47 protein-coding genes and 4 pseudogenes (2 of these 51 running past the window's edge) are annotated in these 57,671 nt (G+C 65.3%); 20 read left to right on the top strand and 31 right to left on the bottom strand.

Going from position 1 to position 57,671, the window contains the following annotated elements:
• Positions 1-106: the beginning of a hypothetical protein gene (locus QFZ91_RS23235; protein WP_429568554.1), read on the bottom strand. The gene continues 173 nt to the left of window position 1, outside the view; only the first 106 of its 279 coding nucleotides appear in the window; it begins with the start codon at positions 104-106; the stop codon falls past the left edge of the window.
• A gap of 141 nt (positions 107-247) precedes the next feature.
• Positions 248-1,090: an EamA family transporter gene (locus tag QFZ91_RS23230; protein ID WP_429568553.1), complete on the bottom strand. Its 843-nt coding sequence runs from the start codon at positions 1,088-1,090 to the stop codon at positions 248-250.
• 121 nt (positions 1,091-1,211) lie between these two features.
• On the opposite strand from QFZ91_RS23230, the pseudogene gcvA reads away from it, so the two are divergent.
• Positions 1,212-2,103: pseudogene (gcvA, locus tag QFZ91_RS23225) on the top strand (transcriptional regulator GcvA).
• A gap of 78 nt (positions 2,104-2,181) precedes the next feature.
• On the opposite strand, the gene QFZ91_RS23220 reads toward gcvA, so the two are convergent.
• Both QFZ91_RS23220 and QFZ91_RS23215 read right to left on the bottom strand, forming a co-directional pair.
• A complete protein-coding gene (locus tag QFZ91_RS23220) occupies positions 2,182-4,281 on the bottom strand; it encodes a D-(-)-3-hydroxybutyrate oligomer hydrolase (protein WP_429568682.1) in 2,100 nt (699 codons plus the stop codon).
• A gap of 230 nt (positions 4,282-4,511) precedes the next feature.
• A complete protein-coding gene (locus tag QFZ91_RS23215) occupies positions 4,512-5,960 on the bottom strand; it encodes an FAD-dependent oxidoreductase (protein ID WP_429568681.1) in 1,449 nt (482 codons plus the stop codon).
• On the opposite strand from QFZ91_RS23215, the gene QFZ91_RS23210 reads away from it, so the two are divergent.
• A complete protein-coding gene (locus QFZ91_RS23210; RefSeq protein WP_429568689.1) occupies positions 5,895-6,140 on the top strand; it encodes a hypothetical protein in 246 nt (81 codons plus the stop codon). The genes QFZ91_RS23215 and QFZ91_RS23210 overlap by 66 nt on opposite strands.
• A gap of 207 nt (positions 6,141-6,347) precedes the next feature.
• On the opposite strand, the pseudogene QFZ91_RS23205 reads toward QFZ91_RS23210, so the two are convergent.
• The 4 genes and pseudogenes from QFZ91_RS23205 to argG all read right to left on the bottom strand — a co-directional run.
• Positions 6,348-6,611, bottom strand: a pseudogene (locus tag QFZ91_RS23205) (RidA family protein); the annotation flags it as partial.
• A gap of 132 nt (positions 6,612-6,743) precedes the next feature.
• Entirely contained in the window at positions 6,744-8,297 is a 1,554-nt protein-coding gene (locus QFZ91_RS23200) for a transglycosylase SLT domain-containing protein (RefSeq protein ID WP_429568552.1), read from the bottom strand.
• Positions 8,298-8,431: 134 nt separating this feature from the next.
• Positions 8,432-9,463: a sensor domain-containing diguanylate cyclase gene (locus QFZ91_RS23195; protein WP_429568551.1), complete on the bottom strand. Its 1,032-nt coding sequence runs from the start codon at positions 9,461-9,463 to the stop codon at positions 8,432-8,434.
• Positions 9,464-9,642: 179 nt separating this feature from the next.
• Positions 9,643-10,977: an argininosuccinate synthase gene (argG, locus tag QFZ91_RS23190; protein WP_429568550.1), complete on the bottom strand. Its 1,335-nt coding sequence runs from the start codon at positions 10,975-10,977 to the stop codon at positions 9,643-9,645.
• A gap of 309 nt (positions 10,978-11,286) precedes the next feature.
• Between argG and QFZ91_RS23185 the strand changes: the two genes are divergently transcribed.
• Positions 11,287-12,504, top strand: a complete 1,218-nt coding sequence (locus tag QFZ91_RS23185; RefSeq protein WP_429568549.1) for an amidohydrolase family protein — start codon at positions 11,287-11,289, stop codon at positions 12,502-12,504.
• Positions 12,505-12,566: 62 nt separating this feature from the next.
• Positions 12,567-13,496, top strand: a complete 930-nt coding sequence (locus tag QFZ91_RS23180; RefSeq protein WP_429568548.1) for a LysR family transcriptional regulator — start codon at positions 12,567-12,569, stop codon at positions 13,494-13,496.
• Positions 13,497-13,514: 18 nt separating this feature from the next.
• Here QFZ91_RS23180 and phnX read toward each other — a convergent pair whose 3' ends face one another.
• Both phnX and QFZ91_RS23170 read right to left on the bottom strand, forming a co-directional pair.
• Positions 13,515-14,318 (bottom strand): phosphonoacetaldehyde hydrolase, encoded by an 804-nt coding sequence (gene phnX, locus QFZ91_RS23175; protein WP_184227146.1) that lies wholly within the window; start codon positions 14,316-14,318, stop codon positions 13,515-13,517.
• Between the two features lie 48 nt (positions 14,319-14,366).
• Positions 14,367-15,620, bottom strand: coding sequence for a 2-aminoethylphosphonate--pyruvate transaminase (locus tag QFZ91_RS23170; RefSeq protein WP_429568547.1), 1,254 nt, complete (start codon positions 15,618-15,620; stop codon positions 14,367-14,369).
• Between the two features lie 118 nt (positions 15,621-15,738).
• Between QFZ91_RS23170 and QFZ91_RS23165 the strand changes: the two genes are divergently transcribed.
• Complete coding sequence (locus QFZ91_RS23165) at positions 15,739-16,638, top strand: LysR substrate-binding domain-containing protein (protein ID WP_429568546.1); 900 nt, start codon at positions 15,739-15,741, stop codon at positions 16,636-16,638.
• A 114-nt stretch (positions 16,639-16,752) separates the two neighbouring features.
• On the opposite strand, the gene QFZ91_RS23160 is transcribed toward QFZ91_RS23165, so the two are convergent.
• Entirely contained in the window at positions 16,753-17,499 is a 747-nt protein-coding gene (locus QFZ91_RS23160) for a glucose 1-dehydrogenase (RefSeq protein WP_429568545.1), read from the bottom strand.
• A gap of 701 nt (positions 17,500-18,200) precedes the next feature.
• Between QFZ91_RS23160 and QFZ91_RS23155 the strand changes: the two genes are divergently transcribed.
• Complete coding sequence (locus tag QFZ91_RS23155; protein WP_176108421.1) at positions 18,201-19,088, top strand: LysR family transcriptional regulator; 888 nt, start codon at positions 18,201-18,203, stop codon at positions 19,086-19,088.
• A gap of 35 nt (positions 19,089-19,123) precedes the next feature.
• On the opposite strand, the gene QFZ91_RS23150 is transcribed toward QFZ91_RS23155, so the two are convergent.
• The 3 genes from QFZ91_RS23150 to QFZ91_RS23140 all read right to left on the bottom strand — a co-directional run bounded on the left by QFZ91_RS23150 (position 19,124) and on the right by QFZ91_RS23140 (position 21,013).
• Positions 19,124-19,495 (bottom strand): copper resistance CopC family protein, encoded by a 372-nt coding sequence (locus QFZ91_RS23150; RefSeq protein WP_176108420.1) that lies wholly within the window; start codon positions 19,493-19,495, stop codon positions 19,124-19,126.
• Between the two features lie 19 nt (positions 19,496-19,514).
• Positions 19,515-20,447, bottom strand: a complete 933-nt coding sequence (locus QFZ91_RS23145; protein WP_429568544.1) for a hypothetical protein — start codon at positions 20,445-20,447, stop codon at positions 19,515-19,517.
• A 107-nt stretch (positions 20,448-20,554) separates the two neighbouring features.
• Complete coding sequence (locus QFZ91_RS23140) at positions 20,555-21,013, bottom strand: DUF2946 domain-containing protein (RefSeq protein WP_429568543.1); 459 nt, start codon at positions 21,011-21,013, stop codon at positions 20,555-20,557.
• A gap of 206 nt (positions 21,014-21,219) precedes the next feature.
• On the opposite strand from QFZ91_RS23140, the gene QFZ91_RS23135 reads away from it, so the two are divergent.
• Positions 21,220-22,569 (top strand): TAXI family TRAP transporter solute-binding subunit, encoded by a 1,350-nt coding sequence (locus tag QFZ91_RS23135; RefSeq protein ID WP_429568542.1) that lies wholly within the window; start codon positions 21,220-21,222, stop codon positions 22,567-22,569.
• 33 nt (positions 22,570-22,602) lie between these two features.
• On the opposite strand, the gene QFZ91_RS23130 is transcribed toward QFZ91_RS23135, so the two are convergent.
• From QFZ91_RS23130 to QFZ91_RS23120, 3 genes are all read right to left on the bottom strand, one after another.
• On the bottom strand, positions 22,603-23,514 hold the full coding sequence (locus tag QFZ91_RS23130; RefSeq protein WP_429568541.1) for a ProQ/FINO family protein: 912 nt from the start codon (positions 23,512-23,514) through the stop codon (positions 22,603-22,605).
• 91 nt (positions 23,515-23,605) lie between these two features.
• Entirely contained in the window at positions 23,606-24,970 is a 1,365-nt protein-coding gene (locus tag QFZ91_RS23125) for an ATP-binding protein (protein ID WP_429568540.1), read from the bottom strand.
• A complete protein-coding gene (locus QFZ91_RS23120; protein ID WP_018434619.1) occupies positions 24,967-25,629 on the bottom strand; it encodes a response regulator in 663 nt (220 codons plus the stop codon). The genes QFZ91_RS23125 and QFZ91_RS23120 overlap by 4 nt, the downstream gene beginning before the upstream one ends.
• Before the next feature lie 221 nt (positions 25,630-25,850).
• Between QFZ91_RS23120 and QFZ91_RS23115 the strand changes: the two genes are divergently transcribed.
• Genes QFZ91_RS23115 through QFZ91_RS23105 form a run of 3 tightly spaced genes read left to right on the top strand, consistent with a single transcriptional unit; the run spans position 25,851 to position 31,433 of the window.
• Positions 25,851-27,263: a TolC family protein gene (locus QFZ91_RS23115; protein WP_429568539.1), complete on the top strand. Its 1,413-nt coding sequence runs from the start codon at positions 25,851-25,853 to the stop codon at positions 27,261-27,263.
• Entirely contained in the window at positions 27,253-28,377 is a 1,125-nt protein-coding gene (locus tag QFZ91_RS23110) for an efflux RND transporter periplasmic adaptor subunit (RefSeq protein WP_429568538.1), read from the top strand. Before QFZ91_RS23115 ends, QFZ91_RS23110 begins: the two co-directional genes overlap by 11 nt.
• The gene (locus tag QFZ91_RS23105; RefSeq protein WP_368718155.1) at positions 28,374-31,433 is read left to right on the top strand and encodes an efflux RND transporter permease subunit; all 3,060 of its coding nucleotides are present in this window, start codon (positions 28,374-28,376) and stop codon (positions 31,431-31,433) included. The genes QFZ91_RS23110 and QFZ91_RS23105 overlap by 4 nt, the downstream gene beginning before the upstream one ends.
• Positions 31,434-31,471: 38 nt before the next feature.
• Here QFZ91_RS23105 and hpnK read toward each other — a convergent pair whose 3' ends face one another.
• Genes hpnK through QFZ91_RS23090 form a run of 3 tightly spaced genes read right to left on the bottom strand, consistent with a single transcriptional unit; the run spans position 31,472 to position 33,937 of the window.
• On the bottom strand, positions 31,472-32,305 hold the full coding sequence (hpnK, locus tag QFZ91_RS23100; RefSeq protein WP_176108410.1) for a hopanoid biosynthesis-associated protein HpnK: 834 nt from the start codon (positions 32,303-32,305) through the stop codon (positions 31,472-31,474).
• Positions 32,302-33,567, bottom strand: a complete 1,266-nt coding sequence (hpnI, locus tag QFZ91_RS23095) for a bacteriohopanetetrol glucosamine biosynthesis glycosyltransferase HpnI (protein WP_429568537.1) — start codon at positions 33,565-33,567, stop codon at positions 32,302-32,304. Before hpnI (QFZ91_RS23095) ends, hpnK begins: the two co-directional genes overlap by 4 nt.
• Positions 33,568-33,586: 19 nt before the next feature.
• A complete protein-coding gene (locus QFZ91_RS23090; protein ID WP_176108408.1) occupies positions 33,587-33,937 on the bottom strand; it encodes a hypothetical protein in 351 nt (116 codons plus the stop codon).
• 381 nt (positions 33,938-34,318) lie between these two features.
• On the opposite strand from QFZ91_RS23090, the gene QFZ91_RS23085 reads away from it, so the two are divergent.
• Positions 34,319-34,978: a response regulator gene (locus QFZ91_RS23085; RefSeq protein ID WP_176125991.1), complete on the top strand. Its 660-nt coding sequence runs from the start codon at positions 34,319-34,321 to the stop codon at positions 34,976-34,978.
• Positions 34,975-36,378: an ATP-binding protein gene (locus tag QFZ91_RS23080; RefSeq protein ID WP_429568536.1), complete on the top strand. Its 1,404-nt coding sequence runs from the start codon at positions 34,975-34,977 to the stop codon at positions 36,376-36,378. The genes QFZ91_RS23085 and QFZ91_RS23080 overlap by 4 nt, the downstream gene beginning before the upstream one ends.
• A gap of 60 nt (positions 36,379-36,438) precedes the next feature.
• Here QFZ91_RS23080 and QFZ91_RS23075 read toward each other — a convergent pair whose 3' ends face one another.
• The 5 genes from QFZ91_RS23075 to QFZ91_RS23055 form a co-directional block, all read right to left on the bottom strand.
• Positions 36,439-37,500: a lysylphosphatidylglycerol synthase domain-containing protein gene (locus QFZ91_RS23075; RefSeq protein ID WP_176384821.1), complete on the bottom strand. Its 1,062-nt coding sequence runs from the start codon at positions 37,498-37,500 to the stop codon at positions 36,439-36,441.
• Between the two features lie 211 nt (positions 37,501-37,711).
• Entirely contained in the window at positions 37,712-38,872 is a 1,161-nt protein-coding gene (hpnI, locus tag QFZ91_RS23070; protein ID WP_429568535.1) for a bacteriohopanetetrol glucosamine biosynthesis glycosyltransferase HpnI, read from the bottom strand.
• Positions 38,869-40,290: a hopanoid biosynthesis associated radical SAM protein HpnJ gene (hpnJ, locus tag QFZ91_RS23065; protein ID WP_176108403.1), complete on the bottom strand. Its 1,422-nt coding sequence runs from the start codon at positions 40,288-40,290 to the stop codon at positions 38,869-38,871. The genes hpnI (QFZ91_RS23070) and hpnJ overlap by 4 nt, the downstream gene beginning before the upstream one ends.
• 301 nt (positions 40,291-40,591) lie before the next feature.
• The gene (locus QFZ91_RS23060) at positions 40,592-41,002 is read right to left on the bottom strand and encodes a hypothetical protein (protein ID WP_176369188.1); all 411 of its coding nucleotides are present in this window, start codon (positions 41,000-41,002) and stop codon (positions 40,592-40,594) included.
• Between the two features lie 36 nt (positions 41,003-41,038).
• Positions 41,039-41,242, bottom strand: a complete 204-nt coding sequence (locus QFZ91_RS23055; protein ID WP_007181784.1) for a cold-shock protein — start codon at positions 41,240-41,242, stop codon at positions 41,039-41,041.
• Positions 41,243-41,535: 293 nt separating this feature from the next.
• Between QFZ91_RS23055 and QFZ91_RS23050 the strand changes: the two genes are divergently transcribed.
• A complete protein-coding gene (locus QFZ91_RS23050; RefSeq protein ID WP_429568534.1) occupies positions 41,536-42,981 on the top strand; it encodes an NAD-dependent succinate-semialdehyde dehydrogenase in 1,446 nt (481 codons plus the stop codon).
• A gap of 121 nt (positions 42,982-43,102) precedes the next feature.
• On the top strand, positions 43,103-43,723 hold the full coding sequence (locus QFZ91_RS23045; RefSeq protein WP_429568533.1) for a GNAT family N-acetyltransferase: 621 nt from the start codon (positions 43,103-43,105) through the stop codon (positions 43,721-43,723).
• 54 nt (positions 43,724-43,777) lie between these two features.
• Here QFZ91_RS23045 and kdgT read toward each other — a convergent pair whose 3' ends face one another.
• A complete protein-coding gene (gene kdgT / locus QFZ91_RS23040; RefSeq protein WP_429568532.1) occupies positions 43,778-44,782 on the bottom strand; it encodes a 2-keto-3-deoxygluconate transporter in 1,005 nt (334 codons plus the stop codon).
• A 306-nt stretch (positions 44,783-45,088) separates the two neighbouring features.
• Between kdgT and QFZ91_RS23035 the strand changes: the two are divergent.
• From QFZ91_RS23035 to QFZ91_RS23015, 5 genes and pseudogenes are all read left to right on the top strand, one after another.
• Positions 45,089-45,262: pseudogene (locus tag QFZ91_RS23035) on the top strand (5-deoxy-glucuronate isomerase); the annotation flags it as partial.
• 6 nt (positions 45,263-45,268) lie between these two features.
• Positions 45,269-46,039 carry a 2-dehydro-3-deoxy-D-gluconate 5-dehydrogenase KduD gene (kduD, locus tag QFZ91_RS23030; protein WP_429568531.1) on the top strand — a complete coding sequence of 257 codons (771 nt, stop codon included), beginning with the start codon at positions 45,269-45,271 and terminating at the stop codon, positions 46,037-46,039.
• Between the two features lie 111 nt (positions 46,040-46,150).
• Positions 46,151-47,029: a DNA-binding transcriptional regulator KdgR gene (gene kdgR / locus QFZ91_RS23025; protein ID WP_429568530.1), complete on the top strand. Its 879-nt coding sequence runs from the start codon at positions 46,151-46,153 to the stop codon at positions 47,027-47,029.
• 650 nt (positions 47,030-47,679) lie between these two features.
• A complete protein-coding gene (locus QFZ91_RS23020) occupies positions 47,680-48,066 on the top strand; it encodes a hypothetical protein (RefSeq protein WP_429568529.1) in 387 nt (128 codons plus the stop codon).
• A gap of 75 nt (positions 48,067-48,141) precedes the next feature.
• Positions 48,142-48,391: pseudogene (locus tag QFZ91_RS23015) on the top strand (hypothetical protein).
• A gap of 46 nt (positions 48,392-48,437) precedes the next feature.
• Here QFZ91_RS23015 and QFZ91_RS23010 read toward each other — a convergent pair.
• On the bottom strand, positions 48,438-49,820 hold the full coding sequence (locus tag QFZ91_RS23010; RefSeq protein ID WP_429568528.1) for an MFS transporter: 1,383 nt from the start codon (positions 49,818-49,820) through the stop codon (positions 48,438-48,440).
• Positions 49,821-50,173: 353 nt separating this feature from the next.
• Between QFZ91_RS23010 and QFZ91_RS23005 the strand changes: the two genes are divergently transcribed.
• Positions 50,174-51,064: a helix-turn-helix domain-containing protein gene (locus tag QFZ91_RS23005; RefSeq protein ID WP_429568527.1), complete on the top strand. Its 891-nt coding sequence runs from the start codon at positions 50,174-50,176 to the stop codon at positions 51,062-51,064.
• A gap of 35 nt (positions 51,065-51,099) precedes the next feature.
• Here the strand turns inward: QFZ91_RS23005 and QFZ91_RS23000 are convergent, their stop codons facing one another.
• The 4 genes from QFZ91_RS23000 to mprF form a co-directional block, all read right to left on the bottom strand.
• Positions 51,100-52,290 carry a 4-hydroxybenzoate 3-monooxygenase gene (locus tag QFZ91_RS23000; RefSeq protein ID WP_176108393.1) on the bottom strand — a complete coding sequence of 397 codons (1,191 nt, stop codon included), beginning with the start codon at positions 52,288-52,290 and terminating at the stop codon, positions 51,100-51,102.
• A 254-nt stretch (positions 52,291-52,544) separates the two neighbouring features.
• The gene (ilvA, locus tag QFZ91_RS22995) at positions 52,545-54,116 is read right to left on the bottom strand and encodes a threonine ammonia-lyase, biosynthetic (RefSeq protein ID WP_429568526.1); all 1,572 of its coding nucleotides are present in this window, start codon (positions 54,114-54,116) and stop codon (positions 52,545-52,547) included.
• Between the two features lie 364 nt (positions 54,117-54,480).
• Entirely contained in the window at positions 54,481-55,746 is a 1,266-nt protein-coding gene (locus QFZ91_RS22990; RefSeq protein WP_429568525.1) for a virulence factor family protein, read from the bottom strand.
• Positions 55,743-57,671, bottom strand: partial view of a bifunctional lysylphosphatidylglycerol flippase/synthetase MprF gene (gene mprF / locus QFZ91_RS22985; protein ID WP_429568524.1) — the 3' portion only. Its footprint extends 663 nt past the window's final position; only the last 1,929 of its 2,592 coding nucleotides appear in the window; the start codon falls outside the window, past its right edge; the stop codon is at positions 55,743-55,745. The genes QFZ91_RS22990 and mprF overlap by 4 nt, the downstream gene beginning before the upstream one ends.

The raw sequence follows: 57,671 nt of genomic DNA, 5'->3' as shown, positions 1-57,671 counted from the left end.
CCAGCGTGCTCGCAATGTGCGAGCTGCCGCGCGCCAATTCGAGCAGATAGGTCGAGCGGTAACGGTTCTTTTCGGCCTGTCGGCCGGACCTGGGTCCACGGGGCATCGTTGTTTTTCTCTGCCATTGTCGAACCCGCTATCTATCAGTCAAAGCTGAAGGAAACCTTAGGACGAATCGCGCATGGCTTGCTTGCCACCCGTCACATCAAGGCAAGCCGGCGATGAACGACCCGCATCCTCTCTCTCGTCAAAGCCCCAGACATGCCGCTCCAGCCGCAACGACCAGGCAGGCGAGCCAGCGCCCGCCATTGACCGCTTCCCCAAGAAACACCCGCCCGATCAGCACCGCGAACACCACGCTGGTTTCTCGCAACGCCGACACCGCACCCATCGCGCCCGACTGCAGCGCCCAGATCACGATGCCATACGCCGCGATCGACACCAAACCGCCGACGAGCGACGAGCCCACCGACAGCGGCTCGGCACGTACCGGTGTCCATAGCGGCGCGAGGCCGCGCATTGCGACGAACAGCAGCGGCATCAGCCAATAGAACAGGAACATCCACGCGGTGTAGGTCAGCGGCTGACCGTCGGACAGTCTCACGCCGATGCCGTCGATCACGGTATAGAGCGCAATCGTCGCACCAGTCGTCAGCGCGCTCAGCACACCCGCGCGCGACACGCGCCGCCCCTGCAACGCGATCGCGATGATGCCGCCCGAGATCATCGCGATCCCGAGCGCGTGCAACGGGCCGATCGCTTCACGCGCGAACAGCGCCGCGCCGAGCGTGACGAGCAGCGGCGACGAGCCACGCGCGATCGGATACGCGATCGCCAGGTCGCTGCGTCGATACGACCGCACGAGGCTCACGTTGTAGAAGATATGCACGAGCCCCGAGGCAACGAGGTAGGGCCAACAGGCGCTGGCTGGCAACGGATTGACCAGCACGACGAGCGTGGCGACAGCCGCGATGGCGATGCTCATCCAGGTCATCGACAGGAACCGGTCGCGGTTGCCGTGCAGCATCGCGTTCCAGCTCGCGTGAAGCATCGCGGCAAAAAGCACGATGCCACCGGTATAACTAAGCATGTGGGTTTGGGACCGAGAGTGAGCGGGAATGGCATTAGCGGTACAACAGAAAGGATATCTATCTTGTCGTGGCCCCTCAAACCAGATAAATTGGCCGCCTGCGTTAGAAAAACTCTTGCAAATGAAACGAGTATTGCCTCCGCTCAATGCGTTGCGGGCCTTCGAGGCCGCGGGCCGGGCTCGGCAGCTTCAAGGAAGCCGCCGCGGAGCTGCACGTGACTCACGGCGCGGTAAGCCAGCAGGTGCGTTTGCTCGAGGAATGGCTCGGCGCCTCGTTGTTCGAACGGCACCACCGGCGCGTGACACTGACGGCGGCGGCGAAGGCCTATCTGGAGGAAATCGGCCCACTGTTCGAACAGCTGTCGCAGGCAACCGCGCAATACGGTGTGCCCGAAACGCTGTCGCGGACGCTATCCGTCAACGCGCCCGCGACATTCACGTTGCGCTGGCTGGTGCCGAGACTGGCGACATTCCGCGCCGAGCATCCCGACGTGGAGGTCAAGGTGGAGACGTCGAACGGACCGCTGGAGAGTCTGAAAGAGAGTTACGACATCGTCATCCGGGGCGGCCCGGACACGTTCTACGGCTACTCGATGCGGCCATTCCTGTCCGAGGAGAGGCTTCCAGTCTGCAGTCCTGCGCTCTTGCAGCGGGTGCCGCTTCGATCGCCGGACGACCTGCGGCAACACACGTTGCTGCACACCTCGAGTCTTCCGCGGCTTTGGCCCGACTGGCTTGCGAGCACGCAGCTTGCCGCGCTGAGGCCGGCCGCCACGTTGACCTTCGATCACTTCTATCTGACCTTGCAGGCCGCCATCGACGGAATCGGCATCGCGATGGGACCGACCGCGCTGGTCTCCGACGATCTCGCCGCTGGCCGGCTCGTCGCGCCATTCGACGGTCCGCGTCTGCGGTCTCGCAGCTACTGCACTTACATTGCGGATGAGAAGTCTGGCGATGAACTGGTCGTGCAGTTCCGTTCGTGGCTCGAGCGCGAGGGGATGTGTTCTTGAGCGCAGAAGTAGGTCATCTCACGGCAACGCGCACACAGGCGGGCGCCTGTGTGCGCGCATTGCTTCAGCTCGCGCCGCTCAATTCGGCACGTTCACGGCGCCGTTCGTTGCGGAAATCGCATTGGCACCCGGGCTCGCCGCGATCGCCGGCAGGTTGGCCGTGGTCAGCGCCGGTGCGGCTCCAGGCGTACCGCCGCGCGGTATCGTGTGGATCACCTGCGACGGCGGCAGCGGGGTGCCGTTCTTCAGATGAGCCCACATCAGATTGAGCGCCTGAAGATTGTAGTAGTGCAACGGCACGAAACGCGTGTCGAAACCGGCAACGCCGAGGAACGCGTCAAAGTGCTGACCGTTCGTGACTTCGTAAAGCGCCAGCTTGCTCGCACCGCCCTCGGCCACCTGGTTCAAGCCAAGATACGGCCGCGACGCGTGGTTGATCGGCACCAGCGCATCCGCGCGTCCTTGCACGATGATGGTCGGCTTGCCATGCAGGTTCGCATTCACGCGGATTGCATCGACGCTGGCACTCAACGAACCGCTCGTCCACCGCGCGCGCAGGCATGCGGCGCCCGCGTAGCTCGCATCGGCGGTCGCGAGCCGATGATCGACCGCGCCCGAGGTGCCCGCGTTGTAGACGAGGTTGATGCCATTGGTCGGCGGCACGCCGTTGCCGTTGCCGAACACCGTCAGCATCGGCGAGACCGCCGGCGTCACGCCGGCAGCGCCCGTCGCGCTGGTGGTGCCGAAGCTGAAGTCGCACAGGTTGTCGGCGACGCTTGCACGCGCATATGCGTTCGCATAGGTCACGGCGACGGCCGGCACTGCCTGCGAGTCCCACATCGGCGCTTGCAGCAGGTCCGAGTCCGTCTGATAGCCGTTCTGATGCAGCAGCGCGAGCGCATTGGTGGCCTGCGTCACCGTATCCGCTCCCGCGATCACGCCGGCTGCCGCGAGCGACGCGCAACGCGCGGTGCGCAGCGCGGTGGTGGTCGCGGTCGGCAGCGCGGTCAGATACGGCGCTCCGGCTGCGGCCGGAGCGAGCGCGGCGCACGGCTGCAGCAGGTTCGCGAGCGTCATGTAATCGGCGAGCGGTTTGCCGAACGCGCCGACCGGCACGCCGCCCTGCGCGACCGACACCTGTGTCGTAAGCCGCATGTTGATCTGCGGTTCGCCGACCACCACTGCCGTGATAAGCCCCGACGTGTCCTGCTCGGCCGCCGCGAGCGACGCGCCGCCGCCGTTGCTGACCGACGCGGCGATCGTCGTGATGCTGCCGCTCGCATAGCGCACCGTGCGCGTCGTGCCATTCAATGCGCCGAACGAATCGTTGAGCGCCCAATATGCGAACTGGATCGCCTGCAACGTGTTCTTGCCCCAGTCCTGCTCGGGGTTCTGTTGCGAGTGCGCGTGCTTGAACGCATAGCGGTTCGGGAACTGCGCGTTGAACGTTGCCAGCGTGCTGCTGCCGAGCTTCGCGGTGAAGAGGCTCGCCTTGCCCGCTGTGCTCGCATCCTGCAACGTGCCGTCGATCAGCGTCACGCGATTCGTCGACAGCTCATGCGCGCCGTTGCCGCTGCCCTTGTCGGTGTAGGCCACGGCGCAGCCGCGCTTCAAGCCCCACTCGCCGGCCGCCGAAATCGCGCCGTACACGCCGCGCGAACCGGACGACGTCGCGGTGACGATGCAAGGCTGGTCCGGATTGAAGCTCGTGGGAATCTGCACGAGCAGGCTCACGTTCTGCGCGCCGCTGCCGTCATCGGCATAGGCGAGGTATTCCTTGCCCGCGATCTTGCCTTCGCCCAGCGTGTCGTTGCCGTTCAGGTCGACGTTGGGGCCCCAGAAGCGTCCATAGCCGCCGTTCGCCGTCATGTCGACGAGCGCCCGGTAGTTCGACCAGATTGCGAGACGCCGCAGTTCGGCGGCCGTTGGTTGCGCGGTATTCGCGATGGCCGGCGCGCTCGCCGAGGCGAGGCCGGTCTTGCCGAGGCCCGCGGTCAGCAGATCGTCGCTGTTGCCGTCATAAGATTTCGTCGTCACCGCGCTGTTGATGAAGGCTGGCAGCACGTTGTTCGGCGGCGGTGGATGCAGTCCGTCGTCGTTGCCGCCGCCGCAGCCGGCCAGCACGATCGCGGACGCCATCAGGCTCGCCGCGGTAGTGAGCCACCAAGGGTTGTGCATGGCCGCCGGGATCTTCTTCGGTGTTGTCATCTTTTCTGTCTCCGTCATTTATACGACGTTGTATTGGCAACGGCACCGAACTTATTACCGACTCCGCTTCATCAGTTCGCTAGAAAGAGATGCTTCGGATGCCGATGCATCGCTAGCGTGCATTGAGCTCTCGCCGGAGTCAATACACGCTCATACCGACACACCACGAGCATCGGGATTCGCTTGAAACAGCCGGCCGGCTAGTCGGAATCGGCCATGCGGGTGAACCCGTCGTCGCTCCAGGCTTCGGAGCCGACACCGTGACGAACGAAGAAAACTCCGTGCGGGTCGTAACGTTTCTTGATCGACAGAAGACGCGCATAGTTGGCCCCCCAGTACGCGGCTTGCCAGTTTTGCTGAAAATAGCTGCTCTCAGCGACATAGGCGCCGTCTGCAGGCGCAATCTTCCTGAGTTCGTCGATGGCCAGACCGATCAGCTTCGCATCTCGCTGTGCCTTCGCAACGTCGGGCTCGTGATCGGTCAGACCGTCGAATGCCGGCGGCCCCTCGCTCGCGACGATGGCCAATGCGAACGACTCCGCCACGACTGGATTGACGGGCGTTTGCAGGCCGGCGGCAATCACGTCGGCAGGGGCGCCGGCCAGCCCTTTCTGAAAATGAAGTTCGACAGGCCAATAGCGCGTAGCGCCCATCAGCGCATCGACGAGTTCGGGTTGGCGCTCGCGCGTCAGCATTGCCGCAGGCAACCACAGCGAGTCGAAGCCGTGGATCACATGACCGGCCTCGGCGAGATTCTGTGTCCAGAAAAAATTGGCATCTGGCGCGCCGGGCCGGTCATCGAAACGGACGAGGCCGGGCACGTACCGCGCGAGCGCCTTGCCGTCCCAGCGTATCCTTCCCGGACCGGCGACGATCGATGGCGCGGCCGTCATGGTCAGGTCGTCCTGCAAGCCAATCCAGTCCCACAACGGCTGCCACAGCGTGGCGACCTCTTCTTTGCCGAGTCCCTGAAAACTCATGGCGATGCGCAAGCGCTTGCCCGGCAGCAGCGTGACGAGTTCACCCCAGTGTCGATTGCATAGGCTATCGGCGTAAAGCGCGACGAAGCGGCCCAGCAAGCGTTGGTACGCGACATCCGAGCGTGCCACGACTGCGCAGGATACGAGACCGAACACGTCAGGCAGTTCGTGCGTGCGCAAGGTCAAGCGGCTGACCACGCCGAAGGTGCCGCCGCCCCCGCCTTTCAAGGCCCACAAAAGATCCGGTTCTCTCCGCGCGTTGACGACCCTGACCACACCGTCCGCGGTGACGACCTCCGCTTCGAGCAGTGAAGCCGACGCAATGCCGAATTGTTTGGAGTGCGTTCCAAAACCTCCCCCTTGAATCAGTCCTGCGACTCCCACTGTTCCACAACCGCCGCCCTGTACATATCGACCCACGCCGCCGGTAACGGCTTCATAGGTATGCATCCAGATCGCGCCTGCCCCGACGCTTACCGCGGGTCCGGGTGGAATGATCCCGTCACAACCGCTCGGAACGAAAGCATCGTGATTCCTGATGTCGTTCATCGCGCGCGTCCATATCATCAAGGAATCCGGTGCGTTCGAAGTGCCAAGATAGGAATGCCCCCCGCCGCGCACAACGACGCGAAGATTGCGTTCACGCGCGAAATTGACGGCCGCCGCCACATGTTCGACTTTTGTCGCCGCGACGACGTAGGCACTCGGTTCGGCTTTCCACGCGCCAACCCACTCGCAGGTTTGTGTCAAGACGGGACTATCGCCGATGAAATACGGATTCTTGAGTTCACGGAAGAGCGCAAGGCACTCGGCGTTGTCGGGAGATTCGCGACAGAGCTGGAGTGGTGACTCCGGTCGGATCAGGTGGCCATCCACCTGCTGTTTCAGTCGCGCCCAGTCCGAAGGCGTGGGCCATCCCGGTTCGCCCGGACGTACGCGTCGCGGGGTCTGTGCAGCGTGAGCGGCATCGAGCCGAAGCAACGGCCAGCCAGAGGGAAACAGCGGGACAGCCGCAAGCCACCTGATCAGGTCACGGCGCTTCACTGTGGCGCTCCTTCACCGCTTCGCTCGATGCAAGCGCTTAGGCGTCTCGGGAACCAGTTCCACTTCACCCTCGACCTCCACGGGAATGTTGAAGGGCAGCTCGGCCATTCCCACCGCGCTGCGAGCGTGAGCGCCGCGCTCCTCGCCGAAGACAGCCAGTATCAGTTCCGAGAAGCCGTTGATTACGGCGGGCTGCCGGTTGAATGCGGGTGCCGAATTGACCATGCGGAACACTCTCGTCCAACACGCGATGCGCTCCAGACTTCCGAGCTCGCGCTTCATGGTCGACATCTTCAGACTCCACGTAAATGCCTGATGGCCTGATCCGGGCGCGTGCCACGATGATCACGCCGCAGCCTGGCTGCGGCACGTCGCTGCGGTGACAGCGCTTTCAGACGAGCACTTCCCTTACGTTCCGCCCTGCTTGCGCATCTGCCCGATAGCGCGAGCCCGTGCCGCCTCGGCCTCCCGGACGAGCCGGTACGCAACATAATATTTGAAGACATTCCGCACGTACGTAGTGGGTTCGATGCCGATTTTCTCGGCGACTACGATTTCGACATTGTTGAACCACTTGTTCGGATCGAGACCGCGCGCCTGCGCCTCCTTGCGCATCCTGGCGATGTTTGCGGGTCCTGCGTTGTAGCTCGCGAATGCGAACAGCGAGCGGTCCCTTTCCGAGAAGTGAGCATCGGGAAAGTAACGGGCCATCAGCACGTCGAGATATTTCGCTCCCGCATGGACGTTGGACTCCGCCACCCTGATGTCGCCAACCGCAAGTTCCTTTCCCGTGGCTGGCATCAGCTGCATGATGCCGATTGCTCCAACGTGACTGCGCGCACTCTGGTTCAGCTGCGATTCCTGATAGCCCTGAGCCGCAAGCAGGAGCGGATCGAAGCCGTACTGCGCGCCGTATTTTTCGAAAAGGCCGACCGTCTGTTTGAATCGCTTCAGCTCCGCTGACTCCGTATTGTTGGAGATCTGCTTGATGCGCTTCATTTCCTGCTGCAGACGGACTTCCGCGACACTCTGCTTTTGCACGTAATTCAGGTAGAAGTCGTTGATCGCGTCCTGCAGTTTCGGGCTCTTGAGGCGGACCGCCCAGCCGATGTAGCCTGCGTCGCGCACCGCGATGTCGTTATGCACGACGATTCCCAGCAGTATCGGCGCCCATACCTTTGCCTTCCAGTCGTCCACGACGAGAATCTGGACCAGCCCGGCATTGAGCATCTCCATCGCGTCTTCGTCTTCTAGCGCGTCGGGCAGCGGTACGAGCTTCACGGGGGCTTTGCGTTCCCTGGCAAACCGCGCGTTCAACGCTTTCAGGCTCTCGTAATAGCTGCTGCTCGGTCGCACATGGACGGTCTTGCCGCTCAGGTCGTCGAGCTTCGCGAGGGCTGGCGACTTCGGCCCGGTCACGACCACTTCGCGTACTGCTGTCCGGTCACGCGGCGACACGAAGTCGACCTGCTTCAGGCGGGCCTCCGTGACCGTCAAATTGCCCGCGGCGATGTCGCCCCGGCCCGCTATCAGCCCCGGGAGCAACTGGTCGCGCGTCGTCGGAATGATGACCAGCGTGAGCGGACGTTTGCCGAGCGTCGCCTGGTATTTCCTGTTCAGATAACGCTCGAAGTCCCGCATCAGGCCGGCGGTCAGCCCTCGCTCGTGGCCTTGCTCATTCACATAGAGCGTTCGACTGTAGGGAACCAGTACACGGATCAGCCGCCGGTCCAGCATGGCGTCGAAATCGCCGGTGAACGGTTGATTGCCGAGATCGATTTGGCGCGCGGCGGGAGTTGAGGCGGGGGCACCTGGGGCTGCCGGAACGGAAACGGCCGACGAGGCGGCCGCCGACGCGGCCGGCTGCGCAGCGGCAGTTTGGGCGGCGACGCACGTCGCAACGCCGACGGTCATGCCTGAGCAGAACGCCGCGATGAACAGCAACGTGTGAATGATGCGCATCGTAAAAAGCCCTGCTGTCGCACCCGGCGACTGCGTCGACGTTCACTACGCGCTTCGATATTGCCACGATGACAACGGTTGGAAATGGGACGTTGGTCCTATAAGCCAAGCCGCCGTCACGACGAAGACTAGAGCTACGCCATCGTCACGCGATTTCGCCCGTTATGCTTCGAGCGGTACAACGCCCGGTCGGCGCTCGCGAAACCGTCGCGATGCGCGGGCCGCGACAAGTCGCTGATACGCGTAAGCGACGCGCCTACGCTGACCGTCACCACCCCGAGCGGCGACGCGCGATGTTCGATCGCGAGATCCGCCACGCCCTGGCGCAGCGTTTCGAGCGTGTCTTCGAGCTTCGACTTCTGTGCTTCGAGCATCAGCAGTCCGAACTCCTCGCCGCCCATGCGCCCGACCACGAAGTGCTCGCTGTCGGCGGCGGCCTGCATCACCGAGGCGACCAGCCGCAGACAATGATCGCCGGCCTGATGGCCGTAGGTGTCGTTGTACTGCTTGAACCAGTCGACGTCGACGACCACCGAGCCCATCATGTCGCCGTCGCGCGCCTCTTTCCAGCGTCGCGCGATGGTCTCGAGCAGAAAACGCCGGTTGTACAACTGCGTGAGCGGATCGATCGCGGTGGCCGTGCGCATCTTCAGATCGTTTTCGATCATCGCGCGCAGGTGGTAGAACACGCCGCGCTGGCCCGCGTCGAGCCGCCCCGGTGCCGGGTCCATCGCGCATAGCGCGCCGACGATCTCTCCGTTCGGCGCACGCAGCGCGATCGCCGCGTAAAAGCGCACGAACGGATGACGCTTGACCAGCATGCATTCACCGAAACGGCTGTCGTTGTGAGCATCCTCGATCACGAACAGATCGGCGTCGCGCACCGCGTAGTCGGCGAGCGAACGCGCGCGCGTGACGAGCGGCATCGCCATGCCGACCTCGGCGCGATAGTGCTGATACTCCTCGTCGAGCAGCACGATCGCGGTAATCGCCGTGCCGGTCACACTCTTCAGAATCTCCGCCGCGTGCGTGAAGCACTCGCGCATCACCTGATCGTCGTGCAACAGCCACTCGATGACCGAAGACTCCACCTCGGGTTCGCCGCCGACGGTCGAGTCGACTGGCATCCGGCTGGCGAGGCGGTCGATACTGTGAGCGAGTTGCACGGAAGGGTTCCAGAATAGGCTTAGCTTATGTCAACGGCATAGGCAGGCCAAACTTGAGCACAGAATGTGGGACCGCGAGCACGCGCCGAAGCGCATCCGGCGGCCCCAAAGAAAATGGGCCGGCTCTCGCGAGCCGGCCCATCGATCGATGCGACGTTGAGATAATCGGACGCGCCGCTTTACTCCTTGTCGCCCTTCACCTGCGGCAGCGCCGACGTCTCGTTCGACGACAGCAGACCCACCTGCGAGTAAATGCGCAGCTTGTCGCGCGTGTCCTTGATGTCGAGGTTGCGCATCGTCAGCTGGCCGATGCGGTCGCGCGGCGAGAACGTCGATTCCACCTTCTCCATCGACAGACGCTCGGGCTGATACGTGAGGTTCGGCGACTTCGTGCTGAGTATCGAGTAGTCGTTGCCACGGCGCAGCTCGACGGTCACTTCGCCGGTGATCGCACGCGCGACCCAGCGCTGCGCGGTTTCGCGCAGCATGATTGCCTGCGGATCGAACCAGCGGCCCTGGTACAGCAGACGGCCGAGACGGCGGCCGTTCTCACGGAACTGCTCGATCGTGTCTTCGTTATGGATGCCGGTGACGAGACGCTCGTAAGCGATATTCAGCAGCGCGAGGCCCGGGGCTTCGTAGATGCCGCGGCTCTTCGCCTCGATGATGCGGTTCTCGATCTGGTCGCTCATGCCCAGACCATGACGGCCGCCGATACGGTTCGCTTCGAGCAGCAGTTCGACCGCGTTCGGGAACGTCCGGCCGTTCAGCGCGACCGGCTGGCCTTCCTCGAAGCGGATCGTCACTTCTTCCTTGGCGATCTGCACGTCGTCGCGCCAGAACGCGACGCCCATGATCGGATTCACGATCTTGATGCCGGACTCGAGGCTTTCGAGATCCTTCGCTTCGTGCGTCGCGCCAAGCAGGTTCGAGTCGGTCGAATAGGCCTTTTCAGCCGACATCTTGTAGTCGAAGCCCGACTGGCGCATGAACTCGGACATTTCAGCGCGGCCGCCGAGTTCGTCGATGAACAGCTGGTCGAGCCACGGCTTGTAGATCTGCAGGTTCGGATTGACGAGCAGACCGTAGCGGTAGAAACGCTCGATGTCGTTGCCCTTGTACGTGCTGCCGTCGCCCCAGATGTTGACGCCGTCTTCCTTCATCGCGGCGACCAGCATCGTGCCGGTCACGGCACGGCCGATCGGCGTGGTGTTGAAGTAGGTGACGCCCGCCGTCGAGATATGGAACGCGCCGCACTGGAGCGCTGCGATGCCTTCCGCGACCAGTTGCGCGCGGCAGTCGATCAGGCGCGCGCCTTCGGCGCCATATTGCGTGGCGCGACGCGGGATCGAATCGTAGTCGTCTTCGTCGGGCTGACCGAGATTGGCCGTGTAGGCGTACGGCACGGCGCCCTTCTTGCACATCCAGTGCAGCGCGGCGCTGGTGTCGAGGCCGCCGGAAAACGCGATACCGACCTTCTGGCCGATCGGAAGACTTTCAAGGATTGTACTCATAAGCAGTAGCGTTAAACTCGACGTACGGGGAGATTTGGGGGAACAGCTGAGTATCGGGCATGCCTGGCGATCAGGCAAGTTACGCGGGAGTATACCGCGAACCGCCGTCCGGCCTTGGATTTTGCCGGTCGGCGCGGCCCTCCGCCGCGATCTCGGCGTGTCGAATTCCCGGATTAATTCACGCTTTATCAGTCGTAACGGGGAGCGATTTATTATCGTCTCGGGGTAGCATCGCGGGTTGCGTCAACGCGCCGGCCGCGTATCCCTTGCACCCCGTTCTACCCCGTTCACTCCCCTTGCCTACCGCTCATGACCACGACCACTCCACGCCCCACGACGAACGCCTCGCTGATCACCAACGTGCGTCTCGCCGACGGCAAGCGCGTCGAGGTGTCGATCGTCGATGGCCGGATCGCCGCGCTCGGCGCCGCTCTGCCGCGCGAGCCCGGTGTGCCGGTCGAGGACGGCGGCGACGCGCTGCTGCTACCAGGTTTCGTCGAAGGGCATACACATCTGGACAAGACCAACTGGGGCTTGCGGTGGTATCGCAACGAAGTCGGGCCGAAGCTGACCGACCGCATCGAAAACGAGCGCCGCTGGCGCGCCGAAAGCGGCCACGACGCGGGTGCGCAATCACTCGCGCTCGCGCGCGCGTTTCTCGCGGCCGGCACGACGCGGGTGCGCACGCACGTCGATATCGACACCGACGCGGGCCTGCGCCATCTCGACGGCGTGCTCGCTACGCGCGATACACTGCGCGACGTGCTCGACCTGCAGATCGTCGCGTTTCCGCAGTCTGGGCTGCTCGGCCGGCCCGGCACCGACGCGCTGCTCGATCGTGCGCTCGGGGCGGGCGCCGACGCGCTCGGCGCGCTCGATCCCGCGCTGATCGACGGCGATCCGGTGAAGTCGCTCGATCTGACGTTCGCGCTCGCCGAGCGTCACCGCAAGCCGATCGACATCCATCTGCACGAGCCCGGCGAAATCGGCGCGTTCACGCTCGGTTTGCTGCTCGATCGCGTTGCCGCGCACGGCATGCAGGGGCAAGTAGTGGTCAGCCACGCGTTCTGTCTCGGCGCGCTACCCGAGCGCGAACGCGATGCGCTGCTCGCGCGTATCGCCGAGCTGCGCGTCCCGCTGTTGACCACCGCGCCGCCGTCGGTGCCGGTGCCGCCGCTCACGGCTTGCCGCGCGCACGGCGTCACGCTGTTCGGCGGCAACGACGGGATTCGCGACACGTGGACACCGTACGGCTCGCCCGACATGCTGGAACGGGCGATGCTGATCGCGATGCGCTACGGCCTGCGCCGCGACGACGATCTCGCGCTCGCGTTCGATTGCGTCAGCGGCGTCGCCGCGCGCGCCTGCGGATTCGAAGCTTACGGTTTGCAGCCGGGCGCCCGCGCCGATCTCGTGCTGGTCGATGCCGACACGCTCGCGCATGCGCTCGTCGCGCGGCCGGTGCGCAAGCTGGTGGTCGCGCACGGCCGCGTCGTCGCGCGCGATGGCGCGCTGCTCGCGCGGTAGTTGAGCATCGGCGCGAACCCGGCCTCGCGGTGCGCAACAACAAAGACGTTTCTTGCACTCAGATGATCAATCTTTTTCAGGCCATGCAGGCTTTCGTCAAGGTCGCCGACGTCGGCAGCTTCGCGCAGGCCGCCGCGCAACTGAACGTGTCGACATCGGTCGTCACGCGCCATGTGTCGGGCCTCGAACAGCATCTCGGCATTCGGCTGTTTCAGCGCACCACGCGCAAGGTCGTGCTGACCGAGGCCGGGGCGCAATACGCGGACGGTTGCCGCGTGTTGCTCGCCGAACTGGAGGAAGTGGAATCGCGCGCGACCACGGCGTCGCGCGAAGTGGCCGGCGACTTGCGCATCGTCGCGCTCGGCAGTTTTTCGCTGTTTCGGCTGACGCCGCTGTTCGCCGAATATCAGGCGCGCTTTCCGCAGGTGAACCTGCGCGTCACGCTGACGGAAAAACGCGTCGATCTGCTCGAAGGGGGCTTCGATGTCGGCATCGTGACCGAGCATATGATCCGCTCGGAGTCGCTGGTGGTGCGGCGTCTGATCAACTCGCACGCGGTGCCGGTGGCCGCGGCCGCGTATCTGGCGCAGGCCGGTCATCCGCAAACGCCGGCCGAGCTGGAGAGGCATCGGCTGATCGCCGCGCCGTTCGACACGACCGGCCCGATGTGGATCTTCCGCAAGGGGGACGGTGACGCCGACCGCACAAGCGCGGGCGGCGACGACAGTGGCGAGAGCATCGCGATCGATGCCTCGTTCACGGTCAACAGCATGATCATGCAGAAGCAGGCCGCGCTCGGCGCTATGGGCATCGCGCTGCTGCCGCTCGAAATGGTCGAGGACGAACTGCGCGCCGGCACGCTGGTGCGCGTGCTCGATGGCTATGCGGTGCTCAATGGCGACGTGGCCGTGTCGCTGGTGTACCCGAGCCGCGAGTTCGTGCCGCGCAAGGTGCGCGAGTTCATCGATCTCGCGGTCGGTTTCTTCAAGTGACGTTGTCGGGCTGACGCTTCAAGGCCGCTCGCCGCGCGCGAGCCGCGCGTCGATGTCGTACACGACCGGCATCAGATCCGCGACGCTGTCGATTACGTAATGCGCGCCCGCCGCCTTCAACCGGGTCGTCGCGGCGGTGCGGCGCGCGGCGAATTCGTCGGCCGGCAGCGCCTTCACCTCGGCCTCGCTCATGCCGAACGCGTTGCCGCTCACCGCGACGCCGACCGCCCAGGTGCCGCCGTTGATGCCCTCTTCGATGCCGACCTCGGTGTCGTCGACCTTGATCGCCTCTTTCGCGCGCCATACGCCGAGCTGCGGCAGCGTCCGGTAGATCATGTACGGCGACGGCCGTCCTTCCGGCGTATCGCCGGTGCACACGATGCTGTCAGGCGAGAAGCCCTGTGCGGCCGCGCCCGGCACGATTTCGTCGATGATCTCGCGGGTATAGCCGGTGGTCGTGCCGATGCGGATAGCGTCGTGACGCAGTGCGCTCGCGACTTCGGCGACGCCCGGGATCACCGCGCTATAGCTCGCCGCGACCGCGATGTTCTTCGGCACGAACACGTCGTACACGGCGTCGATATCCGCGTCGGTCGGTGTATGGCCGTGACGCTCGGCCCAAGCCTGCGCGACGCGCGGCAGCGCCATCAGCGCCGCGATATGCGGCCGCTTCGCCATGCCCATCGGGCCGCGTGCTTCGTCGATCGTGATCGGCACGCCGAACTGCTCGAAGGTCTCGACGAAGGCGCCCATCGGCGCGCGTGAACCGTAGTCGACCACCGTGCCGGCCCAATCGAAAATCACTGCCTTCACATATTTCATCTGCTTGAATCCCCGGAAATTCGAATGTATTGGGTTTGCCGTCGCGGCTCAGGCCGCCTGGGCGAGCGCCTTGCGTTCGTCGAGCGCGGCCGGCGGCGGCGCCGCGTGCGTGACGCCCATCATGCGCAGCGCTTGCGCGCAGGCCTCGACCACGCGACGCATCACCTGCTCGTCGACCTGGCCGATGCAGCCGATGCGGAAACTGTCGACCACCGTCAGCTTGCCCGGATAGATGATGAAGCCCTGCTCCTTCATCAGTTCATAGAAGCGCGCGAATTCGAACGACGGATGCGCGGGCGAGAAAAACGTCACGATGATCGGCGAGCGCCAGTGCGCGCTGAGCAATGGCTCGAAGCCGAGCTCGTGCATGCCGGCCACCAGCACGTCGCGATTGTTCGCGTAGCGCGCGAGCCGCGCGGGCTGCCCGCCTTCGAGCCTGAACAGCCGCAGCGCCTCGAGGAACGCAGCCACCGTATGCGTGGGCGGCGTGAAGCGCCACTGGCCCGTACGATTCATCACGTCCCATTGATCGTAGAGATCGAGCGCGAGCGAATGGCTGCGGCCCTTCGCTTCGGAGAGCGCGCTCTTGCGCGCGATCACGAAGCCGAAACCCGGCACGCCCTCGATGCACTTGTTCGCCGACGACACGAACGCCTCGCACGCGATCTGCCGCACGTCGAGCGGCACCGCGCCGAAGGCGCTCATCGAATCGATCAGCAGCTTGCGGCCATGCTTCGCGACCGCGGCCGCAATCTCTTCGAGCGGATTGAGGATGCCGGAACTCGTTTCGCAATGGATCGCGACTACGTGCGTGATCGACCGATCGGCGGCCAGCATGCGCTCGACTTCGACGCCGCGCGGCGGCAGGTAGTCGCCCTTGTCGAGCAGCGTGCAGACACGGCCGAGGTAGCCGAGCGTGGTCGCCGCGCGCTTGCCGTACGCGCCGTTCGCGAGCACGAGCGCATGGCCGTCGCGCGGAATCAGGCTGCCGAGCATCGCTTCGACGCAGTAGCTGCCGCTGCCCTGCAGCGGCACGCAGTCGTACTCCCCGGCGGTGTCGCCGGCGATTTCGAGCAGGCTCGCGCGCAACTGAGCGGTCATCGCGCGGAAGTCGCCGTCCCATGAGCCCCAGTCGCGCAGCATCGCCTGTTTCGTCGAGAGCGCCGTGGTCAGCGGACCCGGTGTCAACAGGTAAGGCTCGCCGCGAGCCGACGCCGCGCAGGATGTCGTGCCACCGGTGACCGATGTTGCCGCGGCCGCAACGCTCAATGCCGCCGCCGAACCGCCGATCGCGCTTTCCATGTCGGGTACTCCGATATCGCTATGTCGATACCTCACACGATATAGAAACGCTGTCCATCGGTAAAATCGATATAATCGATGACGGTATCGTAAAAACTTATCAGACGGCGAGGCACACATGCAGTACGCGCAATTGCGGGCGTTTCATGCGGTCGCTGAACATGGCGGTTTTTCTAAAGCGGCACAGGCGTTGTCGTTGACGCAGCCGGCGGTGTCGGACCATGTGCGGCGCCTCGAACAGGATTACGGCGTCAAGCTGTTCGAGCGCGGGCCGCGCGGCGTGGAGACGACCGAACTCGGGCTGCGCCTGTTCAGCGTGACGCGGCATATGCTCAGCTGCGAGCGTGATGCGCGTCAGTTGCTCGAATCGGCGGGCGGGCTGGAGTCGGGTTCGCTATCGCTCGCGGCCGATGCGCCCGATCTCGCCGTCGCGCTGATCGGCGCGTTTCGCCAGCGGCATCCGGGCATCGTCGTCACGCTGTCGATCGCCAATGCGGCCGAGTGCATGCAGCGCGTGCTGTCGAGTGCGGTCGACGCGGCGATCACGGCCGCGCCGCAAGTGCATAGCCGCCTGCGGTCGCGCGTGTTGCGGCGCGATCCGCTGGTCGCGATGGTGCCGGCCAGCTATGCGGCCGCGAAGAAGCGCCGCCTCAGCTACGCGGAGCTCGTCGAACAGCCGATGATCTTCCGCGAGCCGCAATCGGTCACCCAACAACTGCTCGAAATCGAGCTCGTGCGCGAGTCGCTGCAGGTCGAGCCGGTCATGTACGTGGATGGCCGCGAGGCGCTCGAGGAAGCGGTCGCGCAGGGAATCGGGGTCGGCGTGATTGCGCGCGCCGAGTTCAACGAGTCGCGGCGCATCCGGATGGTGCCGCTCGTCGACTGCCGCGTGCAGATGATCGAATCGCTGACGCGGCTCGCCGAGCGGCCGGGTTCGAATCTGCTCGACGCTTTTTTTGCGGTGGAATTGCCGGGAGCGGAAACCGAGGTCTCGGTCGGCGAGGTTCCACGCGCGTAGCTCGCGCGCCGTCGCTGCAACAGGCGGCGCGGCCGCCGTGCTACCGGCCGCGCCATCCGTTATCGCACTCGATCTGAAGAGCGGGTTGCCGTAAGCGTTGGCAACCCGTCGGACTCAACGCGCGCCGCCGCTCGCGATCAGGCTCTCGCCCGTCAACCAGCGCGCGTCGTCCGAAGCCAGGAACGTGACGACATCGGCGATATCGTCGGGTTGGCCGATACGGCCGAGCGGCGTCGTGCTGATCGCCCACGTTTCGAACTCCGAGCCCATCACGCCGGCGGTGTGCGCGCCTTCGGTTTCGACCACGCCCGGATTCACCGAATTCACGCGGATCTTGCGCGGACCGAGTTCCTTCGCGAGCACGCCGGTGATCGCATCGACCGCGCCCTTGGTCGCCGTGTAGACCGCGGTGGTCGCCGGTGTGATGCGGGTCACGACCGAGCTCACGTTGACGATGCTGCCGCCTTCGCCCAGATGTTTGGCCGCCGCCTGCGTCACCAGCAGCAGACCCAGCACATTCACATCGAACTGCTTATGAAAATGCGCTTCGGTGATCTCTTCGAGCGTCGCAAATTCGTAGACACCCGAGTTGTTGACGAGAACGTCGAGCCGGCCATAGGTTTCGATCGCCGTATCGATGATGCCCTTCGCGTCCGCGGCCTTCGACACGTCGCCGCCAACCGCGACCGCCTTGCCGCCCGCCGCGGTGATATCGGCGACCACCTTGTCGGCGCCCGCGCGGCTCGACGCATAGTTCACCACGACCGACGCGCCTTGCGCCGCCAATGCCTTCGCAATCGCCGCACCGATGCCTTTCGATGCACCCGTTACAACCGCTACCTTGCCTGTGAGCTTGCTCATCATCGTGTCCTTTCAATGGTTCGCGCCGGCATGCCTCGCGAGAAGTCACGAGGTCCACGCCGCTAAAAGCTGGAAATGCAGTGGCGCTGTCACAGGTCGTAAATTTAGGCATCGCGTGAGTTCGGATAAAGCGGCTCGAGGCGAATTGACACGCCGCTTCCGACGAACAATCGATTGGAAGCGGATTTCGTTGGATATGTTTACGCGGGGCTTACGAAGATTTCGGGCAGTACGCGTTGATCTGGTTCGCGATGTATCGCGTATCAGATCGATGCATGAGACTCCTACGAGTAGACGCCACGATCAGGCGCTACACACTGGAAGCGCTTTATTCACTGCGCTTTTTATTCAATGCTTGCGCAGCAGCGCGATCTGCGCCGCCACGCTCGCGAGCACCGCGAGCGCACCGAGCGTATCGAGAATAATGGACCACATGATCTCCCTCCTCCGCTATCTGCTGCCTCGACGTCATTTAAACGAATGCGCGCGGTATTGATTGAACGTCGAGGCCGAGCAGACAGATAAAGAACCAGCGACGAAAATTCGCCGAGCCCCTACAGATAGGGTTTGACGGTGCTGTTGCTATCATTCGTTGCCGCCGCGCAGCGCTCCTGCGGGAGCACAGAGCCGTAAACGGACATTCAGCGCGCGACATTCCAACACCAACCCGATCGCCGACGCATCATACCTCTGAGGCATGCATGGAATTTCGCCAACTTCGCTACTTCATCGCGGTCGCCGAGGAGATGAACATCACGCGGGCGGCCAATCGTCTGCATATGACGCAACCGCCGCTGTCGCGGCAGATCCAGCAGATCGAGGAAGACGTCGGCCTGCCGCTGTTCGAGCGCGGCTCGCGACCGTTGCGGCTCACCGAAGCCGGCCGCATTTTCTACACCCAGGCGAAACGTCTGATCGATGAAGCCGACGAGCTCGCGCCGCTCACGCGCCGGCTCGCACAACTCGCGGAGCGCATCGTGATCGGCTTCGTGCCGTCTACGCTGTATGGCGCGCTGCCCGCGGTGATACGCTCGTTTCGCGAGGCCGCGCCGCATATCGAGCTATCGCTGATCGAGATGTTCACACTCGAGCAGTTGGCCGCGCTCAAAGGCGGCCGCATCGACGTCGGCTTCGGTCGCCTGCGCTTCGATGATGCGCAACTCGCGCGCGAAGTGCTGGTCGAGGAACGGATGATCGCGGCGTTGCCGCAGGACCATCCGCTCGCACGGCAAAAGAAGCCGCTGACGCTCGCCGCGCTCGCCGAGGAAACGCTGATCGTCTATCCAAGCACGCCGCGGCCGAGCTACGCGGACCAGCAGATCTCGGCGATGCACGATCAGGCGCTGGAGCCGAAGGCGATTCACGAAGTGCGCGAGTTGCAGACCGCGCTCGGTCTGGTCGCCGCGCAGGTCGGCGTGTGTCTCGTGCCGGAGAGCGTCGAGGGCTTGCGCGCGCACGGCGTCGCGTACCGGCCGATTCCGTCGGCAAGCGCCGCGTCGCCGATCATCATGAGCCGGCGCCTGCAGGACGAATCGCCCGCGACGATGCTGATGTGCTCGCTCGCGCGGCAGTTGTTCAAGCGGGTTTGAGCGCCGCCTGCGCGAGCACGGCGCATCGTACCGCCCTACTTCACATCGAAGCCATAGTCCCCATGCGTTCGATGCCCGTCCGACGCCACCGCGACCCAATGCACGGTGTAGTGTCCGGCCGCAAGCGTCGGCAGCGGCAGCGTCATCACCGCGGGTTGCCGCGCATCCACCGATGACTTCTGCGTGCCGACCTGCTTGCCGCTCGCATCGGTGACGCTCAGCGAGCTGAACGCCGGTTCGAGCGGCCCGTCGAAGGTCACCTTGACCTGCGCGGGCGCGGCCACCGATGCGCCCGCGCCCGGCTCCTGCTTCTGCGGAAACACATGCGCGAGTGCCGCGCTCGCGAACGTCACACCGGCGATCAGTGCCGCCAGGCGCATTGCGTGATATTCGAAGCTGTTCATCATCGTTTTTCTCCTGCACTACTCATGGGAACAGCGGCTTGCCGAGCGTAGTCGGCGCAATGTCGTCGAAGAACACATGCGCCTGCACCAGAATGCCGACGTGCGAGCCGCTCGCACGGTTGATCGGAATCTGTGCCTCGACGCCGAACTGTCCGTAGCGATTGATCCAGATAAAGCCCGGATTGACCGTGCCGGTCGTCTGCCCCTGGCTGCGCGACAGCGGGACCTCGACGAGCGGGATCAGGTTCGAGAACGGCTGCGGCAGACCCGCGTCGTGCACGTGCTGCTGCAGATACGGCAGGCTGTACTGCACGGTGAAGCCGTAGTTGAACGCGTTCGGCTGACCCGCGCCGGTGTTGAGCGCGGGGGCCGCCTCGGCCGTGATCGCGACCGGGCGCAGATACGCGAGCGAATCGGGCAGATCGCCCATGCCCTTGCCGATGTAGACGGTCGGCGAGATCGTCGAGAAGTTGTCGGCGATCGCTCGACTGCCGGTGCCGCCGAGCTCCGCAGTGACGCCGATCGACGTCATCAGCTCGTGCGGCTCGTTCACGTACAGCAGGTACTTGAGGCCGACGCCGAAGTTGTTGAAGCCGGCCGCGCGCGGGTTGTTCTGGAGCACGTACGCGCCGTCGATCGACACGGCCAGGCGCGGCGTAATCAGCTTGTCGTACTCGAAGCTGAACGTGTTGATGCTCTGGTCGCCGTTGTCGCCGGGCACGCGCTGATGGCCGTACTCGAGGTTGGCTTCGTCGCCGACGCCGGGGTCGTCGACCGCGAGCGTCGCCGGGAAGACGCGGTTGCCGGCGATCGCGTGCGCCTGCGCGATGGACGGCGCGGTGATCAGGCCTACGACGCCGCACGCGGCGTAAGCGGTGTAGGCGACATAGGTGGCGGCCGCGATGAGCGGCGCCGCGCGCGGCGGACGGCCACCGCGCGTTGCTGATGTGTGCATGAGTGCATCCTGTCTGTTCGGTGATGACGAGGCCGGCGCGCGCCGTCGAACGGACGCGCGCGAGCAAGCGCGATGCACGTAGGCGCATCGCGTCGTAAGGATTCGGATCAGGAAGCGGAAGGCGGGGCGCGGGGCTGCGCGAAGGTCAGCGGTTCGACACGGCGCACGCTGTTATCGCGCGTCACGGCCGTGTGCTGGCGCGCGCGGACCGCGGCGACGAACAGCATGCCGACGCTCGGCATCACCGGCAGATGCGCGAGCAGGCTGCAATAGCCGCAGGCATCGCCGGACATCTGCGCGTGCTTGTCCGTGGGATTGCCGGTGTCGTCGGTGTTGTCTGGCGGGTTGGCGATGGCCTGGGTGGGCTCGGGCGTGTCGTCCTGCATCCGCATGCCCGGCATCGACGCCATGTCGTCCATCGACGCCATCTGGCAATGCTCACGCATCATCGCGTCGGCATGGCGATGGGCGGAGAGCGTCTGCGAGATCGTCGGCGCGAGCGTCGCCAGCAGGATCGCGAGCGATCCCAGCCAGCTGCCGATCTTCCGATACCGACGATTCAACATGCGCCCAGCGACACTCCGCGAGTTGTGAAGTCCACTACTGCCAGACCGCGATTTGCGGCAAATTATGCCATGTACACGTTATTCGCCGGCCGCGGGCGGCAGGCTCCGTCGAGCGCCGCGCGCCCGGTCGATAGAACGAACCGCTACGGCAAAGCCACCGCGCACAGGCGACAATGCCTGCTCCCGGCTTCAAGCACGGAGTATTCATGAAAGCGCAGCGTCCGCGTCCTCCGCACTTTTCCGCCGAACTTACGCGCGCCGAATGGCGCGAGCACCTGCTGCCCTACTTCATCACGGCGCTGCTGATCGCGTTCGCGATCGTGCTGATCGTCTGGATCGCCAATCCGGCGCCGCCGCGCACGATCACGATCAGCGCCGGCCCGCGCGACAGCTCGTTCGTCGTCACTGCGAACCAGTACCGCAAGATCCTCGCGCGCAACGGCATCCGCCTGAACGTGCTCGAATCCGATGGGTCCGTGCAGAACCTGCAGCGGCTGCTGGACCCGAAGCAGCAAGTCGATATCGCGTTCGTGCAAGGCGGGGTGGCCCAGGGGCTGGATACGTCGTCGCTAGTGTCGCTCGGCAGCGTGTTCTATGTGCCGATCGTGGTGTTCTATCGTGGCGCGGCGCTCACGCAACTGGCGCAGCTCGAAGGCAAGCGGATCGCGGTCGGCCGCAAAGGCAGCGGCACGCGGCTGCTCGCGCTGCAACTGCTCGCGGCGAACGGCATCGAGCCAGGCGGCGCCACGACGCTGGTGCCGAGCGACGGTCTGCAGGCCGCCACGCAGCTAGTCGCCGGCGAGGTCGACGCGGCGCTTCTGAGCGGCGACTCGGCGACGCGCGGCCTGATGCTGCGGCTGTTGCGCGTACCCGGCATTTCGGTGATGAATTTCGACGAAGCCAGCGCCTATACGCGCGTGTTTCCGTTTCTCGACCAGATCGACCTGCCGCCCGGCGTGCTCGACCTGAAGCGGCGCATTCCGCCCGAGACCGTGCATCTGATCAGTCCGACGGTCGAACTCGTCGCGCGCAGCACGCTGCATCCGGCGATCTCGGATCTGCTGATCGAGGCGGCGCAGGAAGTACATGGCGCCGCGGGCCTGTTGCAGCACGCCGGCCAGTTCCCGACACCGGTCGAGCACGAATACCGGATCAGCGAGGATGCGCAGCGCTATTACCGGACCGGCAAGGGCTTTTTGTATCGGACGCTGCCGTTCTGGCTCGCGAGCATCGGCGATCGCACGCTGGTCTTGCTGTTGCCGATCGCCGTGCTGCTGTTGCCCGCGATGCGGGTGATTCCGGCGCTGTACCGGTGGCGGGTGCGCTCGCGCATCTATCGCTATTACGGTTCGCTGATTGCGATCGAGCGGCACGCGCTCGCCGGCGCAACCGACGAGGAGCGCACACAGCTCCTAGGACAACTGGACGAGATCGAGGCGGCGCTGAACCACCTGCGCATGCCGTTAGCGTATGCGGATGCGTTTTATGTGCTGCGGGAGCACGTGGGATTCGTGCGCAGCCGGCTGACGGCTGCGCCGCACGTCATGGCCTCGTGAGCGAGGCCGCGACGGATTATGCCAGGCTTAGGCTTAGGCTTGGGAGGGAGTGGAAGCTTGCGTCTCGTGTTGGGCGCTGGTTTGCGCCTGGGCGTCTCCGCTGCCGGCGGCATTCGGTGCTACCCCTTCCGGCGTTGCAGCAGCGGCATCCGCTTGCGGAACCGCCTGTTCCGCGACCGCCGCTGCGACTGCTTCGGCCTGCGGCTCGTCGGCGGTCGCCTTCCCGGACGGTGACGGTGTACCGGCATCGGTCGGAGCACTCGCGCTTGCCGTCGCCGCGGCGGCCTTCTGTGCGCCCTTCGCCGCGCGATGCGCGAGCAGACGCTGCGCACCGGCCGCTTCCTGCGCCGTGACCTTGCCAGCTTCGACGCCCGCCAGATCGACGCGCGCGGCGCCTTCGACGAGGCTCTTCCAGTAGCGCCCGCCACGGCACCACGTCTTGATCGCGTCGCGCAGCTCGGCTTCGGTCAGCGACAGCTCCTTCGCATGCACGACGAGATCTTCGAAAACGCCGATCTTCAGCGGCAGCTTCGGGGCCGGATTCTTCGGGAAAGCGATCGGGAAATGCTTTTGCAGACGACCGATCGAGCGCACCACCGGGTCCACCGGCTTGGCCTCCACCGCCGCCGGCCTGGCGGGCGCGGCGCCCTCGGGTGAGGCGTGGCGCGGCTGCGGGCGGCCGGGTCGCGTGCCCGGCTTGCCGTCCGGCCGACCACCGGCCTTCGGGGCCGGCTTTCCGCCGGGCCGGCCACCGGACTTCGTGCCCGGATTGGCGCCACGCTCGGCGTTAGAGCCAGGATGTGCCCCAGGATTTGAAGCGGGCTTGCCAGCGGACTTCGAAGCGGGGCGCGCAGCCGATTTGCGATCGGGCTTGCCGGCGCCCTCAGCGGCGGCTCGCGCCGCGGCCAGTTGCTTCTTCAGTTCAGCGAGTTGTTCGAAACCCATAGTGCACAACCAATCTGTCGATCTGTAAAAATGAGATTGTAGCAGCGTGCGCCTATATGCTTGTGACAACCGCTAGCCGCAATGACGATCGTTAATTCGCGGCCGTGACGGGCGCATCGGCGGCGGGCGCGTGCAGCCCGGTGACCGACACCCGCAAGCCCGGCGCGCCGACATTGTTGCGCAGCGACAGCCCGAGCTGATGCCGCTCGGCGATCCGCGCGACGATCGCGAGACCGAGCCCGCTGCCCTCGCCCTTCGACTCCTCGCCGCGATAGAAACGGTCGAACACGCGTTCGAGCTCCGCCTCCGGAATCCCCGAGCCGCTGTCGACGACCTCGAAGCCAACCCGCTCGCCCGTGCGCCGCAGCACCACGTCGACACGGCCGCCCCGCGGCGTATGACGAATCGCGTTGTTGATCAGATTCCCCAACAACACGCTGATACTGTGCGGCTCGGCGAGCACCGTGTAGGCGTCGTTCGGTGTGCGCGCCTGTTCGCATTCGAGGCCGAGATCGATCTCGCGCAGCTCCGCGAGCACGGAACAATCGCTGACCGCCTGCTCGCCGATGCGGCGCAGGCTGACCGGCACCGTCGACGTGACCGGCTGCGCGTCTTCGCGCGCCAGCGTCAGCAATTGCTGCACGAGGTGGATGATCCGGTTCACCCGATTTTCGACACGCTCGAGCGTCTGCCCCTCGCCGCTCAGCGAGCCATCGCGCGACGCCGCCTGCAGTTGCAGCTTCAGCGCCGCGAGCGGCGAGCGCAGCTCATGCGCGGCATCGGCGATGAACGTGCGCTGCGCCTGCGACGCCGTATGCAGCCGTTGCAGCAGATCGTTCAGCGCTTCGACGAGCGGCCGGATTTCGACCGGCATGTTGCCGTCGAGCCGCAGCGGTTCGAGCGAATCGATCGAACGCGTCGCGAGCGCGCGCGACAGCCCGCCGATCGGCGCGAGCCCGCGCGCGACCACCAGCAGCACCAGCGCGATCGTCACCGGCAGCAGCACGCCGAGCGGCCACAGCGTGTGCAGCGCAAGATGCAGCGCGAGATCCTCGCGCACCGATACGGGCTGCGCGACCTGCACGTAGCGGTCCGGCTGCGCGACGCCGAAGACGCGCCAGTGATACTCGCCGCGCGGTACCGTGTGGAAGCCCGGCGCCAGACGCTCGAACATCGGCGTCTGCGCGGAGTGATAGACGAGCGTGCCGCTCTGGTCCCAGATCTCGATGACGATGCGGTCGTCGGCCAGATCGCCGAGGTCGGGGGCGCGACGCTCGCGCAGGCCAGCGCCGCTCAGCGACGACGGCAGCGACAGCGCGACCGTGCGCAGTTCGTAGTCGAACAGCTCGCTCGCCTCGCGCCGCGCGGTATGGAAGATCGCGAAAGCTGCGACCATCGAGGTCGCCGCCATGCCGAAGATCAGCCAGCCGAGCAGCCAGCGGCGAATCGACGTCATCCGCACCTCTTCAGGCGGTAGCCGACCCCGCGCACGGTCACGACCTGGTCCGCGCCGATCTTGCGCCGCAGACTGTGCACATGCACTTCGATCGTGTTGCTGCCGACTTCTTCGCCCCAGCCGTACAGCTTTTCTTCGAGCTCGGCCTTGGTGAACACGCGGGTCGGCTCCTCGATCAGCGCCTGCAGCAGCGCGAATTCTCGCGGCACGAGCGGCAGCGGCACGCCGTCCTTGGTGACTTCATGCGCGGCGGGGTCGAGCGTCAGTTCGCCGTGGCTGTAGACCGGCTGCTTCTGGCCGGTGCGCCGGCGCAGCAGCGCGCGAATGCGCGCGGCCAGTTCGTCGAGATCGAACGGCTTGATCAGGTAGTCGTCGGCGCCGGCGTCGAGACCGCGGATGCGTTCGTCGATCGCGTCGCGCGCGGTCAGGATGATGACCGGCGCCGCGCCGCCGTTGCGGCGATACGCGTTCAGCACGTCGATGCCGTCTTTTTTCGGCAGGCCGAGGTCGAGCAGTACGAGGTCGTACACGCCGTTATCTAGCGACAGTTCCGCCGCGCGGCCGTCCTCGGCCCAGTCGATCGCGTAGCCGGCGCGGCGCATCGCGCCCAGCACCGATTCCGCGATCATGTCGTCGTCTTCGACCAATAGCAGGCGCATGGTCTCTCCCCTCCTTGCTGCGGTTTTAGCCGCCGCATTATCGGCCCCGGCAGCTTAACGAAGCCTTACGGGTACTGATGACGGCGCCGATTTCGCGCGGCTCGGGTCAGGCGATTCGACGTTAAGCCTGTCTTAAGCGCGCGCTTCGGAAAATTGGCTCCCATTGCGAGGCCTCGTTCGCGAGTCGCTCGCCCCTTCCGATGATTCGCAGGAGCCGGATTTTGCCTGATTTCCATCCCGTGACGGCGCTGCGTCGGCGCGCGCTGATGCCGTTGTGCGCGCTGCTGATGAGCGGCTGCGCGACCTATCACCGCGAACCGCTCGCGCCGCAGGTCACCTCGACGTCCGCGCGATCGCTCGAACGGATCCGCATCGATCCCGCGAGCATGCCGCTGCCCGAGTTGGCCACGCATCGGTTCGATCCCGCCGACGGGCTCGACATCGACGAAGTCGCGATGCTCGCGGTCGCCAACAACCCCGATCTGAAGCTGGCCCGCGACGATCTCGGCATCGCCCGCGCGCAGGCTTATTCGGCGGGTCTGCTGCCCGATCCGCAACTGAGCGTGTCGAGCGATTATCCGGGCGCGGCCGGCACCACGCGCGCGTTCAATTATGGCCTCAGCATCGACGTGATGGCGATCGTGCTGCGCAGCGCGAACAAACAGTCCGCCGACGCGACGCTGGCGAAGACCGATCTCGGCCTTCTGTGGCAGGAATGGCAGGTGGTCGCGCAGGCGCGCCAGCTGTTCGTGAAGAGCTGCTTTCAGCAGCGCACGCTGCCGCTGTTGCAACAGCAACGCGAACTCGCGCGCACCCGTTACGAGCGCATGGCCGCGGCGCGCGCGGACGGCAATCTGACCGACGATACGCTCACCGCCGCGCTCATCGCTTACAGCGACGCGCGCAAGCAGTACACGGACGCCGAGCGCGCGGCCGCGCAAACCCATCACGATCTGAACGCTCTGCTGGGTCTCGCGCCCGACGTGCAATTGCAGTTGCAGGCAGGCCACGACGACGAAGTCGCACCGCTTTCCGACGCCACGCTCGACTCAGCGCTCGCCGAGCTCGCGCACCGCCGCCCCGACCTGATCGCGCTACAGGCCGGCTACGAAGCGCAGGAGCAGAAATACCGCGCGGCGATTCTGAGCCAGTTCCCGAGTCTGTCGGTCGGTTTCGTGCGGGCGCGCGACACCTCGAACATCTACACGAGCGGCTTTCAGATCAACCTGAGTCTGCCGATCTTCAACCGCAATCAGGGCAATGTCGCGATCGAAAAAGCGACCCGTCAACGGCTGCGCGACGAGTACCAGACCCGCCTGAACCAGGCGTATGCGGACGTCGCCCGGCTGCGCGAGGACAGCGCGATTCTCGCGCGGCAGTTGCAGCAGACCGAAGCCGCATTACCCGGCGTCGAGCGCTCCGCGCGCGAAGCCGCGGCGGCCTACGCCGAACACAACCTCGCGCTCGGCGCGTACACCGACGCGCAAAGCGCCGCGCTCGCGAAACGCATCGACGTCGCGACGCTGCGCGAAGCGCTCGACGAACAACGCGTCGGCTTGCAGGCGCTGCTCGGCAGCGCGATTCCCGACGCTTTCACTCCCGCTCAAACTTTCATCGACACTCATGCGAAATAGCCTGTTTCCATCGCGGTACGGATGGCCGCGTGTTGCGGCCGTCGCCGCGCCGCTGGTTTGCGCGGTCCTGCTGTACGCAGCAGTCCATCCGGTTCGTGCGGACGACAACCCCGCCAGCGAAACTCAACCGTCGGTCGCGGTGCAGACCGTGCACGTGCAGCGCGCCGCGATCGCGCAGCCGGTGCGCGGCTTCGGGATCGTCGCGACCACCGCGTCGAACCTGACGACGATCAACCTGCCCTATGTATCGCGTATCGCACAGATGCGCGTGCAGGCGGGCGAGACCGTCAAGCGCGGCACGCCACTGTTCGTCGTCCAGGCCGATCCTGCTGCGGTGCTTGCCGCCACTCAGGCGAGAAGCGCGCTGACGCTCGCGCAAGGCGAACTCGCGCGGACCCGGTCGCTGTTCGACCAAGGTCTCGCGACGCAATCGCAGTTCGCGAGCGCGAGCAAGGCCGTCGACGATGCGCGCGAAGCGCTCGCCGCGCAGACTCAGAGCGGCATCGCGAGCGGCAACAAGGTCGTGACCGCGCCGTTCGACGGCGTGGTGCTGCAGCTGTCGGCGGCACAGGGCGACCAGGTGCAGGCTGGCGCGGCGATTCTGCAACTCGCGAGTGGCGCGAGCCGTGATGCGCGCGCAAACGTGATGCTCGGCGTCGAGCCCACCGACGCCGCAGCGATCCATCCCGGCGATGCCGTTACGCTGCACGGCCTGTCCGCGGCACTCGCGCAGACGTCGATCGAGGGCCGTGTGGTGCTCGTCGGTGCCGCGATCGATCCGCAATCGCAACTGGTCAACATCGGCGCGACGGTACCGCTCGCGCAGACGCCGTTCATCCCCGGCACACGCGTTTCTGGCGACATCGCGACCCGCACGGGCACGCACTGGATCGTGCCGCGCGCGGCCGTGCTGCGGGATGGGCAGCATGCGTACGTGTTCCAGATCACGCCGCAAAACAAGGCGCATCGCGTCGCAGTGAGCATCGCGATCGAAAACGGCGAGCGCTACGGCGTCGATGGCCCGCTCGACCCCATGCTCGGCGTCGTGACGAGCGGCAACTACGAGCTGAAGGACGGCATGGCGGTCCGCGCCGCGGGAGATGGCGCGCGATGAACTTCGGCCAATGGATGCAGACGCATCGCCGCTCGCTGCTGTTCGTCATCGCGTTGCTCGCGATTGCCGGCGTGTTGAGCGCGTTCCGTCTGCCGATCTCGCTGTTTCCGAACGTCGCGTTTCCGCGCGCGGTCGTCTCGCTCGACGCGGGCGACCGCCCCGCCGAGCAGATGACGACGCTCGTCACGATGCCGGTCGAAGAAGCGCTGCGCCGCGTGCCGAACGTGCGCGACGTCAATTCGACGACGAGCCGTGGCGCCGCGGAGATCTCGCTGAACTTCGACTGGGGCACCGACATGGCGCAGGCGACGCTGCAGGCTCAATCGGCGATCAGCGAAATTCTCGCGACGCTGCCGCCCGGCACGACGATGCAGGTGCGGCGCATGGACCCGACCGTGTTTCCGGTGCTCGCGTACAGCCTCACGTCGAAGCAGCAGTCGCTGTCCGCGCTGCGCGATCTCGCGCAGTTCCAGATGCGGCCGCTGCTGTCGTCGGTGGAAGGCGTCGCGCGCGTCGAGGTGACCGGCGGCGCCGAGGACGAGTTCGAGGTCGCGGTCGATCCCGCCCGCCTCGCCGCGTACAAGCTGTCGCTCGCCGATGTATCGAAGGCGATCGGCGCGAGCAACGTGCTGATGGCAAACGGCCGCATCGAGGATCACGACAAGCTGTACCTCGTCGTCACCAACTCGACGATCACGCAGCTCGACGAACTGCGCAACGTGGTCGTGGCCGCCAACGGCAATGCGAACGGCGCGCAGATCCGTCTCGGCGACGTCGCGATGGTGCGCCAGGGCGTCGTGCCGCAATGGATGCGCGTCACCGCCGATGGTCAGGATGCGGTGCTCCTGAACGTGTATCAGCAGCCCGGCGCCAACAGCGTCGCGATGGCACGCGCGATCCGCGCGAAGATTGCCGCGTTCCAGCCGCAGATGCCCGCGGGCGTGCATCTGTCGAACTGGTACGACCAGAGCGAACTCGTGATCGCGTCGGCCACCAGCGTGCGCGACGCGATCATGATCGGCATCGTGCTCGCGGCGTTGACGCTGTTCTTCTTCCTGCGCAACTGGAAGATCACCGCGATCGCGGTCGCGCTGGTGCCGGTCGTGATGGCCGCGACGATCCTGCTGCTCGACGTGTTCGGCATGGGCTTCAACATCATGACGCTGGGCGGTATGGCGGCCGCGGTCGGCCTCGTGATCGACGACGCGATCGTGATGATCGAGCACATCGTGCGGCGCATGCGTGAAGCCGGCGCGCGCGCGTTCCATGGCCGCGTGATGGCCGCGGCGCTCGAATTCACACGGCCGCTCGCGGGTTCGTCGGCGGCAACGCTGATCATCTTCGTGCCGCTCGCGTTTCTGTCGGGTGTGACGGGAGCCTTTTTCAAGGCGCTGTCGCTGACGATGGCGAGCGCGCTGTTCATTTCGTTCCTCGTCACGTGGCTCGCGGTGCCGATCCTTTGCGACCACTGGCTGAAGCCCAAAGACGCCGAGGAGCACCAGGAAACCCGTTTCGCCGCATGGCTGAACCGGCGCTATGCGGTGACGATCGGCCGCGTGATCGCACGGCCGCCGCTCGTGCTGCTCGGCGTCGTGCCGTTGATCGTCGTCGCGGCGTTCGCATTCACCCGCGTCGGCAGCGGCTTCATGCCGAGCATGGACGAAGGCGGCTTCGTGCTCGACTATCACACGCAACCGGGCACGTCGATCACCGAAACGGACCGGCTGATGAAGCAGATCGAGCAGATCGTGCGCGCGAATCCGAACGTCGCGACCTACTCGCGCCGCACCGGCGCGGGCCTCGGCGGCGATCTGAACGAGCCGAACAAGGGCGACTTCTTCGTGCGGCTCAAGTCCGGCAAGCGCGAGCCGATCGACACCGTGATGGAGGAAATCCGCTCGCAGATCGAAACCCAGGTGCCGGGCGTCAGCATCGAGCTCGCGCAGCTGATGGAAGACCTGATCGGCGATCTGACCGCGGTGCCGCAGCCGGTGCAGATCAAGATCTTCTCCGACGACCCGCACACGCTCGACACCACCGCGCGCAAGGTCGCCGCGCGCATCGGCCAGATCCAGGGCATCGTCGACGTGAACGACGGCATCAACCCGGCCGGCGACGCGATCGAGCTGCACATCCTGCCCGCCGCGGCCGCGGCCGAAGGCATGGACCCGCAGGCGATCGCGCAGGCCGTCACCGACATGCTCGAAGGCAATGTCGCGACGCAGTTCCAGAGCGGCCCGAAAACGGTCGGCGTGCGCGTGCGCGTGAACGGCGCGCGCCAGATGACCGATACGCAACTCGGTCAGTTACAGATTCGCGCGCCGGACGGGCATCTGTTCGCGCTGAAGCGCGTCGCCGATCGTGTGACCGTCACGGGTCAACCGGAAATCAGCCGTTCGAATCTGAAGCGGATGGTCGCGGTCACTGCGCGCATCGACGGGCGCGACCTCGGCTCGACGATCGCCGACGTGCAGAAGGCGCTCGGCGACGCGAACCTGCTGCCGTCGGGCGTCTATTACGAGCTCGGCGGTCTGTACCAGCAACAGCAGATCGCCTTCAAGGGGCTCTTGACCGTGTTCGGCGCCGCGATCGCGCTGGTGTTCGGCCTGCTGCTGTTCCTGTACGAACGCCTGCGTGTCGCGCTCGCGGTGCTGGCAATGCCGCTCTTCGCTGCCGGCGCGGTGTTCATCGGCCTTTGGATCACCGGCATCGAGTTGAATATCTCGGCGATGATGGGCATGACGATGATCATCGGCATCGTGACGGAAGTTGCCATCTTTTACGTATCCGAATTGCAGGCGCTGGTGCGCGACGACGAAATGCCGTTCGACGACGCGTTGCAGGCCGCCGGCCGCAATCGTCTGCGGCCGATCGCGATGACGACGATCGCCGCGATCCTCGCGCTGTTGCCGCTCGCGTTCGCGCTGGGGCAAGGCTCGGCGATGCAGCAACCGCTCGCGATCGCGATCATTTCCGGACTGATCGTGCAGTTGCCGCTCGTGCTGTTGCTGCTGCCGGCGTTGCTGAAGCTATTGATGAAAAAACAGCCGGTGTGAGCGCGGCTCAGGTTTTCCGCGTTTCGCGAAGCATGACGCTACGCAAGCACATCCGCGAACCCGCCGACTCGCGCGCCGAGCGCGCGGATCGCGGCGGCCACCTTTGGCGACAACAGCGCCTGCAACTCGTCGGCATGCCGGTAGTCGTGCATGCCCTCGCTCAGCGCGTCACCGGCCAGCGCCGGATGACAATAGATTTCGCCGACGCCATGCGGCAGATTCGCGAGCGCGGCGAGCCAGCTCGCCTCGTCCATGCGCCCGCTCGCCGCAATGCCGACCACGTAGTCGTTGTGCGCGATCCCCGCGCGCTCGAGCCGCGTCTTCACGTGCGCGACCCACGGCCGCAGCCACAGCGGCGCGTTCGCTTCGAACGGCAGACGCATCGCCTTCATGCCGTAGTCGCGGCCGATGTCGAGGATCAGGCCGAGCACGGTCGGATGCAGATGAAAATGCTTGTGCGTGTTCACGTGGTCGAGCCTTAGGCCGGTCGCGGCGAAGGCTTCGAATTGCGCGCGGATTTCGTAGGCGAGTTGCCGGCGCACGTGCGGCAGAAAGAAGAAGCGCACGCCGTCGCGCACCATGTTGCTGCCGAAGCGGCCGTTCTCGTCGAGCAGCGCGGCGACCTGCTCGCGCGGCGCCAGCGCGGCGCCGTCGGCCAGCACCAGATGCAGGCCCACGCGCAGTTCCGGCAGCGTATGCGCGCGCGCAACCGCGTCTTCGGCGGCCGGCGCGCCGACCATCAGACTCGCCGCGCGCAGCACACCGTTGCGGTGCGCGCGCTCGACCGCGAAATTGACGCGCTGATGCAGGCCGAAATCGTCGGCGGTGATGATCAGTCCGCGCGGCTGGGCCGGTTTGCCGCGCGCTATCACGTGAGGCTGTCCAGCCGGCCGCTGCGCTCGGCGGACGGCGTGCCGAGCCGCATGCGCTCGCCGCGCCACACGACGTGCGAACCGAACGCGCTGACGAGCCACTGGAGCGCGAGCAGCGTATCGCGCAACGGCACCAGCGGCAGATCGCGCCAGAACGTGCGCGCACGGCGCGCCGCACGCAAATGCAGCAGCAGGCGCGCACCAACGCAGAGCGCGGTCGCCGACGCGCTCGCGACCACCGCCGCGAACGGCGCGTGAGCACAGGTTGCGAGCGACACCGTCAGCCCTGCGCTCGTCAACAGCCACGGTGTGGGGAATGTGATCAGCAGCGACACGAAACCCGGCGGATTGACCGAGCGGATCGTGCGCAGCCAGCGCGTTTCGCGCTGCCACAGCGCCGCGAAGGTCGGCTCGATCACGTCGGTGGCGACCATCACCCGCGACAGCACCGTTTGCAGACCGAGAGCGCGCACGTGCTCGGCGAGCCAGTAGTCGTCGGCGAGGCAGTTTTTCAGCGCCTCGAAGCCGCCGATGCGCTCCAGCGTCGCGCGCCGCAACGCGAGGGTCGCGCCGAAACCGAAGCGGCGCGAGCCCATCGCATGGGCGACCCGCACCGACGGCGCGAACCACTCGTTGATGAACAGCGCACCGACGCGCGGCCAGAAGCCGCCGACACCGCGCGCGACGTACAGGCACGTGACCACGCCGACGCTCGGGTCCGCTAGCGGCGCGGCGACGCTGTCGAGATAGTCGGAGTCGACCGCGATGTCGCTGTCGGCGATCACGATCACGTCGTGGCGAGCGCGTGCGGCCATGTTGATCAGGTTGCTGACTTTCAGATTGCTGCCGTGTACGCGCGTGTCGATCGCGAGCTCGATGTCGCACTTAGGATAGGCGGCCTGCAAGCGGCGCACCACCGCGATGGCGGGATCGTGCGGCGACGACACGCCCAGCACCAGCTGAAAAAGCTGATGCCGCTGCTCGCAGAAGGTCCGGAGATTCTCGTAGAGACGCGGCTCGGCGCCGCACAGCGGCTTCAGCACGCTGACACCGACCTGCGCGAACGGCCCGCCTGGTCCATCGGACGAACCCACTAGCGAACCGCCGTACGCGCCATTGACCGCCCTGCCGCCATGATGGTTCGATTTATGGCGCGCGGTGAAAAACGGCATGGCGAGCGCGGCGGCTACCGTGTAGATGGAAGCGCTAACGCAGCCGGCCAACAGAAGCCATTGACATGCAATCAACGCGTGGGCCGCCATCGTGTGTCGTCCGTATCCGTCAGTGCTCGGCCAGCACGAACGGTTGCCCCGTTAGCCGGAGGTGAAGCACGACGAGCCACCGGCGTGGACAGTTCGCTGAGATCACGGCGGGCCATGCGCCGCGAGCAGCGCGAATCGCGTAGTCGCGCCGCACCGCGAGCTCGAAGGCGACCTCGGAGAATTCGCGCGCAATCACCACGCCGCCGATGATCAGCGCGAGCGCGAACAGCCTGAACGATGCTGAAGCGAAAAAAGCGTCAGAGACCGGCAGTACAGGCAGCGCGATGCACAGCAGCGCTTCGGTGCCTGCGGCGGTCAGAGACGCGACTAGCAAATGGGCTCGTAGCATGTCGATGGTGACTCGCTTCATAACGTGCCTCGTGCGGGGCCTTGCAGCCTGACCGGATGCTGGCATTGGGCGGGACTCGTCGATACCGTCCATTGACGCTATCGACCAGCATAAAGAATGCCTCGCGCGTCGCTCCATCGAAGTCCTTACGATCAGGTTGCGATGGCCTGACGAACCTGGTCTCGCACATGCATCACGATCTGCGACGACCATTTTATAGCGCGTCGATGGTATCGATTCAAGCTGAAGGAAACCTTAAGCATCCCCATGGCATAAAGCGGCTAACGAACGGCGTGGTTACACTTCGAAACACCGGCGGATTGTTCGTATAGACGCATCAATGCCGCTTGCATAAAAATGCAGGACGTTATGCAATAAATCCTCACATGGAATATTTGCCTCATGCGCTTACTCCTCGTAGAAGACGACGAGCTCATCGGCTGCGGTGTGGAAGCGGGCCTTCGCCAGGCCGGCTTCACGGTCGACTGGGCACGCGACGGCCACAAGGCCGGCCTCGCGCTCGACACGACTCAATATGCATTGGTGGTACTCGACCTCGGCCTGCCACGCGTGAGCGGCACGGAGCTGCTCAAACGCATGCGCGACGCCGGCAATGACGTGCCGGTGCTGGTGTTGACCGCGAAAGGCACGGTCGTCGATCGTGTCGGCGGTCTCGAAGCGGGCGCCGACGACTATCTCGGCAAGCCGTTCGATCTCACCGAGCTGGTCGCGCGGTGTCGCGCGCTGTTGCGCCGCGCACAAGGTCGCAGTATCGATCTGATTCGTTACCAGAATCTGACAGTGAATCCGGCCGCGCAAACAGTGCAGATCGACGAGGCGCGCGTGCCGCTTACATCGCGCGAATGGGCGATTCTGCTGCAACTGCTGACCAATCTCGGCATTCCGCAGTCGCGCTCGCGGCTCGAAGAAAGCCTGTACGGCTGGCAGGAAGAAATCGAAAGCAATGCGATCGAGGTCCATGTGTCGAACCTGCGCAAGAAGCTCGGCGCAAATCTGATCAAGACCGTGCGCAACATCGGCTATGTGATGGAGAAAGAATGATCGGTCCGTCGATCCGGCGGCGCCTCGTTCTGCTGGTGCTGGCGAGCATCGCGCTCGTCTGGGGCGGCGCGCTCGTGTCGAGCTACCGGCAGGCGACGCGCGAAGTCGGCCTATGGGAGCAAGCCCGCCTCGCCGAACTCGCGCAGATGCTCGCGCTGCTCGATTCGGCCAATCTGATGACGCTCGCGAATGCGCGCATCGACCTGCGCGAAGAAGAGCGAAACGGCGAAGCCGGCGCGAACAACTACGATGACGACGACACCCTGCCGCGCGATGCGCTTTTCCAGGTGCGCTCGGCCGACGGCGTCGTGCTGGCAGGCAGCCCGCAACTGCACGCGCTGGCCGCGTGGGATTTGCCGTTGCCGCCGGCGAGCGGCTCGCAAGACGTGATGCTGGTCGGCGAGCTCTATCACTCGTTCACGTTGCGCGAGACCGTGCTCGGTCACAGCGTGCGCGTGTTCGAGCAGGCCAATACCCGCAGCGACCTGGTGAGCGAAATCGCGAGCCGCATCGCACGGCCCACGCTGATCGCGCTGCCGGTGCTCGCGGTGCTCGTGTGGTTCAGCATCGGCTGGAGCCTCGCGCCGCTGAAGGTGCTATCGGCCGCGCTCAGTTCTCGCGACATCAACCGCATGGAACCGGTCGGCATCGGCCGCACGCCGCTCGAGGTGCGCCCGCTCGTCGATGCGATCAACCAGATGCTCGCGCGTCTGCAGCATGCGCTCGAACTCGAGCGCGCCTTCACCGCCGATGCCGCGCACGAACTGAAGACGCCGCTCGCCGCGATCAAGGTGCAGGCGCAGGTTGCGCTCGCGGAGCCCGACATCGGGCTGCAGCGGCTCGCGATGGAGCGCGTCGTGCAAGGCGTCGATCGCAGCGCCCGGCTCGCCGAGCAGTTGCTGCTGCTCGCGCGGCTCGACGTGCAGGAGAAGCTGCCCACCGAGCCGGTGAAGCCGGCCGCGATCGCGAGAGATACGCTGCTCGCGAATCGGCGTAATGCGCAGCAAAAGCACATCAACGTGATGCTGGTCGGCGACATGCTCGCCGAGATCGATGCGGAGCCGGTGCTGATCGGCATCCTGCTCGACAATCTGCTCGACAACGCGATCAAGTATGGACGTACCGGGGGCAATATCGAAGTCGCGGTGCGCCATGCTGACGAGCACGTGCAGCTGAGCGTGCGGGACGACGGTCCCGGCGTCGAGCCAGACGATCTCGCGCGCCTCACGAACCGCTTTTTCCGCGCGACCGGCAATCAGGCGACCGGCAGCGGCTTGGGGTTGTCGATCGTTGCGCGGATCGCCGAGCATTTCGGCGCGAGTCTGCAGCTAGGCGCGGGAATCGGGGGCCACGGGCTGGCGGTGCGGGTGTCGTTTCCGGCCTATCGCGCGCCGCGCTGACGGCGCGCGGCATGCGCGTCGAAGACGCGAGCGGGAAGCGGGAAACCGCGCGCTGATCGCTCAGCGCCGCTCGCCGCCGCGGTTCACGTCAGCGACGCCCGAACGCTGTTTGGCCAGCCCGGCACGCACCCCGTGCGGCGCGGCATGCGGCCGCGCGCTGCCGGACGCCTCGAACAACTGCCACGCGATCAGGCCCGGCACGAACACCAGCAGATCGCGAATGCGCCGCGCGGCCGCGAGCGCAAGACAGGTGGCGGGATCGAGCCCGAGCGCGCCGCCAATCAGTACGAAGGCGCCCTCCTGCACGCCGAGACCGCCCGGCACGAAGAACGCGGCACTGCTGACCGCCTGGATCAGCGATTCGATCACGATCGCCTCGACGAGCGTCACGCGCGCGCCGAGGAAATACAGCGCGAGCCAGATTTCCAGCGAGGTCAGCACGCATTGCAGCGGCTGCCAGAAAAACAGATAGCGCAGGACGACCGCGCGGCGTCGCCAGATCACCTTGATCGATTGATCGATCTGCGCGGACTGGCCGACCAGCGCGGTCAGCTTGCCGCTCGTCATATTGTTTGCCACGCGCGTGATGCGCTCGAACGGATTCGCATGCTGCACGAGCCCGAACAGCAATAGCAGCGGCGTCAACGCGACCACGCCCCACGCGAGCTGCCCGGCGAGCCGCAGCGCGCCCGATTGCGCGTTGGCGAACAGAAAGCCGATGCCGACCATCGTGAACATCAGCTGACTGATCAAGGTCAGTTGCATATCGACGATGGTGCTGGCGACCGCTGTCGATGGCCGGACGCCCCAGCGCTTGAACATGCGGAACGCCACGAGTTCGCCGCCGATCCGCGCGACCGGCAGCATGGAGTTGACCGATTCGCGCACCCATACCAGATGCATCATCCTGCCGAAGCTCGGGCGATTCGCGCCGCGAATCAGCGAGCGCCAGTCGCAGGCGTTGGCGACCATTGGCAGCACGTGCGCCAACGCGGCCAGCACGAGGCCCGCGCCGGCCGCGCGCAACGCGCTGAGCACCGCGCGCGGATCTTCGCGCCAGACCAGCCACAAAGAGATCAGCAAACCCGCGAGCGCGGCCGCGCGGCCTAGATGCTTCATCATGCGGGCACCTCGCATGCGACCAGGATAGACCTGATGCGCCGCACGCCGCGTGCCGCGGTATGGGTTGCCGTATGGGTTGCCGAGTGCGCCGCCGCCTGTGCCGCCTGTGCCGCCTTTGCCGCCGGGCCGCTGCCGTGCGTCTCGAGTGCGGTGCTGTGTCGCCCGCTCGATCCTTCTTCGCTCATTGCCCGCCCAATCTGCCGTTCGTTCGTCATTCGTCCTGTGCCGCCGACAGCAGCCCGTCGCCGTCGACCTTGAAGCTGAAGCCCCGCCAGATCACCCGCGACGAGCGGAAGCTCGCGACGAAAATCGCAAACGATACGATATCCCATAACGGCAGTAGCCACAGATCGCGGCAGCGCTGACGCAACGCCCGATCCGCGCGCCACTTTAACGCGCCACGCGCGAGCACCGTCACAGCCGCGAGCAGCCACGCCCACGGCGCGCCGCCCGAGCACGCGAGCGCGAGCAGCGCGAACGGCAACGGATGCACGAGCGCGGTGCCGAAGTGTCCGAGCGGATCGATGCGGCGGATCGTGCGGCTCCAGCGCAGTTCGTGCGTCACCAGTTGCGCGGCGCTCGTTTCGACACAGGCATGCGCGATCGCGAACGGCGGAATCGTGACCTGCTCGCCCGCCGCGCGCACCGCCGCGCCGATTTCGTAGTCTTCGGCCAGGTGCCGCACGAACGGCTTGAAGCCGCCGATCCGCTCGTAGGTGTCGCGCCGCATCGCAATGGTCTGACCGAAGCACGGGCGCGCGAGCCCGAGCGCGAGTCCGGTGACGACGCCCGGCAGGAACTGGTAGTTGGTGGCGATCGCCGACAGCCGCGGCCAGAATCCCGGATCGGGCTGGCCGCGATACGCGCAGGTGACGAGCCCGACGCCCGGCTTCTGCAATTCGCCGATCACGTTGCGCAGATAGTCGGGGCCGACGCACACGTCGCTGTCGGCGAACACGAGCACGTCGTGGCGCGCCTGCGGCAGCATGTTGAGGATGTTGCTGATCTTGCGGTTCGGGCCGTACAGACGCGCATCGGCGACCACGGCGATGTCCGCCCGCGGATGCAGGCGCCGCAGTTCGTCGACGGTTCGCAGCGCGGGGTCGGCCGAGTCGTGCACGCCGAACAGGAATTGTACGGGCCCCGGATAATCCTGGGCGCAGAAGCTCGACAGATTATCGAGCAGCGCCCACTCGTTGCCGTGCAACGGTTTGATCACCGTAATGGGTGGAAAACTGGAGGGTACGGCCACCGGCCTCGCGAAGAAGCGCCCGATCAGCGCGCTCGCGAGCACGGTATAGCCGATGCCGACAACAGTCGCCGCCGCGCACGCGTACGCGAGCGTGACGGCGGCGATGTGTACGGCGCTCACGCCTCGTGCGCGCGCAGGAAGCGGAAAAATTCGACGCCTTCGCGCAGGCGCCGTTTCATCATGTCCCAGCTCGTCAGCATTTCGCGCAGGATCTCCCAGATCTTCGACGGCCGGAAATAAAAGCGTTTATAGAAGTTCTCGAGCTGGTGGTACATCTCGTCGCGCGACAGATGTGGATAGCCGATCGCCGCCAGTTGCACGCCCTGCTTGCTGACGAGATTGATCACCTTGTTCTCCGCGAGCCAGCCGCTCTCGACCGCCTGGTGATAGAGCCGGGTGCCCGGATACGGCGCGGCGAGCGACACCTGGATGGTCAGCGGATTGATCTCTTTCGCGTACTCGATGGTCTTCTGGATCGTTTCCTGGGTCTCGCCGGGCAAGCCGATAATGAAGGTGCCGTGCACCTTGATACCGAGCGTGCGGCAGTCCTGCGCGAAGCGCCGCGCGATGTCCGTGCGCAGGCCCTTCTTGACGTTCAGCAGGATCTGGTCGTCGCCGGACTCGTAGCCGACCAGCAGCAGGCGCAGGCCGTTTTCCTTCATGATCTTCAGCGTCGAGTAAGGCACGTTGGCCTTCGCGTTGCACGACCACGTGACACCCAGCTTGCCCATGCCACGCGCAATTTCCTCGGCGCGCGGCTTGAAGTCGGTGAACGTGTCGTCGTCGAACATGATCTCCTTGACTTCGGGCATGTTGTCGCGAATCCACTTCACTTCCTCGAGCACGTTCTCGACTGAACGCACCCGATAGCGATGGCCGCCGACCGTTTGCGGCCACAGGCAGAACGTGCATTTCGAGCGGCAGCCGCGGCCGGTGTACAGCGACACGTACGGATGCTTCAGGTAGCCGTTGAAGTAGTTCTTGATGGTCAGATCACGCTTGTAGATCGGCGCGACGAACGGCAGCTCGTCCATGTTCTCGAGGATCGGGCGCGCTTCGTTGTGTTCGATGGAGCCGTCGGGGGCGCGATAGCTCAGGCCCAGGATCTGCGAGAACGGCTTGCCCTCGGAGATTTCCTTGCAGGTGTAGTCGAATTCTTCGCGGCAAACGAAGTCGATGGCCTCGGTCGCGATCAGCGAATTATGCGGATCGACCGCGACCTTCGCGCCGACCATGCCGATCAGCAGCGACGGCTTGCGCTTCTTGAGGTCCTGGGCGAACAGTGCGTCGGTCGGGAAGGACGGCGTGCTGGTGTGAATCACCACCAGCTCGTATTGCGAAGCGATGTCGAGCGCGGCTTCGACGGACAGGCCGTCTGCCGTTGCGTCGAGCACGCGGCTGTCGGGAACGAGTGCGGCGGGTTGTGCGAGCCACGTCGGATACCAGAACGAGCGAACTTCACGCTTGGCCTGATAGCGCGAACCCGCGCCACCATCGAAGCCGTCGTACGACGGCGCCTGCAAGAACAGAGTTTTCATGGATGCTCCAGCAAGCCTTTATAGGCGCTTTCAGTTTTCAGTCAGGAATCTATCTGTTCCATTGCCCGAATGCAGGTCGTGAAAGCCTGTGCTCGACCCGCACGTAGCGGCGGCCGCGGTCCTGAAAGGCCACGGGCAGTGGCGCAAATAGTACGGAGCAAAGCTGAAGGAAACCTGAAGAATAATACTGCGTTCAGACCGTCCGCGGCATGCTCCAATGGGTCGATTTGTGCGATCGACGCGCTGGTGTAGCCGTGTCGCATCGATGTCGTATCGGTGTGGTAAATGCAGACGTTGTCGCTTATTGCGCAAGATGCCTTGCCCATTCGAGCCAGCCGAGATTGAGGGCCGCGTTTACCACTACGCCCGTCGCCGACGCGAGTGCGGCGATCATGGTCCAGAAGGCCGAGCGCCGCGCCGCGCGCGCCGACGTGTGCGCGGCGGCCGCCGCGTCGCGCGACGCGCTCGCCGCCGCCTGCGCGATATGCGACGACGCCTCCATGCGCGCGAGCGACCTCAGCGCGAAACCGCGCTCGTCGTCGTGCGTGGCCGCGGCCGCGTCGTGCTCCGCTTCGGCGCGCTGCGCCTGTTCGAACAGATAGCGATGACAGAACGGTGTAAGCGGTTCGTCGGGATAGCGCGCGGCGAAGGTCTTCGCATAGGCGGCGCCGCCATTGCGCTCGATCTCCGCGTAGGCGGCGTCCTTATCCATCGTTACCTCGCATGCGGATGAACCGCCATGCCGACGTCACACGGGCTTGATATCGGCCGCCTGCTTGCCTTTCGGCCCCTGCTTGATTTCGAAGCTGACTTTCTGGTTTTCCTGCAACGACTTGAAACCTTCGGAGCGAATCTCCGAAAAATGCGCGAACAGATCTTCGCCGCCGTCATCGGGGGTAATGAAGCCGAAGCCTTTCGCGTCGTTGAACCATTTCACTGTTCCGGTTGGCATGGCGATGTCCTCGTGATGCGCTGTAGTAGCGGTTGAATGGATGAAGCGCTGCGTCTTGCAGGCGTTTCGTGCGGCGCTGACGCGGCACCTCGGCGTGATCCGCAAAGTCGCTCCGGTGCCAAGCCGCAGCAAACCGCATGCCACGAGCGGACGCCCGCGGTCCGCGTCCGGTGCGATTGCCCGCAATCAGATAAGATAATTGATATCGGCAATTGATTCATGGCCGCGTAGGTGTGTCGCCTCGTGCCGCACAACCACGCGGCCTGTTGTTTTCCCTCTCACAGGAACCCAGCATGGCCATCTCGAGCTATACCGATACCCGTCTTCTGATCAACGGCGAATGGTGTGACGCCGCCAGCGGCAAGACCCTCGACGTGATCAACCCGGCGACCGGCCAGGCCATCGGCAAGGTCGCGCATGCCGGCATCCCCGATCTCGACCGCGCGCTCGAAGCCGCGCAGCGCGGCTTCGAAGCCTGGCGCAAGGTGCCGGCCAACGAGCGCGCCACCATCATGCGCAAGGCTGCGGCTCTCGTGCGCGAGCGCGCCGCCGAGATCGGCCGCCTGATGACGCAGGAACAGGGCAAGCCGTTCGCCGAGGCGCGCGTCGAAGTGCTGGCGGCCGCGGACATCATCGAATGGTTCGCGGACGAAGGCCGCCGCGTGTATGGCCGCATCGTGCCGTCGCGCAACCTCGCCGCGCAGTCACAAGTGCTGAAGGAGCCGATCGGACCGGTCGCCGCGTTCACCCCGTGGAACTTCCCGGTCAACCAGGTCGTGCGCAAACTGTCGGCGTCGCTCGCCTGCGGCTGCTCGTTCCTCGTGAAGGCGCCGGAAGAAACCCCGGCGTCGCCGGCGGCGCTGCTGCAGGCGTTCGTCGAAGCCGGCGTGCCGGCTGGCACGGTCGGCCTCGTGTTCGGCGATCCGGCCGAAATCTCGAGCTACCTGATCCCGCATCCGGTGATCCGCAAGGTTACGTTCACCGGCTCGACGCCGGTCGGCAAGCAGCTCGCGGCGCTGGCCGGTTCGCACATGAAGCGCGCGACGATGGAACTCGGCGGCCATGCCCCGGTGATCGTCGCGGAAGACGCCGACGTCGCGCTCGCGGTCAAGGCAGCCGGCGCCGCGAAGTTCCGCAACGCGGGCCAGGTCTGCATCTCGCCGACGCGCTTCCTCGTGCACAACAGCATCCGCGAAGAGTTCGCCGCGGCGCTCGTCAAGCACGCTGAAAGCCTGAGGCTCGGCGACGGTCTCGCCGAGGGCACGACGCTCGGACCGCTCGCCAACGCGCGCCGTCTGAGCGCGATGGCCAAGATCGTCGACGACGCCCGCAAGACCGGCGCGAAGGTCGCGACGGGCGGCGAACGCGTCGGTACCGAAGGCAACTTCTTCGCGGCCACCGTGCTGACCGACGTGCCGCTCGAAGCCGACGTGTTCAACAACGAGCCGTTCGGCCCGGTCGCCGCGATCCGCGGCTTCGACAAGCTCGAAGAAGCGATCGCCGAAGCGAACCGTCTGCCGTACGGCCTCGCCGGTTACGCGTATACGAAGTCGTTCGCCAACGTGCATCTGCTGTCGCAGCGCATGGAAGTCGGCATGCTGTGGATCAACCAGCCCGCCACGCCGACGCCGGAAATGCCGTTCGGCGGCGTCAAGGATTCCGGCTACGGCTCGGAAGGCGGCCCGGAGGCGATGGAAGCCTACCTCGTCACCAAGGCAGTCACGGTGATGTCGGTTTAATCACCTTGATCGCGCGCTTCGGTAATGGCGCCGCGGGTTTGCCGCTCGCGTCGTTCCCGAGCACGGATCAACCGGTCTGCCAGGTCCACGAGTGTTCCGCTCGCGGACCTTTTTTATTGCCATGAACGATATCTCCGCGGAATCGATGCAACCCACGCTGAGCGGCTCGTTCGTCGAGTTGCGGCCGCTGCGCGAGGACCACGCGCAGGCGCTCGTCGACGCCGCCGCCGACGGGCAACTGTGGGACATGAAGCTGACCGTCGTGCCGGGCCCGGCGACGATCGATGCCTATATTGCCAGGGCGCTCGCCGGCCGCGCTGCGGCCAGGGTGATGCCGTTCGTGATCGTGCGGCGTGACGAGGAAGACTGGAACGACGGCGCGGGCCGCATCGTCGGCAGCACGCGGTTCTGGAAGATCGATCGCGCGAACCGCAAGCTCGAAATCGGCCATACGTGGCTCGCCGCCTCGGCGCAGCGCTCGGTCGTCAACACCGAGGCGAAGTATCTGCTGCTGTGCCACGCATTCGACGTGATGCGCTGCGTGCGCGTGCAATTCACGACCGACGAGCTCAACGACAGATCGCGCGCGGCGATCCTGCGCATCGGCGCGAAACAGGAAGGCATCGTGCGGCACGAGCGGATCATGCCCGATGGGCGCAAGCGCAACTCGGTGCGCTTCAGCATCATCGACGACGAATGGCCCGCGGTGAAAGCGATGCTCGAAACGAAGCTGGCGCGCTGAGCGGCGCGCCAGCTTCCTGCCCTGCTACTGACTCATTCAAACAGGTGCATAGCGCTACTCATTGAGCGGCGCGGCCTGCGTCACCGTGGTGAACTCCTCGCGCAGCGTGCCGCGCGGATGATGCCGGCGCACCCACAGCGCCGTGAGGATCGGCACCAGAATCGCGGTCACGAGGCAAGCGGTGGCGACCATCGCGGTGGCGGCCGGCACCAGCGGTTTGAAGCTCGGAATCATGTCGGCGATGATCGCCGGATTCGCGACCGCCGCCCCCGCCGTCGACGACGCCGCGAGCCCCGCCGCGCCATTGCCGCCCGCGATCCAGCGATCAGCCAGAATCAGCGGCACGCCGGTCACGACGATCACGCCGAGCCCCAGCACGATGCCCGGCAAACCGCTAGTGACGATCACGTTCAGATCGATGCCGTTGCCGAGCGCAAAGCCGAAAAACGGAATCAGCGGATGCACGCAGCGGCCGAACAGCTCGCGCAGCTCGCTATCGAAGTTGCCCAGTGCAAAGCCGATCAGAAACGGCAGCACCGCGCCGACGAACAGCCGCGGCTCGAAGAACGCCACACCCGTGGCTCCAAGAATGATCATGCTGATCAGGGGCCCCGATTCGACCGACATCAGCACGAACGCGCCCGCCTCTTCCTTCGTGCCGTACTGTTGCATCACGGCCGCGTAAAGACCGCCATTGGTCATGTCCATCGAGGTCGTGATTGCGAGCAACGACAGCCCCGCGAAGAGCCCGGTCTTGATGCCGTCGATCGGAATGAAGCGCGCCGCGATCAGCGTGACGATCCATGCGACCAGCATCTTGGTGGCGAGCAGCGTGCCCGACTTGCGCAGCACGGTGCCGGTCGCGCGCAGGTCGATCGTTGCGCCCATGCAGAAGAACCATACCGCCAGAATCGGCACGGTGCCGGCAATCAGGCCGTTGGTGAACGAGCCGAAATATTTGCCCGCGCCGGGCGCGAACGTATGCACACAGGCGCCGAGCAGTAGCGGCACCAGCATCAGGCCGCCTGGAATGCGGTCGATGGCCTTCTTGATCTTCATGTCTCCTCCATGGACGGTGACGTCCTGTTAGCGGATCAATGACCCGTGTTGGTGTCCCGGTCTGCGCCGGGCTCTCCCTGTCCGGCGCAATATAGCATCATGAAAGGAACGTCGTTCCGTCTGAGTTCTTAAACCTGACTATCGTTTACCCGGTCGCTCTCAGTACGCCATTCCAGCCGCGATCGCTCGCCGAGAAATTTTCGGACCGATGTTCCGAAATTGCGATTCTGCGTTACAGTCTCGGCACAAGGCGGCACCGCGCCCCGCATACCGACAGGAGAACGATCAATGGATGTGAGACAGGCCGAGCCGCACGAAACACGGCATATCGTCGTGCGCAACGAGCAGGCGGTGATCTCGCCGAGCTGGTCAATTCATTCGGGTGTCGGCACGCGCGCGTACACGTTCATCTGGGGCATGGTCGGTGAGAACCAGGTGTTTGGCGACATGGACCATCTCGCGGTTCGCGAGTTGCGCTGAGCGAACATGAGCCCGACCACAATGAATACTTTCGATCTGAGCGGCAAGGTCGCCATCGTGACCGGCAGCAACACCGGCCTCGGCGCCGGCATGGCGGTCGCGCTCGCCGCGGCCGGCTGCGACATCGTCGGCGTCAGCCGCGCGGACGCTGGCACGACCGCCATGCGCGTCGAGGCGCTCGGACGCCGCTTCGCCGACGTGCGCGCCGATCTCGCGTCGACCTCATCGGTCGACGACATCGTGCGCGCCGCGGTCGAAGCATTTGGCCGCCTCGACGTGCTGGTCAACAACGCGGGCATCATCCGCCGCGAAGATGCGCTCGAGTTCGGCGAAGACGACTGGGATGCGGTGATGGACGTGAACCTGAAGAGCCTGTTCTTTCTGTCGCAGGCCGCGGCGCGTCAGTTCGTGCGGCAGCAAGGCGGCGGCAAGATCATCAACGTCGCGTCGATGCTGTCGTTCCAGGGCGGTATTCGCGTCGCGTCGTACACCGCGTCGAAAAGCGGCGTGCTCGGTCTCACCCGGCTGCTCGCCAACGAATGGGCCGCGCGTGGCATCAACGTGAACGCCATTGCGCCCGGCTATATGGCGACCGCCAACACCGCCGCGTTGCGCGACGACGCGCAGCGCAACGAAGAAATTCTCGGGCGCATTCCGGCCGGCCGCTGGGGCGTGCCCGACGATCTCGCGGGGCCGGTGGTTTTTCTCGCTTCGTCGGCGTCGGACTACGTGCATGGGCATACACTGGCGGTGGATGGCGGCTGGCTCGCGCGCTAGCGACAGCACGAGTTCGCCATCAGCGCGCGCGACGCGCTATGCTCTCGCGCCGGGTGAGCATCGGCTCGATGCGACAGCGGCGCGACTTGGCTCAGACAGGGAATGATCGACATGGCGGCAGCGGGAACAGACAGAAACACGGCGAGAAACACTGCGCGCGACAAAGCGCTCGATAAGGCGCTGGATACAGACAGCGGTGAGCGAGGCGAATCGGCGTCGTCGATCGGGCGCGTGTTCGCGATTCTCGGCGCGATCGGCGACACCGGGCAGATCGGCATCAGCGAGTTGTCGCAACGGCTCGGCATGTCGAAGACGACCGTGCATCGCGTGATTCAAACACTGAAGGCGCTTGGCTACGTGACTCAGGAAGTCGAAACCGAGCGCTATCGGTTGACGATCCGCCTGTTCGAGCTCGGCGCGAAAGCGCTCGAAAGCGTCGATCTGGTGCGCGAGGCCGACGTCGACATGCGCCGCATCGGCCAGATGACGCGCGAAGCGGTACACCTCGGCGCATTCGACGAGGACGCGATCATCTACATCCACAAGATCGATGCCGACTACGGGCTGCGCATGCAGTCGCGAATCGGCCGGCGCAATCCGCTGCATAGCACGGCGATCGGCAAGGTGCTGCTCGCATGGATGGACCCGGCCGATGCGCGCGACGTGCTCTCGCACATCGAATTCCGCAAGTCGACGCAAAAAACCTTGACCTGCGCCGAAGCGGTGCTGAGCATCCTGCCGCACGTACGCGAGCAGGGCTACGGCGAGGACAACGAGGAGCAGGAAGAAGGCCTGCAATGTATCGCGGTGCCGGTGTTCGACCGCTTCGGCCGCGTGATCGCCGGTCTGTCGATTTCGTTTCCGACGATGCGCTGCGGCGCCGACACGAAGCAGCATTACGTCGCGCTGCTCAAAGAAGCCGGTCTCGCGATTTCGGCGCGGCTCGGCTATCGCGAAGCGACCGCCCAGGAGCCCGCGGCCGCGCAGTAAGACAGCCTGATGACGCTACAGGTGTGGCGTCATTTCATCGTGCTCGCACGAACCCATGGCGAGCCCGATGACCAGTCTGCAACCGAATGTATCTGCGCGGCATAGATAAGGCGAAATTCCATTCGCTTCTTTTTTCAGCAATCGATGCGCCGAACCTTCGCTCCGCATCCATGCATCGCCTGCGCTTGAATGCGGTTTTTTTCATAGCCTCTTCAAGGGTTTGGCCGCACGCCTGACTATCGCCCGGCATTTCGACATCTAGTCCCCGGCGCTTTCCCTCTCCGTTCATCGCACTCGCGTGAACGTATCGATGTGACCTCCAATCGACACGTCCTGTTACACACAAACACATCGGTAATCGCGCCGCTCAGTAGAGTTCGGTTCAAACGAAAGCGGTTTAGATGAAACGCTTCGCACGACAGGCACTCGCATCACAGATTTCAGGGAGCAACATCATGAAAAAAATTCTCGCATTGGTCATTCTCGCCGCCACGCTCGGCGGCGCGTTGAGCGGCTGCATCGTCGTCCCTGGCGGCGATCATCCGCATCACGACCACTACTACGAACGCTATTGATCGGGCCATCACGCGCAGTAGGTGCGCGTCCGGCTCGCCACTCCATCACAGACATCCACACAACAGAGAACAATCATGAGTCTTTCACGCAACCGCTTGATATCGTTGAGCGTCATCGCGGGTCTCGCGATCGGCGCATCGACGGCCGCTTTCGCGCACGTCGATGTCGGCGTGAATATCGGTGTGCCCGGCATCGCGGTCGCGCCCGCCGTGGTCGAGGCTCCGCCGCCCCCGCCGGTCTATGTGCAGCCCGCGCCCGTGTATGCGCCTCCGCCGCCGCCCGCGGTCGTGATCGCGCCGGGCTGGTACGGCGATCGTTACTACGATGGTCGTCGCTATTGGGAGCGTCGCGAGTGGGAACGTCACCACGACGAATGGCGCGATGCACGCGGCCCGCATCGCGACTGGCACGACAACGACTGGCACGACAACGGCTGGCACGGTCACGGGCATGACCATTGATGGAAGCCAGGTGGCGTTAATCGCGCCACGATGCCGCGCTTGCATTCGCGCCACCCCTTTGACAGGAGCGACGACGTGCTACGCAATGATCCGAGACGAGTAAGCGCGCAGGTCGACGGTGCGCAGATATGCGCCGAATACAGCGAGCTGACCGGCCAGCTGTGCCTGCGCCAGGACGGCACGCTGGTGCGCGAATGGTTTTCCACCGCATTCGTGGATAGCGATCGCGTCGGTGGCCGGCGCGCGCCACTGGGGCACGCGGCCGACCGACGACGAATTGCTCGCGCTGCTGCACAACGAAATGGCGTTGCTGCGCGCGACCTGAGCGGTCGCGCATCGTTCGAGCGTAGCGGCACGCCCGACGCCGGACTTCACTCGATCGCTATCGCGCTGACGTTGTCATCGACCGATGCGTGATCGAGCGGCTCGCGCCGCATCATCAACACCACCCCGCCCGCCGCGATCACGGCCGGCACCGCGAGCAGGCTAAACACCGCGCCGAACTGCCAGCCGAGCCCCATCAACGCCGCGCCGACGAACGCGCCCGCCACGCCGCCGACCCGGCCGATTCCCAGCATCCACGCCACGCCCGTCGCGCGCGCCCGGGTCGGGTAGAAACTCGCCGCGAGCGCCGACATCGACGTCACCGCGCTGGTCGCGACCGTGCCGGTCAGGAAGATCAGCGCGCCGAGCCAGACCTGATGGCCGACGCCCCGCCCGACGAGCAGCACGAGCGCACCGACGAGCACATAGGTGAACGCGATCACGCGATGGCCGGCGAAGCGATCCATCACCCAGCCGACGCACAGATTGCCGAGGATGCCGCCGAGCGGAAACAACGACGTCATCAACGCGGCCTTTTCGCCGGAAAAGCCGGTGTCCTTGAACAGCGTCGGCAGCCAGTTGGTCAGCAGGTAGTAAATCAGCAGCCCCATGAAATAGGCAAGCCACAGCATCAGCGTGCCGAAACGGTAGCGCGCCGACAGGACGATCGCGAGCGCCCACTGCGAGCGCGAGTCGGCGCTATTGCGGCGCACGTCGACCGCGAAGAAGCGGCATCCGTCGAAGCGGTCGTGAGGCGCGATGCGTTGCAGGATTCGCGCGATCCGTTGATCGGCCCGCTTGCGCACCGCGAGGAATTGCGCCGATTCCGGCAGCAGCAGAATCAGCAGCACGCTCAGCACGAGCGGGCCGATGCCGCCCGCGACCAGCACGCTCGGCCAGCCGAGATTCGGAATCAGCCATGCGGACGCAAAGCCACCGAGCGCGAGCCCGCCCGAAAAACCGCAGAACATCGCATTGACCGCGACCGCGCGAATCCGCGCGGGTGCGTACTCGGACATCAGCGTGACCGCGTTGGGCATCGCCGCGCCGAGACCGAGGCCGGTGCAAAAGCGCAGCACGGTCAACGATTCGATCGACGTCGCGCGGGCCGCCGCGAGACTCCACAGCCCGAAGAAGAACACCGACAGCACCAGCACCGTCTTGCGTCCGATGCGGTCCGCGAACGGGCCGGCCGCGAGCGCGCCGATGCCGAGTCCGACCAGCGCCGCGCTCATCACCGGGCCGAGCGCGCTGCGCGCGATGCCCCACTGCTGCACGAGCGACGGCGCGATAAAGCCGACCGCGGCGGTGTCGAAACCATCGGCCGCGACGACCAGAAAACACAGCACCAGAATCGTCCACTGAAACGGCGAGAAACGCTGTCCGTCGATGAAGGCCTGCACATCTACACTGCGTTCGGAGCGGCTCATGTGCGCGCTCCTTTCTGCTTGGTCATTGCTATGTCTCCTTGAGATGAAGAGATATTTTCTTGTTGTTCGAATTGCCTGGTCGCCTGCCGCGCCGTAGGCGTGCGAGCTGCCATCGACCCTCAGGACCGCGCCCGCGATATGGCTGGCCGCGTCCGACATGAGAAAGCCGTTCGCATTGGCGATTGCTTCGGGATGCGCGAGGCGTTGCATCCGCGTGCGCTTCTCTGGATCATGCCGCGCGGACGGCATTCGGCCGCGTCTTCGATGGAAAAAAGTATAGCCACGCGCTTCGGGACGAAATTGGACAAAGGCAGCGCATCGCAGGACAATTCGAACATAGGAGACCAAACTGCATGAGAAATATCCCTAACTACGATCTGTACGGAGAGTCCGCGCGGCCGCCGTGGTACGACGCGTTCAATTTCGAATGGATCGCCGAGCGCAGTCGGCCGAACGACTGGCATATCTCCGCGCACCGGCACGATGCGTTGCTGCAGATTCTCTATATCCGCAGCGGTTCGGGCTACGTGCTGATCGAGAGCGAAAAGCTCACGATCGAAGCGCCATGCCTGATCCTGCTTCCGGCGCAAACGGTGCATGGTTTCGTATTTTCGCCGGAGATCGACGGGCTCGTGATTACCGCCGCACAGCGCGCGTTGGAGACGATTTCGAAAGCGGTGTCGCCGGGCCTCATGCCGGTGCTGCAACGGCCCGCGCTGATTCCCGTGCGGCCCGCCATCGGCGAGCGCACGTTGATGCCGTTGTTCGGTTTGCTGGAGCAGGAATTTCGGGGCAGCGCGCGCGGCCATATCGCCGCGGGCATGTCGCTGATGATTGCACTATTTGTGCAGGTCGCGCGTCTGACCGATGCCGCGTTAAACGCGGGTGCGACCGTCAATGACCGGCGCGCCGCGCAGATCAAACGGCTACGCGAACTGATCGCCGCGCATGTGCGCGAGCATCTGCCAATCGATTTTTACGCGGAAAAGTTGGGGGTGACCGCGGCGCAACTGGGCCGCATCTGTCGTGAGGAGCTTGGCCATTCGCCGCTGTCGCTCGTCAACGACCAGTTGATACGCGAGGCGCAACGCGATCTGGTGTACTCGGGTTCGAGTATCAAACAGATCGCGCATGCGCTCGGTTTCGAAGACGCGGCCTATTTCAGCCGCTATTTCCGCAAGCAGACCGGTGTCACGCCCAAGGAGTTTCAGGCGGCCGCGCATCGGGATCTGTCGATCAATTAGCGATCCCGATGATCGCGCGGTGCTTGCAGTGGCATTTACAGATTCGCCTGCATCTGCGCGCCGGCGGCGCCTACGTAGTTCTCCGCCAGTACCGTCGCGGCCGTGCGCGACGTCGTCACGTACTCGAGCTCGGCAACCTGCAACTGCTGCTCGAACGCCGAAGCGCCTTCGATACGGTGCAGCATGCTGGTCATCCAGTACGAGAAGTGCTCGGCGCGCCAGATGCGCTTGAGCGCGGTTTCGCTATAACGGTCGAGCAGATCGGTGCGGTTTTCCTTGTAGAACGCGTCGAGCGCCTTGCTGAGCACGTTCACGTCGGCGACCGCGAGGTTCAGGCCCTTCGCGCCGGTCGGCGGCACAATATGCGCGGCGTCGCCAGCGAGGAACAGGCGGCCGTACTGCATCGTCGTCGACACGAAGCTGCGCATACCGACGATATTCTTCTGGAAGATCTTGCCGTCGATGAGCTTATGGCCCTCGTCCGAATCGGCGCGCGCATGCAGCTCCGCCCAGATGCGATCGTCGGACCAATTGTCGACCGAGTCCTTCGGATCGCACTGGAAATACATCCGCTGCACGTTCGGCGAGCGCGTGCTGATCAGCGCGAAGCCGCGCTCGTGGCGTGCGTAGATCAGTTCGTCCGACGACGGCGGGCCTTCGCACAGAATGCCGAACCAGCCAAACGGATAGACGCGCTCGAAATCCTTGCGCAGCGCCTGCGGAATAGCCTGGCGCGACACGCCTTGCGAGCCGTCGCAGCCGATCACGAAGTCGCATTGCAGTTCGTGCTCCGCGCCTTCGTGGCGATAGCGGATCGACGGCTTATCGGTATCGATGCCGTGCACCGACGTATCCGACACGCCGAAACGCAGTTCGGCGCCCGCGGCGACACGCGCCGCGACGAGATCCTTGATCACTTCGTGCTGGGCATAAACCGTGATCGCCTGACCGGTGAGATCGGTCAGATCGATGCGGCGGCGCTTGCCGTCGAACGCGAGTTCGAAACCGTGATGCAGCGCGCCTTCGGCTTTCATGCGTTCGCCGACGCCGGTTTGCGTCAGCAGGTCCATCGTGCCCTGCTCGAGCACGCCGGCGCGGATCGTCGATTCGATCTGATCGCGGGTGCGCGTTTCGAGCACGACCGAGTCGATACCGCGCAGATGAAGCAGATGGGAAAGAAACAGGCCGGCAGGCCCTGCACCGATGATGCCAACTTGGGTGCGCATAGATGTCTCCTGAATGCGGTGATGAAATTTGCGCTCAGTGTGACGATCGTGACACCTATCCGGCAATGCGATATGGCGGATAGGCCGTATCGCGCTAGGCGATAGAAGGTGTAAGAGAGGCGCCGGTGCAGCGTCGTTGTATCGGCCAAAAACGCAAGACTGGCGGGCCTTTCCGGCGATTTGGACGACATTCGGCTCGTTCTGCCGGCGTGGCGTCCACTCAGGTAAACCCCGATCCGCTAAACGAGCTTCGACTAGCCGAGAAACAGCCGGTAGACCGGATTTCTCGTTTCTTCCCAGCACGGATAGCCGAGCGTTTCGATGAAGCGCTCGAACGCCGCGTGGTCGCTTTCAGGCACCTGAATGCCGACCAGAATCGAACTGTAGTCCGCGCCCTGGTTGCGATAGTGGAACAGGCTGATGTTCCAGTTCGGCGCCATCGACGACAGGAATTTCATCAGCGCGCCCGGACGCTCGGGAAACTCGAAGCGGAACAGACGTTCGTCGCGCGCGAGCGGCGAGCGGCCACCGACCATGTAGCGGATGTGCTGCTTCGACAGTTCGTCGAAGGTCAGATCGACGGTCGCGAAGCCGTGCGCTTCGAAGGCGCCGGCGATCTGCGCCGATTCGCTGCGGTTGCGGATCTGCACGCCGACGAAGATATGCGCCGAGTTCGCGTCGGCGATCCGGTAGTTGAATTCGGTGACGCTGCGCGTGCCGACCAGTTCGCAGAAGCGCCTGAAGCTGCCGCGCTCTTCGGGGATCGTCACCGCGAAAACCGCCTCGCGGGCTTCGCCCACTTCAGCGCGTTCGGCGACGAAGCGCATGCGGTCGAAGTTCATGTTCGCGCCCGACGTGATCGCGATCAGCGTCTGGTTCTCGATGCCTTCCCGTTCGGCGTACTGCTTGGCGCCCGCCACCGCGAGCGAGCCCGCCGGTTCGAGCACGCTGCGCGTGTCCTGGAACACGTCCTTGATCGCCGCGCACAAAGCATCCGTGTTCACGAGCAGCACTTCATCGAGATATTCGCTGCACAGGCGGAAGGTTTCCTCGCCGACGAGCTTCACCGCGGTGCCGTCCGAGAACAGGCCCACCTCGTTCAGCGTCACGCGCTCGCCCGCCTTCAGCGACGCGGCCATCGCGCACGAATCATCGGTCTGCACGCCGATCACCTTGATCTCCGGGCGCACCGATTTCACGTATGCGGCGACACCGGCCGCGAGACCGCCGCCGCCGATCGGCACGAAGATCGCGTGAATCGGCCCCTGGTGCTGGCTGAGGATTTCCATCGCCACCGTGCCCTGGCCGGCGATCACGTACGGATCATCGAACGGATGCACGAAGGTCAGGCCGCGCTCCTCCTGCAGCTTGACCGCGTGACCGTAGGCATCGCTATACGATTCGCCGAACTGCACGACCTCGACGGTCGGCCCGCCGTGCGTGCGGATCGCGTCGACCTTGACCTGCGGGGTCGTCACCGGCACGACGATGATCGCCTTCACGCCCATGCGTGCGGCCGACAACGCGACGCCCTGCGCATGATTGCCCGCCGACGCGGTGATCACGCCGCGGCTGAGCGCTTCGGCCGGAATATGCGCCATCTTGTTGTACGCGCCGCGCAGCTTGAACGAGAACACCGGCTGGTTGTCCTCGCGCTTCAGATAGACCGGATTGCGCAGCCGCGCCGACAGGTTCGGCGCGGGTTCGAGTTCGGTCTCGCGCGCCACGTCGTAGACGCGCGCGGTCAGGGTCTTTTTCAGATAGTCGTGAGACGGCGCGACGCGCCCGGCCGCTGCGGCGGCCTGTTCGAGTTCGGTTAACAGCACGGCAAGCTCCTGGGTGGCAACGTTCGATGCAACAACGAATCAACCGCGATCGACATCCATCGATGGCAATCGCAGCATGTTCGCCAGGAGGCAGGTAGAGAATGAACCTGAAAGCGGACATAAAAAAACCCGCCTCGTTTGGCGGGTTACGTGTCACTGCAAGTCGACGCGCGCTAACCCACCATTCGATGAATGATGCTAATAATCAGCGCAATACGGATGTCGAGGCAGTTCATGCCGACGATCTTCGTCGACTTGGCAGGCTTTGTCAATCTCCGCGGACCACGGTTCCGGCCAGAACGGAGCAGCAAAAAAACGGGGGAGCGCCGTCAAGCGCGCCCCGCTGATACAGCCAACGCCGCAATCAATCGCGCACGCCGCTCTGCTTCTTGAATGCCGCGAGAATGCGTCGCTCCAGCGCGTTGTAATCGCCGCCGAAGTGATGATCGCCGGAGGTGCGGATGACTTCTACACCGCTCTTGTCGAGCGCCGGACACAGCGTGTCGGTCTCGCTCTCGCCATAAAAGCATTGAACGATCGACGGCGGCACATGCGTCAACTCGGGCCGCACGTTCAGCGCCTTGTCGCTCGCGGGCATGCCGAGCCAGCCGCCGACGCGGATCTGGAAGTCGGCGTCGGGCGCGAAGCCGAGCAGCGACATCAGCGACACCTTATCGCGCTGCGCCTGCGGCAGACGGTTATACGCGAACGGCATCACATCGGCGCCGAACGAGTAGCCGATCAGCGCAACGTGCTGCGCGTGCCAGCGCTCGCCATAGGTTTGCATCACGCGCGCGAGATCGCGGCTCGTTTGCGCGGGCGGCTTCTCGCTCCAGAAATACCGCAGGCTGTCCCAGCCGACCACCGACACGCCATCTTTCTGCAACGCCTGCGCGATCGTCTTATCGAGATCGCGCCAGCCGCCATCGCCGGAAATCACGATCGCCATCAGGCCGTTCGGATGCGCGGCCGGCAACTCGATCAGCGGCAGGTCGGAGACGTCGTCGGCACTCGTCGAGACCGGCTGCAGATGCGGCGTCAGCAAAGCGACCAGACGCGCGCGATCGGCGTTGCCCGTGCTCGCCGTTTCGACGAAGCCCGGCACCTTGTCGCGGATCACGGTCGGGTCGGGCGGACACGGTTCGAAGCGCGCGTCGAGCGTGCGGTCGGCGTCGACCGACACCGCGCCCGCGATCGTATTGGACGGCGCCTGCTCGAGCACGTGCATCGCCAGCGTTGCGCCCTGCCCCGTACCCGCGACGATCGGCGCGAAGTAGCGGCTCGACTGCGATTGTCGTTCGAGCTGATGGCTAAGCGCCTCGGCGTCGCCCACCAGTTGATGGCAGGTTTCTTTTTTCGCGGCAAGGTTGGCCTCGTAGCGCGCGGTATCGACGCCGACCGTCATTGCGCCCGCTTTCGCGAGCGCATCGGCGCTCTGCTGATCGGCCGCGCTCCAGCCGCTCGCCTGCGAATACAGTACGACGAAGCCGCGCAGCGGCCCCTCGGGCTGCGTGACGCGCACGTCGCCATAGCGGCCGCCCGGTACGGTGGTGGTGGCCGCGTGCGCGAGCGCGCCGCCACTCAGAACGCTCGCCGCGACGGCGAGCCGGAACAACGGATGCAATGTCATGAACGCCGGCCTCCTGCCAGCAGCGACAGGTCCGCGAGCGTGAAGAACACGCCCGAACCGGATGCCGCGAGATAACGCGGCTCCCAGCGCGGCTGGAACTTGCTCTTGAAAGCACGCAGTCCGCGGAAGTTATAGAAGCGGCCGCCGAAGCGCCACACGATGCCGGCCAGCCGATGCCAGCGCGACGCGAGCGGAGTCGGCTGCACGCCGGAGAGCGGCGCAATGCCGAGACTGAGCGAGCGGAAGCCCGCCTGCTTCAGATGCAGCGCGAGCTGCGTGAACAGATATTCCATCGCGTACGGCGACGCGCTTTCGACGTGACGCATCACGCCGACGGTCGCCTCGGTATTCATATCGGTCGTCATGAAGGTGACGAACGCGACCGGTTCGCCGTTCTGGCGCACCAGCATCACCGACTGCGCGGCGAGGTATTCGTCGTGGAAAGCGGCGACCGAGAAACTCTTCTCGCGCGCATCGTGGCTGCCGAGCCAGCCATCGGAAATGCCGCGCAGCGTTTCGAGCGACGCCGGCACACGCGCCTGATCGATCACTTCGACGCTAAAGCCATCGCGCTCGCCGCGCTTCAACGCATAGCGCAGATGCGCGCGGTGCGAGCCCTTCAGATCGAAGTCGTCGAGCACGACGTGCGCTTCCTCGCCGAGCTTCATCAGCGTGAGGCCGGCGTCGAGATACAGCGGGAGCGCATTCGCGCGCACCTGGTAGAACGCGGCGCGACCGCCGTGCGCATGCGCGAGCGCGACGAACTTTTTGATGAGACCCGCCCACTCTTCGCGCGGCCCCACCGGATCGTGCAACGCGGCCCACGTGCGGCCGTATTTCGCGTACATCAGGAACGCCTCGCGCGATTCCGAAAACAGGAAGCTCTTGTCGCCCATCAACGCGAGACCGGCATCGCTGCGTTCCTGCGCGCGCACGATGCGCGCGGCGTCGAGCAGATCTTCGGGCGCCGGCTTCACGAAGCGGCCCGGCGCCGGACGCAGCAATTGCCAGAACGAAAAGGTCGCGGCGAACACGCTGGCGGCGAGCGTCGCGCGCAGCGCGCGCGGCGCGCGCTCGTCGAACGCGAATTGCCACCACAGGTCGCGCGTGTACGGCACGTCACGGAAAGCGAACAGCATGACCCACGTCGCGAACATCAGCACCATCGCGATCGACACGAGCCAGCCGGCCGTGAAACGCTCGGCGAACAGCGACGAATGACGGTTGAAACGCTTGCGCGTCGCGAGCAGCAGCACGATCAGCATGCCGAGCACACCAGCTTCGACGAATGCGAGACCCTTGGTCAGCGACAGCGCAAGGCTCAGCAATGCGAGCGCGAGCGTCATCCACCATGCCGCATCGAGCCGCCGCAGCAGCCCACGCGCGACGAACAACAGCAGCACGCCGAGCACGCTGCACAGCATCGCCGAGCTTTCGAGCACCCACAGCGGTACCACGTCGCGCAATACATGAATGCGCTGCCAGAACGCCGGCGTCGCGCTCGAGATGACCAGCATGCCGCCGACCACGAACGTAACGAGGCTCAGAAACAGCGGCGCGAGTTCCGACACGCGCTCCGCCTGCAGCATCGACAGACGGTTCTTCAGCGCGCGCCCCTCGAAGCCCGCGAGCAGCGCCGCGGAGACGATCAGCGGCACGCCGAAATAGATCGCGCGATACGCGAGCAGCGCGGCGACCATCTGATGCATCGGCACGCTTCCGCTCAGCGTGAACACCATCGCCGCCTCGAACACGCCGACCCCGCCAGGCGTATGGCCGATCAGGCCGAGCAGCATCGCGGCCGCGTAGACGGTGATAAAGCCGATGAAGCTCACGTTCGCATGCGGCAGCAACGCCCACAGCGCGAGACCTGCGGCGACCACGTCGAGCACCGCCAGCGCGACCTGCGCGAGCAGATCACGGCG

It is taken from the genome of Paraburkholderia sp. JPY419 (genome assembly GCF_050435705.1).
In the GTDB taxonomy this organism is placed as follows: domain Bacteria; phylum Pseudomonadota; class Gammaproteobacteria; order Burkholderiales; family Burkholderiaceae; genus Paraburkholderia; species Paraburkholderia youngii.
This window is presented reverse-complemented; position numbering and strand designations above follow the sequence as displayed.

Bases quoted from the DNA above. Each gene is read 5' to 3' on its own strand.
- QFZ91_RS23005 (WP_429568527.1), top strand. From the start codon at position 50,174: ATGAGAAATATCCCTAACTACGATCTGTACGGAGAGTCCGCGCGGCCG.
- QFZ91_RS23120 (WP_018434619.1), bottom strand. From the start codon at position 25,629: ATGCGCCTGCTATTGGTCGAAGACGACGACATGATCGCGGAATCGGTG.
- kduD (WP_429568531.1), top strand. From the start codon at position 45,269: ATGAGCCCGACCACAATGAATACTTTCGATCTGAGCGGCAAGGTCGCC.
- hpnI (WP_429568537.1), bottom strand. From the start codon at position 33,567: ATGGCGGCCCACGCGTTGATTGCATGTCAATGGCTTCTGTTGGCCGGC.
- QFZ91_RS23055 (WP_007181784.1), bottom strand. From the start codon at position 41,242: ATGCCAACCGGAACAGTGAAATGGTTCAACGACGCGAAAGGCTTCGGC.
- QFZ91_RS23075 (WP_176384821.1), bottom strand. From the start codon at position 37,500: ATGATGAAGCATCTAGGCCGCGCGGCCGCGCTCGCGGGTTTGCTGATC.
- QFZ91_RS23210 (WP_429568689.1), top strand. From the start codon at position 5,895: ATGCCCCCCGCCGCGCACAACGACGCGAAGATTGCGTTCACGCGCGAA.
- QFZ91_RS22990 (WP_429568525.1), bottom strand. From the start codon at position 55,746: ATGACATTGCATCCGTTGTTCCGGCTCGCCGTCGCGGCGAGCGTTCTG.
- phnX (WP_184227146.1), bottom strand. From the start codon at position 14,318: ATGAAATATGTGAAGGCAGTGATTTTCGATTGGGCCGGCACGGTGGTC.
- kdgR (WP_429568530.1), top strand. From the start codon at position 46,151: ATGGCGGCAGCGGGAACAGACAGAAACACGGCGAGAAACACTGCGCGC.
- QFZ91_RS23170 (WP_429568547.1), bottom strand. From the start codon at position 15,620: ATGGAAAGCGCGATCGGCGGTTCGGCGGCGGCATTGAGCGTTGCGGCC.
- kdgT (WP_429568532.1), bottom strand. From the start codon at position 44,782: ATGAAGATCAAGAAGGCCATCGACCGCATTCCAGGCGGCCTGATGCTG.
- argG (WP_429568550.1), bottom strand. From the start codon at position 10,977: ATGAGTACAATCCTTGAAAGTCTTCCGATCGGCCAGAAGGTCGGTATC.
- QFZ91_RS23200 (WP_429568552.1), bottom strand. From the start codon at position 8,297: ATGCGCATCATTCACACGTTGCTGTTCATCGCGGCGTTCTGCTCAGGC.
- QFZ91_RS23010 (WP_429568528.1), bottom strand. From the start codon at position 49,820: ATGAGCCGCTCCGAACGCAGTGTAGATGTGCAGGCCTTCATCGACGGA.
- QFZ91_RS23230 (WP_429568553.1), bottom strand. From the start codon at position 1,090: ATGCTTAGTTATACCGGTGGCATCGTGCTTTTTGCCGCGATGCTTCAC.
- QFZ91_RS23000 (WP_176108393.1), bottom strand. From the start codon at position 52,290: ATGCGCACCCAAGTTGGCATCATCGGTGCAGGGCCTGCCGGCCTGTTT.
- hpnJ (WP_176108403.1), bottom strand. From the start codon at position 40,290: ATGAAAACTCTGTTCTTGCAGGCGCCGTCGTACGACGGCTTCGATGGT.
- QFZ91_RS23135 (WP_429568542.1), top strand. From the start codon at position 21,220: ATGAAAGCGCAGCGTCCGCGTCCTCCGCACTTTTCCGCCGAACTTACG.
- QFZ91_RS23145 (WP_429568544.1), bottom strand. From the start codon at position 20,447: ATGCACACATCAGCAACGCGCGGTGGCCGTCCGCCGCGCGCGGCGCCG.
- QFZ91_RS23140 (WP_429568543.1), bottom strand. From the start codon at position 21,013: ATGTTGAATCGTCGGTATCGGAAGATCGGCAGCTGGCTGGGATCGCTC.
- QFZ91_RS23160 (WP_429568545.1), bottom strand. From the start codon at position 17,499: ATGAGCAAGCTCACAGGCAAGGTAGCGGTTGTAACGGGTGCATCGAAA.
- QFZ91_RS23180 (WP_429568548.1), top strand. From the start codon at position 12,567: ATGATCAATCTTTTTCAGGCCATGCAGGCTTTCGTCAAGGTCGCCGAC.
- QFZ91_RS23020 (WP_429568529.1), top strand. From the start codon at position 47,680: ATGAGTCTTTCACGCAACCGCTTGATATCGTTGAGCGTCATCGCGGGT.
- QFZ91_RS23125 (WP_429568540.1), bottom strand. From the start codon at position 24,970: ATGACGTCGATTCGCCGCTGGCTGCTCGGCTGGCTGATCTTCGGCATG.
- QFZ91_RS23105 (WP_368718155.1), top strand. From the start codon at position 28,374: ATGAACTTCGGCCAATGGATGCAGACGCATCGCCGCTCGCTGCTGTTC.
- QFZ91_RS23050 (WP_429568534.1), top strand. From the start codon at position 41,536: ATGGCCATCTCGAGCTATACCGATACCCGTCTTCTGATCAACGGCGAA.
- QFZ91_RS23045 (WP_429568533.1), top strand. From the start codon at position 43,103: ATGAACGATATCTCCGCGGAATCGATGCAACCCACGCTGAGCGGCTCG.
- QFZ91_RS23130 (WP_429568541.1), bottom strand. From the start codon at position 23,514: ATGGGTTTCGAACAACTCGCTGAACTGAAGAAGCAACTGGCCGCGGCG.
- QFZ91_RS23185 (WP_429568549.1), top strand. From the start codon at position 11,287: ATGACCACGACCACTCCACGCCCCACGACGAACGCCTCGCTGATCACC.
- QFZ91_RS23155 (WP_176108421.1), top strand. From the start codon at position 18,201: ATGGAATTTCGCCAACTTCGCTACTTCATCGCGGTCGCCGAGGAGATG.
- QFZ91_RS23220 (WP_429568682.1), bottom strand. From the start codon at position 4,281: ATGCACAACCCTTGGTGGCTCACTACCGCGGCGAGCCTGATGGCGTCC.
- QFZ91_RS23165 (WP_429568546.1), top strand. From the start codon at position 15,739: ATGCAGTACGCGCAATTGCGGGCGTTTCATGCGGTCGCTGAACATGGC.
- QFZ91_RS23150 (WP_176108420.1), bottom strand. From the start codon at position 19,495: ATGATGAACAGCTTCGAATATCACGCAATGCGCCTGGCGGCACTGATC.
- QFZ91_RS23110 (WP_429568538.1), top strand. From the start codon at position 27,253: ATGCGAAATAGCCTGTTTCCATCGCGGTACGGATGGCCGCGTGTTGCG.
- QFZ91_RS23060 (WP_176369188.1), bottom strand. From the start codon at position 41,002: ATGGATAAGGACGCCGCCTACGCGGAGATCGAGCGCAATGGCGGCGCC.
- QFZ91_RS23080 (WP_429568536.1), top strand. From the start codon at position 34,975: ATGATCGGTCCGTCGATCCGGCGGCGCCTCGTTCTGCTGGTGCTGGCG.
- QFZ91_RS23085 (WP_176125991.1), top strand. From the start codon at position 34,319: ATGCGCTTACTCCTCGTAGAAGACGACGAGCTCATCGGCTGCGGTGTG.
- QFZ91_RS23090 (WP_176108408.1), bottom strand. From the start codon at position 33,937: ATGAAGCGAGTCACCATCGACATGCTACGAGCCCATTTGCTAGTCGCG.